The following is a 57671-nucleotide window of genomic DNA, read 5'->3' as shown; positions in this document are numbered from 1 at the left end:
CTGGCGTTTCCGTCATTAATGCCCAGCGTTGCTGGTTGGCAACCAGAGTTTGCTCTGCGCCAGCTTTGCGCAGCTCATAACTGTCTTTGCCCGGTTTATCCACATCCACATCGTGATGGGTGTGTTTTATCAGACCGACCCGGATTTGCCGCTGACGTAATAGTGGGATCACGTGTTTGAGAAGTGTGGTTTTTCCTGTTCCGCTATAGGCTGTTATACCCAGTAGCGGAAGCGGTTTGGTACTCATTTTCTGATCTCCTGTGTATTCTCCCAATGTTGGCAATCTTCCGGTGTGTTTAGGTTAGTAAAGGCAGTAGGATTGTCATCAAACTGAACGGCTATCGCTTTGATCTTATGCATAAATAGTATCAATTTGCGCTCACCATCAGCCAGATAATTTTCTAATTGAGGAAAAAGACTGCGGTGTAGTAAAGCGATGGTAGGGTGAGCCCAGTTGCCATCATTTACATAGGCTGCTAATGCTTGCTGTTTTCCTTGCCATAAGCGAGTGACCAAATCAGTAGGGAGATTTGGTACATCACAAGGAACAAACATAACCCAGTCGTGACTAGCTGATTTTAGGGTTGTCAGCATTCCTGAAAGGGGGCCAGAGAAGTCTGGTGTTAAATCTGGAACAATTTGATAACCACTTTGTCGGTAAATATCCAGATTGCGGTTAGCATTGATAATTAATTCATCTACTTGTGGAAGTAGCCTATCCGCAATATGTTGGTACAGTGGTTTTTTATTTAAAAAAATTAACCCTTTATCATTGCCGCCCATACGGGTGGCGCGACCTCCTGCAAGGATCACTCCGCTTATTTTTGGTTGCATAATGTTCAAGTTATCAACTGAGGTAGTTATCAACGCTAATATAACCTCTTTTAGCTTGATTATTTGGGCTCAGCCACGTGTTTTTAAAATAGGAGCACGGGATAACTTGCTGATAAAAGAGTCATCTTTACGCTTATTGACAGAGCAATCCTTTCTCTAGGCGGTCATCCCTGTTAATTTGTATAGGCTTTATTTGTGAGGGATTCGGTATGCAATGTCATTTATCTGTGTTGGATAATGGCTGAAATAAGGATTACAAGTGGATTTTCAAACTGCGCTATTGCGTACCGTGGCGTTATTACAGATTAATCAAGAGAATAGAATGTGCTAACAAACCAGTCTGCTTTTAATTTCCGGGAGTTAACGCCGGATTTGATTATGGATGCATTGGTGCAGACCGGGCTGTATATCGATTCCGGGCTGACAGAGCTAAACAGTTATGAGAACCGTGTTTATCAGTTTACGGATGAAGATCGTAAACGTTATGTTGTGAAATTTTATCGACCACTGCGTTGGGACCAGCAGCAGATTCAGGAAGAGCACGATTTTGCTTTGGCGTTACAACAGGCTGATTTACCTGTTGCGGCACCTTTGGTATTTAATAAGCAAACTTTACTGACGTTTAAGGATTTCTTTTTTGCCGTTTTTCCAAGCATTGGGGGGCGTCAGTATGAATCCGATAATCTCTTTCAGTTAGAGGATGTAGGGCGTTTGCTAGGGAGAATTCATCAGATTGGCCGTCGGCAAAAATTCACTTATCGTCCAACTATCGGGTTAAATGAGTATCTGCATCAACCACGACAGGATTTGGCTGCATGTGAGTTGATTCCTGAGGGACAGAAAAGGCAATTTTTGGCAGTATTGGATGATTTGATAGATGTCGTAGCATCATATTGGCGCGATGATTGGCAAATATTGAGGCTTCATGGTGACTGTCATCCGGGTAATATCTTGTGGCGTGACAAAGCTTGGTTTGTTGACCTTGATGATGCGCGTAACGGCCCAGCAATTCAGGATTTATGGATGTTGCTTCATGGCTCTCGTCAGGAACAGCTATTGCAGTTAGATACACTGCTGGAAGCCTATAGTGAATTTGCAGATTTTGATCCGAAGGAATTGTCATTGATAGAACCATTGCGTGCTATGCGGATGATCTATTATTTGGCATGGGTTGCTCGACGTTGGCAGGATCCTGCTTTTCCCAAAGCGTTTCCTTGGATGACAGATACCGATTTTTGGTTAAAACAGACGTCACTTTTTTCTGAACAGATTAAGCTGTTGCAGGAACCACCTTTGCAGCTTAACCCGATGTATTAATGTTTATCATGGAGATAGTTATGAAGAAGTTTTGGTTAGCTTTAGTCGGAGTGGTGATGGCATTTAGCGCATCTGCCGCCAATTTTACCGAAGGAAAACAGTATACTGAATTGAAGTCGCCGGTGGCGGATCAACCACCGGTGTTAGAGTTCTTCTCTTTCTATTGCCCCCACTGTTATCAGTTTGAAGAGATTTTTAAAGTTCCTCAGACGGTGAAACAGCATTTACCGGAAGGGACAAAACTTGTCCGTTATCATGTGGATTTTTTAGGGCCACTGGGTAAAGAATTGACTACTGCCTGGGCTGCGGCAATGGCAATGGGGGTTGAAGACAAAGTGACTCCGGTGCTGTTTGAGGGTATTCAGAAAACACTGGCTATTAAGACTACGAATGATATTCGCAATGCCTTTATCAAAGCTGGGGTGACGGCTGAGGATTATGATGCTGCCATGAGTAGTTTTGTGGTGAAATCCTTAGTTGTTAAGCAGCAAAAAGCCGCGCAGGATTTGCAACTGCGAGGTGTACCGGCAATGTTTGTTAACGGCAAGTATATGGTGAAAAATGACGGCATTGATGCCTCTTCTGCTGATAACTATGCAAAATCCTATTCAGACGTTGTTAACTTCCTGTTAAATCGGAAGTAATACTTTGACATCTAAGAGGGTATCTCCCCACCTTCGCACTCTGTGACTCAGGAGGGGGGGATTCCCTTAGAAAATACAGGTGGAAAATATTCAGTGAAGTGATTTGGAGTCACTCATTGGGTAACACTCGGCTAATGATAGCTTTGAATGTATTTCCCTCCCTATTATCAATCAATTCAATATCTGGGTATGCTTTGATTGCACGTTTAATGCCACTTCCCAAGCCTCTGTATGGCAATACCTTAGAAGCAAATGAAGCCAAGATTGGGTTGCGAATATTTGAGTTCCCCATCTTAATGTTCTCAATGGTTAAATTATTGGGTAAATGGCCGGGGCTAATAATTTCAATTCGATCTGCAAAAACCAGCACTTTAACGGGGGCTGACACAAAGTAATCGCGATGAATAAGCGCATTGGAAATCAGCTCTTCTAAAACAATCCTCGGGATTTCAGCCTCGCCAAGTGAGTTAAAGCTCTGCTTATTTTGAATATGTCGTATATTTGCCAATACAAACCCCAGCACCTTTTGGAACACATCCGACAGCTTGCCATTGATATCTTGACTATCAATATAGTGCTCATCTTCAATATCCACGCCGGGGAAGGCAACAGCCTTTACGATAAAAACAGGAAGGCGAATCTGAGGCCGCGATACAAACAACAAAGTACCACAAATATTCAACTGACCATTTTTAGCCAAATTCATATTCTCTAAAAGCTGAGAGCGAGATACACCTTGTTCCTCAACCCTCTCGCCGTATTCCCCCTCAAAAAACGAATCAAAGAACTCCTGATCGATGTCGGCTACTGACGTACCACTTACCGGTGTCTCATCTGCATGAATCAGTGCCGCCTCCTGAAACATTCGCTGCAACTCTTCGCGAGCGGTCACCCTTCGCTTATCAGAACCATTTTTCACCCAAACATAGCCCTGAGTATCCATATAAGGTTTACTGATGCCTTGCTCTATATGTACTGCAATGACCAGGCCATTGGGGAGTTGAATGTTTTCCGTAACAGGATTTATTGGGGGGCGAACATTATTTGTAGCAGCATTCGCTATGATTTGATTAATTCGACCGATATCTTCTCTCGTCAATCCAGATCGAGACCCATCGCCATTGTTAACACCAATGAGAATTAAGCCTCCAGTACCATTAGAAAACGCTACCATTTCGGCACCTAACGAAGATGCATTGTTGACGTCTGCTTTAAATTGATGGCGGCTATCTTCATCACGTGCAATTATTGCTAAGAGTTCTTGGGTTTCCATGCTTCATATACCTGTTTACGTTTCTCGAAGGCTTCTGCACCACCTTCCATAATACCGACTATACGCTGCTGAACATCCGCGCAGTCAATGCTGCCACTGACAATATTAATATGATCATCCTTATATTCACAGGCGATGACTTGCTCAGCATCGCCTAACACTGGAATGTTGGCGTTATGAGTGGCAAAGACGAACTGCGTTTTTGGCTTTAACTCACGAATGAGTTTGATAACATCGTCATAGATCGTCTGGTTATCCAAGTCGTCTTCTGGTTGATCGATGATCACAACATCATTTTCTTGTTGGCTTAGAACAAACAGTATTAATGCAGATGCGCGCTGCCCTAATGAATGATGAGCCAGAGCCTTACCGTGGTATTCAATGGTGAAAACATTCGGCACCTGCCAAGTCAGCAAAGCGTCTAGATTATCTTCAAAATACTGACAGAAGGTATCGAACGAACCACCAAGCAGCGCTTTCAACTTATCCTTTTCTCGCCATACCGCACCAAAATCGCTGAACTCGTCCACCACTGTTTTCAATGTAGCTTCTCGAATACAGCTACTTCGGTATAAATCTTGAATATGCTTGAGCATGGCCGCTTTGTTATCTTTAAATTTCGGCACAATTTTTAACGGCGAATCCACTCGATTGATTTTATTCAGCACTTGCTCAATAGCGCAGTATTCTTCAAACCAAAGACTATTCAGTTGAACCAATTCCCGTTCAACTCCTTGATTCAAATCCGTATATTGCTGCTCACTCTTGGTCAATACAGCCAGCATTTGCTCAGCATGATCGAGCTGACTTTTAAGCTGTTTAAACTCTTGCGGACTGATTGCTTGTGCACCCGCTTGTTGAAACTCACTGGCTAACTTGCGCTCGATTTCCGCAAATTCTTCTTTCAACGCTTGTTTTTGTTGTTGAAAGCCCACCAACTTTTGCTGCAATTGCTGAACTGTCGCTTGGTCACTTCCAGTCACTTGCTTAATTCCATCAAAGCCGGTGAGCAACTGTTGATAGACCGCAAAAAAGTCATCAAAAAAAGGCTGATTCTGTGCTGATTTATACAGAATTTGGTTTTTCAGTTCATCTTCAAAGCTGGCAATAAAGCTATTTAGCTCAGTCAGATAATGCTGCGCCCCTTGGATCACCTGCTGCGCTTTGCGCTCATCCCGATCAAAATCAATCTGCTTTTGCAGTTTGGCTTCTACGCCGTGTTGCTGGTAAAACCTTAACTTAAACTCAACATCCTGCTTTTTTTGCTGCCACTCTTGTTTCTGCAAGGCATCACGGGTTAAACGTTTAATCTGATCAATAGCATCCACTACACGCTGACGGCCTTGCTCTATCTTTTGGCGAACAGAAATTAAAGCTTCCCCAACCAGCTTTTCAATGAGGTCTTTTTCAAACCCTGCGCCAGTGCTCGACAAGTCTTTTTGACCAAAGTAAATGGGTTGATGTAGGACGGTTTCTCGAATCGACACACCCGGCTGTAATTGCCCGTTAACATATACATCAGGACGTTCACCTAATATACGGCGTATCTGGTAAGGCTGGCCTCGCCGGTCAATCGCGTCGATAGTGATCTTCCCGCCACTACATAGCAGGTGCTTTACTAAACCTTCTTTGTATTCAACATCAGAGGACTTATCGCCAAACGGGATATTCAGGGCATAGCGAATGCCTTCCAATACGGAAGATTTGCCACTGCCACGAATACCAATCAGAGTATTCAGTTCCCGTGATAGACAGATTTCAGTGCCACCCAAGGTACCCACACCTTCAAAACTGATTTTACGAATAAACGAATGGCGATAGTCAGGTAGCTTAGCTTGTACGCGAGACGTCTTATCCCGCAAGGCAAATTTTACAGCCTCAAAGCTGAACGTACCGAGTTTGAGATAACTGGCTTCCTTTCTGGCCGACATATCGGCAAGGTTCTTGGCGCCGCAACCTTCCACTTCAGCAGGATATAAGTCACCCAGTGCTTGCTGGATCTTAGAGCGCTCATCTCGGGTGCGAACCTTTTGGAATGCCAAAGCTCTGCATTGAACAAAAGCATTGTCGAAAAGTTCTTTTATCCGACTCGGCAATAAACCACCCCATAAACCGTTGGGTGCTTCCACATGAGCAAAAACTAAAAAGTAGTCTTTGTGATAATTATCCAAAATTTTAATGGTTTCGAGAATATCGTGATTCGAACACGCATTTTCCTGCTCAAAATTAGCTTGCTTGGCAAAGGTCACATTGAGAAAGTCCTGGATATAATTTTTTTGCTCCTTGTTGCTTATCCATTCATCGGAAAACACTACCAGGGTATGCACACCCGCTTTCCCATCTTTTACTGAGAGCTCAATACCGGGCAGCAAACCAATGCCGGATTTTTGGGCCTTTTTGCGCAGACTCTTAAATTCAGACATATCGAATTTGTTATGGTTGGTAATCACACCAAGGCCAATACCGGCATCTTTTAGCGAATGTACGTATTGATTCACGTAGTCGTTATCTGCACCCGTGTATTTGAACTCTTTATCCGCACGGGTGTGGAGGTGAAAATCTGTCTTGAGCCACCGGCTGCCATATTCAAAAGTGTCGTCACTCATTAATACCCCCTTCCAAAAATATTTTGTTAAAGAAGATTCGTGTCAAGACCAGCAGCTTTAAGATGAGGGGTCAAATTACGTATTTTACTAAACTCCGTGCCGAAGCTCGGGTGAAGACTTACACCTTCACAAAACTCCCTCGCTATAATGTGTTTTAATTCGTCGGCATGTTTGAGCATTTGCAAATGTAACTCAACCGTAAACTGGTTTCTTGGCGCTTTGTCAAAAGCAAGCTTTATGCGTCTGTAAATCTCGTTTTCACTCATATTTAACACTACTCACGTGCTTATATAAAGGATATAAAAAAGCAAGAATTGACATTGAAATCGAACAACTTCTGGTAAGGCAAAAGTAAGTTACATCACAAACGGCCTACCCACCAACTTGAGAATCTTTGGCACAATGCATGCTAAAAAGATTTTATGTAAAACAAACTCTGGTTATATCCACAACTCCGTGATCTATAAGGCAATATGACAGTTTGATGACTAAGATTATAAGTCATTGATTTTTTACCAGAGGTTGATAAGTTTTTTTTATCAACGATCACTACCTAAATAAAACTTGTAATATCTATACACAAAGTTATCCACAGAATTTATAGTAGAGTGTGAATATCTGAATCGGGTTTCAGCAAAGAAAATTCACATAAAATTCGTTTCCTACTTCTTGCTGTGGCATCCTAGTTCCTTATCACACCCGTAATAAATACAGATAATGAAGAAGATTTATGGCTCAGATAGCAGACAATCCCCTGATTTTGGTTGATGGCTCCTCATACCTTTATCGTGCTTATCATGCTTTCCCTCCGCTGACGAATAGCGCAGGGGAGCCGACCGGAGCCATGTATGGTGTATTGAATATGCTACGCAGCTTGATAATGCAGTATAAACCAAGCCATGTAGCGGTGGTATTTGATGCTAAAGGCAAAACTTTTCGTGATGAATTGTTCGCTGAGTATAAGTCTCATCGTCCTCCTATGCCGGATGATCTGCGTACTCAGATAGAACCGCTACATCAGATGGTCGAAGCTATGGGATTACCATTGCTGGTGGTGCCAGGAGTAGAAGCTGATGATGTTATCGGGACTTTGGCGTTACAGGCAGAAAAAGAGGGACGTGCGGTACTTATCAGCACTGGCGATAAAGATATGGCGCAACTGGTAACGCCAAATATCACGCTTATCAATACCATGAATAACACCATTTTGGGGCCGGAAGAAGTCGTTGAAAAGTATGGTGTGCCGCCAGATTTGATTATCGATTTTCTGGCATTAATGGGAGACTCTTCTGACAACATTCCTGGCGTACCTGGGGTGGGAGAAAAAACCGCACTGGGGTTACTGCAAGGGATTGGTGGCATGGATGATATCTTTGCCAATCTGGATAAAATTGCCGGGCTCAGTTTCCGTGGGGCGAAAACGCTGGCGGATAAGATGGAGCAGCATAAAGATGTCGCTTATCTCTCCTATAAATTGGCAACTATCAAAACCGATGTTGAGTTGGATAAAACCTGCGTTGCTTTGTCAGTTAAAGAGCCTGATACGGAGAAACTGCACCAGTTGTTTTCTCGTTATGAGTTCAAACGTTGGTTAAGTGATGTGGCAAACGGTGATTGGTTGGCAGAGAAAGGCAAAAAACCAGTATCCACTGGCAATGATGAATCATCTCCGACGGAGGATAAATCTGCGGCGGCCACACTCTCTTCTGATAATTATCAGACTATTCTTGATCAGCAAAGCTTTGATGAGTGGATTGAGAAACTGAAAAAAGCGTCTGTTTTTGCTTTTGATACTGAAACTGACAGCCTTGATACTTTGACTGCTAATCTGGTGGGGGTGTCATTCGCAATTTCTGCCGGCAATGCGGCTTATCTACCTCTAGGCCATGACTATCTGGGCGCGCCTGAACAACTTGACAGAGAAGTTGTGTTGGCTGCATTAAAACCGCTGCTTGAAGATAGTAACCTACTGAAAATTGGGCAGAATATTAAGTTTGATCGTGGTGTGTTGGCGCGTTACGGCATTGAACTGCAAGGCATTGCTTACGATACCATGCTGGAATCTTACGTACTGAATAGCGTTGCAGGCATGGGTCGGCATGATATGGATAGCTTGGCTGAACGTCATTTGAATCATAAGACCACGACTTTTGAAGAGATTGCCGGTAAAGGTAAAAATCAGCTTACTTTTAATCAGGTCCCGGTGGAACAGGCCGCAATGTACGCCGCAGAAGATGCAGATGTTACTTTATTGCTGCATCAGGCTATGTGGCCGCAATTGGAGAAAGCGCCGACGCTAGAAAAGGTATTTCTGAAAACAGAAATGCCACTGGTCATGGTGCTTTCCCGTATGGAACGTACAGGTGTGCTAATTGATGCGAATATTTTGGCTGAACATTCAAAAGAGATCACAGCCCGTTTGGATGAGTTGGAAAAAGAAGCACATGAATTGGCAGGTGAGGTTTTCAATCTGGCTTCGCCAAAACAATTACAGACGATATTGTTTGAAAAACTGCAATTACCGGTGGTAAAGAAAACGCCGGGCGGTGCTCCATCTACGAATGAAGAAGTGCTGGAAGAGTTAGTGGATAATCATGTGTTGCCGAAAGTGATTTTGGAGCATCGTGGGTTGGCAAAATTGAAATCCACTTACACCGATAAATTACCACAGATGGTCCATCCGCTGACCAAACGGGTGCATACTTCCTATCACCAAGCGGTAACGGCAACCGGGCGTCTCTCTTCACGTGATCCTAATTTGCAAAATATTCCTGTCCGTAATGAAGAGGGCCGCCGCATTCGTCAGGCATTTGTGGCACCTGAAAGTTACCGGATTATGGCCGCTGACTATTCTCAGATTGAGTTGCGGATAATGGCCCATTTATCTCAGGATCAAGGGTTGTTGAAGGCTTTTGCTGAGGGGCAAGATATTCACCGGGCAACGGCGGCGGAAGTCTTTGGTTTGCCACTGGAACAAGTAACCAGTGAGCAGCGCCGTAGTGCCAAAGCGATTAACTTTGGTTTGATCTATGGAATGAGTGCATTTGGCCTTTCCCGTCAGTTGGGTATTCCTCGCGGCGAAGCTCAACGCTATATGGATCTCTATTTTGAGCGCTATCCGGGGGTATTGGCGTATATGGAGCGTACTCGTAAACAAGCGGAAGAGCAGGGTTACGTTGAAACGCTGGATGGCCGTCGTCTTTATCTGCCAGATATCAAATCTCGCAATGCCATGCGTCGTAAGGCAGCAGAACGTGAAGCTATTAACGCGCCGATGCAGGGAACTGCGGCGGATATCATCAAAAAAGCGATGATTGCGGTGGATGACTGGATTGTCAGTGAAGCGCCGAAAGTTCGTATGATTATGCAGGTTCACGATGAGCTGGTATTTGAGGTTCATGAATCAGAACTTGAAAATGCAGAACAGAAAATTCGTGAATTGATGGAGAAGAGTATGGTGCTTGATGTTCCGTTGAAAGTAGATGTAGGTATCGGTGACAATTGGGATCAAGCGCATTGATATGCCAGTTTGATAAGTGATAGGTTAAGCTAATACGTTAAAAACATCAGCAACTGCGTTGGGACATTGGTTCTTCCTGATGCCAACGCAGTATGTTAAGCCTTTCCTCTCTTTGACGACCTAACATGCTAAGTGGTTATGAGTCATGTTCATGGTTAAGCTAATTGTATTCACCTCGTGGTTTATTCTCCCAGCCTCCCCAAGCTACTCTTCGGCCATCTGCCCGCCAGGCGGCGAATGTATTTCCGGTCCCTGTCACGCTGACAATATCCCGTAATTGGGCAATTTCGGGTGGGACTGGGCTGCCTGTATAACCTTCCTTCCAACCCCAGGCAACGACACTGTGATTAGTACGCAGGGCTGCATATGAACCGCTTGTTGCACTTATGCTAACAATATCCTGTAATTGGGCAATTTCGGGAGGAACTTGGCCAGCGCTATATGCATTGCCCCAAGCGACGACGCTGCGGTTTGTTCTTAAAGCTGCGAACGCGCTTGCCGTTGGATATAGGCTGACGATATCTTTTAATTTGGCAATTTCTGACGGAACTTGGCCGCCGCTATTAAGGGAACCCCAGGCGACGACGCTGCGATCTGATCTCAAGGCTGCATAAGTATCTCCTGTTGCACTTATGCTAACAATATCCTGTAGTTTGGCGATTTCTGGCGGAACTGTACCGCTAACGGCTCCACTCCCCCAAGCAACTACACTGCGGTTAGCACGTAGGGCTGCAAATGAAAACCCTGTTGAGTTCAAGCTAACGATGTCTTGTAATTGAGCAATTTCAGGAGGAAGTTGACCACCACTAAGATTGTACCCACAGGCGAGCACGCTGCGATTTGCTCGCAAGACAGCTAAGGATGAGAATGGCCCGTCTGTAACAGCCAGGTCGACGATATCCTGTAGTTGTGCAATTCGGGGAGGAAGTGGTGTTTCCCAAAATTTTCCCCAAGTGACGACGCTGCGATCTGCACGTAGGGCCATAAAAGCATTAGATATTGGCGTTAGACTAACGATATCCTGCGCTCCAACAATTTCTGGCGGGAGTTGCCCTCCGTAACGTAGATCTCCCCAGACGACTACACTGCGGTCTGCCCGTAGGGCAGCGAATGCGTAAGCTGTTGAACTTAGGCTGACGATATCCCGTAATTCGGCAATATTGGGTGGAACGTAGCCACCAACGCTTTGATTCCCCCAAGCGACCACACTGCCATCCAGACGTAAGGCGGCGAATGCGCTTCCCGTTGTACGCAGGCTGACGATATCCTGTAGCTGGGAAATTGCAGGAGGAACCTGACCGCCAAAGTTTGGCAACCCCCAGGCAATTACATTGCGATTTTGCAGCAACATGGCGGCGGCAGCTTCATTAGCGACGACGGTGTTATCTTGATTATTATTGCCATAGACGTTGTATTTATCATCCCTTTCTTTGAGGTGGTTCCCGACATCCGTGTCCATTGAGGAATCGTTATGTTGATTCATATTATTCTCCTGGTTAAGGTTGTATCGGATTTATTTTTCCCACAGGGGTTTACGCTTTTTCATGGGAATTATTCACCAAAAATAACTGCTTTATGGTATTTATATAGATTCTATATTTTTCCTAATTAATATTAGTAGATAGATTTAAAAAGTGAAGAAATTGGAAGGTTGTTTAAAGATGTGTTCTTGTAACCTTAATATTACATTTTTGTAATGTTTTTTACATTTTCATTGTTTCATTAGCGGAGTTAAAACATGGCTTCAGTTGTGAGTAAAACAGAGCAATTTTTGTTTTTCCATTTAGCAATATTACTGACCTAGAGGTAGATAAGTGTAATGTGAAAAGGTTACTTGGCGGTTTTAAGTTCATGTATTGCTGTAAAGTCAACATAACTAATGTAATATTTTTTGTACTCATTAGTACTGATTTGTTGTCCATGTAATGCATATTAGATCCAGATCGCATAAATATGTAATTAAACTACATTTAATGGCGTCAAAATGAACAAAATTACCGGCTGAATCGAGGTAATTTCTGAAAATAAATTACAAAAAGGCTTTTTCTAAGAAATAAAATAGGGTAGAGTTATTGGCGTAGGGTACAGAGGTAAGATGTTCTATCTTTCAGACCTTTTACTTCACGTAATCGGATTTAGCTGAATATTAGCTGCCCCAGTCAATTTTGACTGGGGCATTTTTTTCAACTGAATTTAACACGTAAGTGTATAAAGAAAGGATGGATTAACTATGGTTTTCAACTTGAGCGGCTTTCTGGCTGAACCATATATCCAGTTTTTGTTGTAGTTTATCGATACCGATTTTTTTCGGGGTCGAGAAATATTCCACTTGAATATCCCCATTAAGCGCCAGTAGGGCGTCACGAACTTTATTTAGTTGACTTTTGCGGGCGCCAGACGCCAATTTGTCGGCTTTAGTCAACAACACCATAACCGGTACCTGCATTGCAACTGCCCATTGGATCATCTGCTGATCAAGATCTTTCAATGGGTGACGGATATCCATTAGTACGACCAGTCCGATCAGGCATTCGCGTTTTTGCAGATATTCACCCAATGCTTTTTGCCATTTGCGTTTCATCTCTTCCGGCACTTCGGCATAGCCATAACCCGGTAAGTCAACCAAGCGAATACCTTCTTCTACTTCGAATAGATTGATGAGTTGAGTTCGGCCAGGGGTTTTACTGGTACGGGCGAGGCTTTTCTGTTTTGTCAGAGCATTCAGAGCGCTAGATTTACCTGCATTTGAGCGACCGGCAAACGCGACTTCAATGCCCATATCTTGAGGCAGATGGCGAATATCAGGTGCACTCGTGATGAAACGGGTCATATGATAGTTGTGGTTTTTGATGGTCAAAATGATTATCTCCCTGAGAAATGCACTGAATATATGGCAAAGGAGATTATACCGATAGCCACTGTTGGTTGACAGGATTAAAAATAATGACATATTTCTGATGGGTTGAACCAAGCTTGCTATTTTGTTACCGATGGTGATCCGGTTTGTGAAATAAAATCTAACCTATTATTGAAAGGATAAATTTTTCTTTAAAGCCCCCGTCGATTGATAGCGTAAATGTAGGTAAATATTGAGCACGATGTTGAAGAGATTATTAGAATTGATTTAATTTGTGTTGTTGACCTTAATAATATAGGAACCCAGAATGTTTAAACGTATTTTAGTAGCACTTGTAACTGCATGTTCTCTGAGCGCAATGGCGCCTCTGGCTTTGGCTGTGGGAGAAACCCATGTGAAGCTGACCACAACGGAGGGTAATATTGAACTGGAATTAAATGACCAGAAAGCACCAATTACAACGAAAAACTTTATTGAATACGTCAATGAGGGTTATTACAACAATACAATCTTCCATCGGGTAATCCCTGGATTTATGGTGCAGGGTGGCGGTTTTACCAAAGATTTACAGCAAAAAGCGACTAAAGCCGCTATTAAAAATGAGGCAGATAATGGACTGCGTAATTTACGCGGAACTATCTCTATGGCACGTACCGCCGATAAAGATAGTGCTACCAGCCAATTCTTTATTAATGTAGCGGATAATGCTTTCCTTGATCACGGTCAGCGTGACTTTGGTTATGCAGTATTTGGTAAGGTCGTAAAAGGCATGGATGTTGTGGATAAAATCTCTCAAGTCAAAACGGGAAACGTTGGTCCATATCAGAATGTGCCGGTTAAGCCTGTCGTTATTCTATCTGCGGAGATTATTCCTTAATTTTATTATCTTGATTGTGGTAGTTTCTAGTTAACTCTCATCAGATTGAAAAACTGGCCTGCATTAAATGAAGGCCAGTTTCGCCGTTATTCATACATCTTTTGGGTAAATTCTTTATTTACTTCGGTTTGTGGATAATATCTGTCTTTGTAACATTTTTTCTCTTTACTCTCACAATGTACCCCATTACTTAAAGTGTAAGATGAAAAGTCAATATATTGCCCATCACCAAACTCTTTTTTCAGGCGTCCTGCGGCTTTTTTCCCTAAATACCTTTCGGTTAATTTTATCGATATCCCTTGTTGATCAGAGCAATATTTTCCTTTTTTATCACAAACCACCCCTTTTTCCGGGAAGAAAATGTTAGCAGTTTTGGTAACAGCTAGCGTGGAGAAGGACAGCAAAAAAAGAGATGCTATAATCAGTTTTGTCTTCATAACAATTACCTTTACTTATTGAATATCAAAATAGAGCCTATGTTTTGTAGGGTATGAGAGTAAGTTGGTTGAGGAAAAAATAGCCATCGATTTTGTTATACTATGCTACAAATATTGATGTGCTATGATAGCCGCCCCGTTGTCGCGAGGCCGTTTTACCTGGAGCCATGTTGTGCAGGATAAACAAATTGCAGGAGTGGCAGGGCAACAAATACAGCGATAAAAATGAGTAGGATAGACTCCTATGTTACTAATAATAGATAACTATGATTCTTTTACGTATAACTTATATCAATATTTTTGTGAATTGGGTACAGATGTTTTAGTTAAGCGCAATGATGAATTGCAACTTGAAGATATTGAGAGATTGATGCCTACTCATTTGGTGATTTCCCCAGGTCCTTGTACTCCAAATGAAGCCGGAATTTCTCTGGCGGCGATTTCTCATTTTTCGGATAAATTGCCGATTCTTGGTGTTTGCCTTGGGCATCAGGCAATTGGGCAGGCGTTTGGCGCCAGCGTGGTAAAAGCCAGGGAAGTGATGCATGGAAAAACTTCTGCTATTCACCATAATCAGCAAGGTGTGTTCAAAGGTCTTAACCGGCCATTAACCGCGACGCGTTACCATTCATTGGTGATTGCCGCAGAGACATTACCGGCCTCATTTGAAGTCACCGCATGGAGCCAGCATAATGGCAATGTCGATGAAATTATGGGCATTCGTCATCGCACTCTACCGTTGGAAGGGGTACAGTTCCATCCTGAAAGTATTCTCAGTGAACAAGGTCACCAGTTACTGAGCAACTTTCTGAGATATTAACCAGATATCGATAATTTCTTCATTTATCCACCTTTTTCATTTGCCCATCTTTGATTTTTTATGCATATTCAGTGATTATAATTTCACTTCTGAATGGTGTATATATAAAAAACGGGTGGGAAAATGAAGGGGCATGCCGCAGTAAATAGAAACACATACGATCAAGTTATGTTGCCAATTTATTCACCGGCGCAGTTTATTCCGGTGAGAGGGCAAGGTAGTCGTGTATGGGATCAACAAGGGAAAGAGTATATTGATTTTGCGGGGGGGATTGCTGTTGTGGCTTTGGGCCATTGTCATCCTGCGTTAGTGGATGTTTTGAAGCAGCAAGGGGAGAAACTTTGGCATATCAGTAATATTTTCACCAATGAACCGGCTTTGATTCTGGCGCGGAAACTGATTGATGCGACTTTTGCTGAGCGGGTATTTTTTGCCAATTCAGGAGCGGAAGCGAATGAAGCGGCATTTAAACTGGCTCGCCACTATGCAATTACTCGTCACAGCCCCTATAAAACCAAAATTATCGCATTTCATCAGGGTTTTCATGGTCGCACCTTATTTACCGTCTCTGTGGGTGGTCAGCCAAAATATGCTGATGGTTTTGGGCCAAAACCCGCGGATATTATTCATGTGCCTTTTAATGATTTAGACGCAGTGAAGGCCGTCATAGATGACCATACTTGTGCTGTTGTATTGGAGCCTGTTCAGGGAGAAGGGGGAGTTACGTCGGCAGCACCGGCATTTATTCGTGGGTTGCGTGAGCTTTGCGATAAGCATCAGGTATTGTTGGTGTTTGATGAAGTACAAAGTGGGATGGGGCGTACCGGTAAACTATTTTCTTATATGCATTATGATGTTGCGCCGGACATCATTACCACAGCAAAAGCATTGGGAAATGGCTTTCCTATCAGCGCTATGCTGACGACAGAGAATATTGCTTCGGCGATGACGCCGGGAACTCACGGTACAACTTATGGCGGTAATCCGTTGGCTTGTGCAGTTGCAAATGTTGCTTTTGATATTATCAATACACCAGCGGTTCTGGAGGGAGTTGAAAAACGCCATAATTTGATAGTGAATTTTCTGAATGATATTAATCAGAAATATTCGATATTTGGTGAAATCCGAGGAAAGGGCCTGCTGATTGGTGCGGAACTCAAAGCGCCGTATCAGGGAAAAGCAAAAGATATTCTGCAACTGGCGGCTGAAAATGGCTTGATGTTGTTGAGTGCGGGTGGTGATGTATTACGTTTCACGCCTTCGTTGATTATCAGTGAAGAAGAGATTGCTCAGGGCATGGAACGGCTGGAACAGGCAATTAATCAGTTGGTGTAATTAAGTACAAGAAAAATCAGCGCAGGATTATGCGCTGATTAATCAAGTGTTAACGTGTACCGTAGACGACAATAGTTTTACCGTGTGCGGAGATCAAGTTTTGATCTTCTAGCATTTTCAGAATACGACCAACCGTTTCACGGGAACAGCCAACAATCTGACCAATTTCCTGACGCGTGATTTTGATTTGCATTCCGTCCGGGTGGGTCATTGCATCTGGTTGTTTCGCCAGATTCAATAAAGTTTGGGCAATCCGGCCGGTAACATCCAGGAAAGCCAAATTACCGACTTTCTCAGAAGTTGTTTGCAAACGGTTTGCCATTTGGGCAGATAAACGCATCAAAATATCCGGGTTTACCTGAATCAGTTGACGGAATTTTTTGTAGGAGATTTCAGCCACTTCACAGGCGCTTTTGGCCCGTACCCAGGCTGTACGCTCTTGCCCCTCTTCAAATAATCCAAGTTCACCAATGAAATCTCCCTGATTTAAATAGGAGAGGATCATCTCTTTGCCTTCTTCATCTTTAATCAAAACCGCAACAGAGCCTTTTACGATGTAGTAAAGCGTCTCTGCTTTTTCGCCTTGATGAATAAGCGTACTTTTAGATGGATATTTATGAATATGGCAGTGTGACAAAAACCATTCAAGAGTCGGGTCTGTTTGTGGCTTGCCGAGAACCATTCGTTTCATCCTCTGTTGTTATCGCTGCCTAAATAACACGAGAATCTAAAAGTTTCTCGTCAGGCTGGCTTATAAAGACACTAGCTTAACATATTAGTTTGTTGAAAAACCGACAGATAAGGGTTTTATATAGGTTATCTGAAATTTGAGCCTTACGTATTGATCTTAACCTATATACTTGGCCCGCTTCTGTTTTTAACACAGGAAAAGGCTTCTGTCTCGTCTTGTATTGTTTCAGCATAATAAACCGCTCATTAGATTGCCAGTTTAATACTGAAAGAGTAGGCTTGGATGCAAAGAACGACTTAAGAGGTATTTATGCAAGCGCGGGTAAAATGGGTTGAAGGATTGTCTCTTTTGGGGGAGTCATCTTCCGGTCATCAGGTCATGATGGATGGTAATGCCGGCGATAAGGCGCCAAGCCCAATGGAAATGGTATTAATGGCAGCCGGTGGTTGCAGTACGATTGATGTAGTTTCTATTTTGCAGAAAGGCAGGTACGACATAAGAGATTGTGAAGTAAAATTAACTTCCCGCCGTCGTGAAGAGGCGCCACGCTTGTTTACTCATATTAATCTGCATTTTATTGTTACGGGTAAGGATTTAGCAGATAAAGCGGTGGAACGCGCCGTCATGTTGTCCGCGGAAAAATATTGCTCTGTTTCATTGATGTTGGGGAAATCAGTTGAAATTACTCACAGTTTTGAAATTAAAGATATAGATTGAAAAATTATTTCTTGGTTGGAAAATAACAACAGGTAACTAATATCTCAGTTACCTGTTTTTTTAACTGAATAATATAAGACGTAAATTTTAACTGCCGGATTTTCTCGATTTATCTCAGGTGCTGATTAACTAATTTTTCCCCCTTCCAGCAGTCGCTGTACCAATGGCGTCATAATTAGCTCCATTGCTAATCCCATTTTTCCGCCGGGAACCACGATGGTATTAATGCTTGAAACGAATGAGCCTTGTAACATGGCTAACAAGTATGGGAAATCAATTTGAGTCAGATCACGGAAGCGGATGACGATAAAACTTTCATCCAATGATGGAATGGCTTTAGCTGAAAATGGATTGGATGTATCAACGGTGGGGACACGTTGAAAGTTGATATGTGTTCGCGAGAATTGTGGCGTAATGTAGTTGATATAATCATCCATAGAACGCACGACGGAATCCATCACAGCTTCCTGCGAGTGCCCTCGTTCTCCGGTATCGCGGATCAGTTTCTGTATCCATTCAAGGTTGACAATCGGCACGACTCCCACTAGCAGATCAACATGACTGGCAACGTTATGTTGCGGTGTGACAACGCCACCGTGCAAGCCTTCATAAAACAGCACATCGGTCTGCTTGGGTAAAGATTCCCACGGCGTAAATGTACCGGGGAGCTGGTTGTAAGGGACGGCATCGTCATAGGTATGAAGGTACTTCCGACGGCGGCCTTCACCGGTTTCACCGTAGTCAATCATGGTTTTTTCCAGCATGCCAAAATCATTGGCTTCCGGCCCAAAATAACTGATATGCCTGCCTTGCTCTTTGGCTTTACGGATTGCGGCATCCATTTCAGGGCGGGTGTAGCGGTGGAAACTATCTCCCTCTATCTGTGCCGCACTGATGTTAAGTTGCTGGAAAATCTTACGGAACGCTAAACTGGTGGTGGTGGTTCCGGCACCACTGGAGCCGGTAATTGCAATAATCGGATGTTTGGCAGACATACAGTAAACTCCATAATGTTAAGAATGGAACATTTCTTTTGGCACAATATTGATGCTCTCATGCAGTTCAGACCACACCAGCATAACATCTCCCTGTTCCAACTGACGGCGTATGTCAGTGACTTTCTGTTCCAGCGATTTTTCATCTTCGCCATAGTCAGTGCCTTCCCGCAGGATAAAACTCTCTATCAAATTTAACAGAGTTTCTGGCTCCAGTTGTTGCCACGGAATAATCATTGTGGTTGCTCCAGATAAGATGACAGCCAATTTGGAATGCGTTGTTCCAGCCACATTTGTGGTTTCTTCAACGAACCACTGACAAAGCCCACATGTCCACCATATTCTGTCATTTGGTATTCAATATTCTTGGGTAACATTTTGAGATCAGGAACAACTTCCGGTGTCATAAAGGGATCGTCTTTAGCATGAATAATCAGCAGTGGCACAGTAATATCAGGCAGACGCGGCAGAGCGCTACACTGGCGGTAGTAGTCCGCTGCATTTTTAAAGCCGTGGATTCTTGCGGTTACAATTTCATCAAATTCTCGAATATGTTTCAATCTTTTTACCTGAGACAGATTGATGGGGAGGGAACCGGGGTAGCGTAATAATTTACGGGTGGCATTACGTTTCAGACTATTAAGTAAATAGCGTTCATAAACCTGAGAAAATCCTTTTTCTATCCGAAGGGAACAGGCTGCCAGCATTAAAGGGGCGGAAACAATGACGGCAGCACTGATCTGGGCGTTTGTTTTTTCTTCTGCCAGATAGCAAGCCAACATATTACCGCCGACTGAATAACCTACGGCTGAGGTGGGTGCATCACCGTAAGTCTGTTTTAACCAGTTCAGAAAATAACGGGCATCGCTTGTTTCGCCGGAATGATAGAGACGCTTTTGGCGGTTCGGTTCACCACTGCATCCGCGGAAATGCATGACAACGCCAAGCCAGCCTTTTTCTTGGCAGATATGAAGCAAACCGTGGGCATAGGGGCTGTGGAAACTGCCTTCCAGACCATGAAACAGGATCAGTCGCGGCTTATGTGCTGCGGTGGAGGGATCTTCACTCCACGCCAGATCAACAAAATCGTTATCCGGTAAATTAAGTCGTTGCCAATATGGTTGCAGTTCAGGATACCGCCGCACCAGACGCGGGAGTAGTGTCTGCACATGCGGATTACTGGCTCCGGTTAAAGGACGAAAGATATCAGTCATAATGGTTTCGAGTTAAATTGATTAGTTATCTTGTATGGTGAATAACATACTGATATTTTCTATGAAAGGGAAACGCCAATATTCAGGATGAAAGGTAACTCTTCATGACAGCAAGCCTGATTTTTTCATTAACGACTTTCTTGTTCATTTCTGCCATTACCCCGGGTCCAAACAACATGTTGCTGACTTCATCAGGCGCTAACTTCGGTTTTACCCGCTCTTTGGGGTTGCTCTTTGGCGTTGTTCTGGGCATGCAGACGATTTTATATCTGGCTGCTTTCGGAATAGCGGCATTGTTGTTGGTCTATCCTGCTATTCACACGGTGATGAAAATAGCAGGTAGCCTCTATTTGCTATGGTTAGCATGGAAAACAGCAACGGCCAGTTACCGGCGTCTGGATACCAAAGACAGCGCTGTTATCAAGCCGGTTAGGTGGTATCAAGGTTGGTTGTTGCAGTTTTTAAATCCGAAAGCCTGGCTGATGGGGTTGGGAGCTGTTGGCAGCTACAGTATTGCCGGTGATCACTACCTCTATTCCATCATCGTGATCAGTATCGCGGTGATGTTTATTAATTTCTTGTGCGGCATGGTGTGGGCGGGTTTTGGCTCGTTGATAGGGACGTTACTCCGTAGTCGCAATGCCTGGTTTATTTTCAATATCATGATGGGCGTATTAACGGCAACTTGTGTGCCATTAATCTGGATTGGGTAATTCAGGCAGTTAATTGCATTTTTAGTTATAGAAAATATTATTTTATTCTTTTTTACTTTGGCAAATATCTACAACACTTATTCTGATGTACCTCGTCTTTTTATGACATTGGAGGTGTTTAAGTGGGTAGATCCGCTCTTGTGGTTTATCTTTTTTTTCTGGCGCTCTTACTATTGGCTCCCGCTGTTCAGGCGAACAGTCAGCAAGTCACGATTGCTTATCAAACTTCACCAGAGCCGGCAAAAGTTGCTCAGTATAACGGCGATTTTGCCCGGCAATCGGGTGCTGATGTTCAATGGCGAAAATTTGACAGTGGTTCCGCGGTGTTGCGAGCGTTAGCTTCTGGTGATGTGCAGATAGGCAATATGGGTTCCAGCCCGTTAGCGGTTGCTGCCAGCCAAAAACTGCCGGTGAAGATTTTTCTCATTGCTTCCCAGTTGGGGCAATCGGAAGCACTGATTGTTAATCAAAAAATCACCGAACCTTCTCAGCTTATCGGCAAGCGAATTGCTGTTCCTTTCATTTCCACCGCCCACTACAGCCTGTTGGCTGCATTGCATCACTGGCAGATAGATCCAAAGCTGATCCAGATTATTAACCTACAACCACCGGCGATTGTTGCTGCATGGAAGCGCGGTGATATTGATGGCGCTTTTGTCTGGTTACCGGCCGTGAATGAATTAGCTGCAACAGGCCGCGTGCTGACCGATGCAGCGCAAATTGCCCAATGGGGAGCGCCAACGCTGGACGTATGGGTTGTCCGTAATGATTTCGCGGAACAACATCCTGAATTGGTCACCATATTCGTGAAAAGTGTACTGGATGAAAATCAGCGCTATCTGACTTCTCCTGAAACATGGCTGGCAAATAACAAGAATATTGTTGCGGTATCGAGATTGAGTGGCTTGTCGGAAGACAAAATCAGTCAATGGATACTCACCAATCGTTATCTGAATGCTGATCAGCAGTTGAGTTTATTAAAGTCAGAAATGGCGAAAGTGATTCGTGATACGGCTAGATTTCTACAACAACAGGGTAAAGTTTCACAGGTTGCTGATAATTATCAGGATTATGTGACGGATAAATTTATCAAGGCGATCATTCCATCGAAAATGGCTGGAGGGAACGATGCTACAAATTAGTGGTTTAACCGCCAGATATCAGGACCAAGAAGTTCTTCGTGATATCAGTTTTGATATGACCGCCGGGCAATTTGTGGTGATCCTAGGGCCATCCGGTTGCGGCAAAACAACCTTGTTGAATCTGATCGCGGGCTTTCTCACCCCTTTCTCCGGTGATATTTGGCTGAATGGTAAACCGGTAACTGGCCCCGGTGTAGAGCGTGGTGTGGTGTTTCAACATGAAGGATTGATGCCGTGGCTGAAGGTACTGGATAACGTGGCTTTGGGGCTGAAATTTGCCGGTGTGCCTAAAAAACAGAGATTGGAGACCGCTCGGCAGATCATTCATCAAGTTGGTTTGAGTGATTACGAAGATAAATATATTTGGCAACTGTCTGGCGGCCAGCGACAGCGGGTGGGTATTGCGCGTGCATTGGCGGTGGAACCTCAACTATTACTGTTAGATGAACCGTTTGCAGCGCTTGATGCTTATACCAGAGAACAGATGCAGGAACTGTTGCTGACTATCTGGCGTGACAGTAAAAAACAGTGCCTGTTGATTACTCACGATATTGAAGAAGCCATATTTATGGCAAATGAGCTGTATTTAATGGAATCTTCGCCGGGAAGAATTGTTGAACGGATTACCCTCGACTTTGGCCAACGATTTGCAGATGGAGAATGTAGCCGCAGCATTAAATCTGATCCCGATTTTATTATCTGCCGTGAATACGTGTTGGAACGTGTGTTCAGATACCGGAGGGCTTTGGTATGACTCTTTATCAGGAACAGGAAGCCGGTGTGGTGGCATTGCTGAAAAATAGTAAAAGACGTTTTAAACCGATTCCTGTCGGGGTGTTATGGCGATTAATTACCGTGGTTACTTTATTATTTATCTGGTGGTTGGTGACAACATTCGGCTTGATTGAATCCGTATTATTACCGGCGCCGGGTCAGGTGGTACATCAACTCATAACCGCAGCGAGTGAACAAGGGTTTATGGGAGCGACGTTGTGGCAACATTTAGCCGCCAGTTTGAGCCGAATGTTATTGGCTTTATTAGCCGCGGTAGCTATTGCTATTCCGGTAGGAATAGCAATGGGGCTGAATGAAAAAATCCGGGCAGTGATAGATCCTTTGATTGAGCTGTACCGACCTGTCCCGCCGTTAGCTTATTTACCTTTGATTGTCATCTGGTTTGGGATCGGAGAAACCTCAAAGGTTTTACTGATCTGGCTGGCGATTTTTGCGCCGGTGACGTTATCTACCGTGATGGGGGTACAAAATGTTGAGCAAGTGCGAATAAGGGCAGCACAGGCGTTGGGCGCCAGTCGCTGGCAATTGCTGAAACACGTTATTCTTCCTAATGCTTTGCCGGAGCTATTGACAGGTCTGCGTATCGGGCTTGGTGTTGGCTGGTCGACTTTAGTGGCCGCGGAACTGATTGCCGCCACACAAGGGTTAGGCTTTATGGTGCAATCGGCGGGTGAGTTTTTGGCAACTGACATGGTGGTGGCGGGAATCATTGTCATTGCGTTAATTGCATGTGGCTTGGAGCTGGGATTGCGGGCTATTCAACGTCACTTAATGCCGTGGCATGGGGTAAACAGTCATGAATGAACGTCTGAAAATCGTCCCGTTAGGACCTTATATTGGCGCACTGGTGGAACAGACGAATCTCACTAAGCCGATGACGGATATTCAGTTTGAACAACTGTATCACGCGCTGTTAAAGCATCAGGTATTATTCTTTCGTAATCAACCTATTACGCCAATACAGCAACGTGATTTAGCAGGCCAATTTGGTGATTTACATATTCACCCGGTCTATCCTCATACGCCAGAAAGTGAAGAGATTATTGTTTTGGATACTCATGACAACAATCCGCCGGATAATGATAACTGGCATACGGATGTGACTTTCATTGAAACACCGCCGATGGGGGCCATTCTGGCGGCTAAAAAAGTTCCGCCGTTTGGTGGAGATACCCTGTGGTGCAGCGGCATCGCGGCGTTCGAAGCATTGTCAGAGCCTTTCAAAACATTGCTGATAGGGCTTGAGGCGGAACATGATTTCACTAAGTCTTTTCCTGAACATCGGCATCGTGGTTCTAAAGAGCAACATCAGCGCTGGCTAACGGGTAAAGAGAAAAACCCGCCTTTGCTACATCCGGTTGTCAGAACACATCCCGTTTCTGGTCGTTCAGCGCTGTTTGTTAATGAAGGTTTCACTACCCGGATTGTTGGTCTCAGTGATAAGGAGAGTGAAGCGATTTTGAACTTTCTATTTGTCCATGTCACAAAACCTGAATTTCAGGTGCGTTGGCGCTGGCAGGAGAATGACATTGCTATCTGGGATAACCGGGTGACTCAACATTACGCCAACGCGGATTATCTGCCTCAGCGCAGGATTATGCACCGAGCAACGATTCTGGGTGACAAACCGCGTTATTATTATAGAACCAATGAAAAAGTGAGTTGATAGCGAATGAAGGGAGTCATTCACTATCATCAGGTTAAATCGACATTTTTACTGCCAAATAGCAGAGTCATTACAAAACCGCTGATATAAGCAACTGCTAGTCCAGCGGCGTACACGGCCATTCCGACAAAAATACCGCTATTGGAAGTCATTAACGGCAGTGCAACCAATCCCGATGGACCAAAAACCGTATTCAGCCCGACAGGTAATCCTAAATAAGCTACCAAACCGATAAAGAAACCACCGGCGGCACCGCCCAAACAGGCGGTGATAAAAGGTTTAATCCGTGGGAGTGTGACGCCATAAATCAAGGGTTCGCCGATGCCGAGAAAGCCTGGAATAATGGCGCCTTTTATCTGCGTACGTAGCAGAGAGTCTTTTTTCGCCTTGATGTACAGCGCCAATGCTGCACCAACCTGTCCGCCGCCTGCCATTGCCAGGATTGGGAACAGAGAATTAAAGCCTTGTGCGTCCATTAGTGCGAAATAGACCGGAACAAACCCTTGGTGAACACCGAACATAACCGCGAGTAAAAATAGCCCGGCCAATATCGCCGTACCAAAAGGATTACCGTCAAGGTGAAGGAATAACCATGACATGCCGCTAAACAGATAACTCCCCAATGGCATGATAATAATAAAGGTGATTACTCCCATGATTAGCAGCGTAATAGCCGAGGTAAGGATCATATCCAGATTGTCTGGAATAATCTTACGAACCTGCCGTTCTACCCATGCTCCCAGAATAGCGGCGATAAGAACGCCGATAATATTGCCGCGTGGATCGATGCCATAACCAAAGAAAGTGGAAATACCGGAATAGAAACCGCTGGTGGCGTCTGGGTTATAGCTGAGTACAAACAGCGAAGCGATGATGGCGCCATTTATTCCCGATCCGCCAAATGCTTTTTGCGCGTTATAACCGATCAGAATACTCAGAAAGCTGAACATGCCTTTACTGAAAACTTTCATATAGCCGATGATTTCAACCAAAACAGTATTAGGGTGTTTAACGCCTTGAATAGCTATCTGTTCGAGTAAAGTGGCAAAGCCGAGAAGCAAGCCAACGGCAATAAAACCGGGGATCAATGGGGTAAAAATGGTAGCGAACTTGGTCAGGAATTTGTGTACCGCGCTTACCTGTTTCTCTTTAAGTTGCTTTTTATTCGCAGAAGCAATATTGGTTAAATCAGTGCCGCTCGGTTTCGATTGTTCTGTAGGAGGAGAAAAATTTAGCAATTCATTCATTATTTCAGCCGCTGCTTGGGCTTTTCCCGGCCCAAGCACAATCTGAAACTGATTGTCGCTTTCGACAATACCTAACACATTCGGGATCTGTTTTAACGCGGTTTTATCCACCAGAGTATTATCATGCAATGTCAATCGCAGACGGGTCATACAGTTACCACATTGCGCCACATTATTTGCATTGCCGATAGCTTTAAGGATCTGAGCAATGACTGTCTGATTAATTTTAGCCATCTTATTACTCCTTCTCAGCAAGGAAATCGTTACCGAACGGCTGAGATCGTTGGTCGAATAAAACCGTGATGTTTTTCCAGTAAAGCCTTTGCTTGTTGAGCGCTGACGCCAGCCAGAATCATCACAATGGCGGTTTTACAATGCCCATCACATTCAGTTAATGCCTGCTCCGCTTGTTCACGATTGCATTCTGTGGCGGCCATAACGATATTTTTCTGCCTTTCAACCAGCTTGGCATTCGTCGCTTCTACGTCCACCATCAGGTTGCTATAAACTTTGCCTATACGAATCATGGCGCCGGTGGTCAACATATTCAGAATTAACTTTTGCGCGGTACCGGCTTTCATACGTGATGAACCTGTGACAATTTCCGGCCCCACTATCGGTGTAATGGCGATATCGGCTGCTTGTGTCATCGGGCTTTCCGGGTTACAGCTAATGCAGGCAACGGTGGCGCCAACGGATTTCGCATACGCCATCGCACCCAAGACATAAGGTGTACGGCCGCTGGCGGCAATACCAACCAATACATCTTTTGCATTAAAGTTTAGCGCTTGAAGATCATTTACGCCCAGTTGTTGGTTATCTTCTGCATTTTCAACGGCGCTTAGGATGGCCTGATGCCCGCCGGCAATTAATCCAACCACTTGTTCCGGTTTGGCGCCATAAGTAGGCGGACACTCACTGGCATCCAAAATCCCTAATCGGCCCGATGTCCCGGCACCGATATAAATTAAACGACCTCCCTGACGAAATGCTTCGGCAATTTTGTCTACCGTTTCAGCGACTTTCGGCAAAGTTTGCTCTACAGCCAGTGCGACCTTTTTATCTTCATCGTTAATCAGTTTTAGCATTTCAAGGGTCGGCAAAGTATCAATATTGGTACTGGCGGGATTGCGGCTTTCAGTGACCATACTGTTGAGATTGATTTTCATATTGTTTTCCTGATGGAATATTCTTGAAGTGATAAATAGTTATTTACTCTTCTTTGTCATAAAGAGCAAATTTGGTCAATGTTTCGATAAAAGTGATAGCCTTGTGAATGCATTTTATGGGGTGTAGAGCAAAAAGGGCTATAAATCGGAAAAGATGATATAATTTCTGTATTTGTTGAAATGATGAATTAGGATATTAATATGAATGAAAAAAGAAAGATTTTTAGTAAGGCATGGTTCAAGGATCTTTTTTTTATATGGATTAAAGATCTTTTATGGAACACAATCCCTTTTATAGTGATTATAGCTTGGTCGGCTATGGCCGCCGGTTGTTTTCCTGATATGTGGGGTCGATTGACATTATTAGGTATTGTTGTTGTTACCATTTTTGTTTTTTTGCGTATTAGAAAGAGTTAAGCATATATAAATATACATGCTTAACTCGGTTTATTTTCAATAAACTCTATCATCCCATATACTGTAAGCAGATGTGCCGGCGGTTATGTGATTCCAGGATATGGATCTATATTTGAGAAAGACTTTTTCGTACGGCATCACTTCATTATCATTTATTGAGTGCGGGTAAACGCAAGCAATATCAGTAATACTCGCTTCTGTTAATTTGACCTCATAGAAAAGTTCTAATTGTCCAGCCATATTTGTTCTGTAAAAGAAGAAAATCGCATTGATTAGCTCGTTTGAAGATATTGCGGAGGCTAACAGCGGGGATGATTTATCTATTGGCTTGAGAAATTGTATAGGGTGATGATCGACATGTTGTTGGCGAGTTATCGAGTGCTTTAAACTCAATATTTGTATTTGATCTTCGTGCCCATTTTGATATCGGTTCCCTATAGAGTCTAGCGTTGAACAACCGGCAGAAATTAAACCTTGCTTCTTACCATTTAACGATAAATAGATTATATGTGACATAAGCGATTACCATACAAATTCTTTATTTAAGTTACCTAAAACGATATGTTTAGGCTGTCAAGATACGACCTTAACACTAAAATATAAAGAAATTAAGAGTTCAATGTTGGTTTTTTTCTTAAAGGATAGAAGCAGTGATAAAGAATAAAAAATTCTTTGTTCGATGATGTATTTATTACTTTCACGCTTAAACATCAGCTGTTATTTTTGTATTGCTATACAGGAACTTAACTGTTGGTATTCTACGGTTGTTTAATTTTTTGCTATTATATGGTCGACATGGCTATTTCTTATGTAATATAGTGCGGTATTTGAACCTTTAATTGTTAATGGGATTAGCCGTATGAACGATAGAGATAGACAACAGTTATTACAACAGCTCACCGACGTATTAATGAATAGTCCGTTAATCCCAGAGGAAAAACTGGCAATGATGATGATGCAGTGTTTTCAGCTATTATTGTCAACTCAAGCCAGCGCGATTGATATGAAGACTTCAGATGGCCGCGTCCTTTCACTCAAATTGGAAATGGAAGCTCCGGCGGTTAAACACTGATGTGATGATTTTTGATTTTAAAGTGCCTATCCCAATAGTCTTATTGGGATAGGCAGTAAGAATATTAAAAGGGTTTCACAATGACATATAAAAAATACAACCCCTCGCCAGAGGGCTATATGGGGGATTTCCTGAGAGGTCAGGTTGGGGTTAACCAATTAAAACCTCAGCATGAATTCTTTGATGCCATTGGTCTCGAAAAGCAGTTAAGAGAGAATACAACCTATATTGCGCTGCTATCGTTAGAAGAAGCGAAAGATGTTCTGGAGGAGCTTGATTCGCCGAAGCCAAAAAGTCCATTTATAAAGAAGATATTTGAGATTACCGATCCCATATCACCTTATGCAGGTAACATACATGATTCTTTTGATCTCTTTAATGTTATAGGTGAGTTTAAAACATTAGGAATTAAAGCCACAGAGTATGTGGGTAAGGATGGAAATAGATATATTAAAATATCGGGTTATGCGGGAGTTAGAAAGATCATCACTGCTTCAAGATACAAAGCTTCTAATATGAAGGTGATATCTATGGGGATTGGGCAGAAAGGACTAAATAGCGGCATAGTTAAAGGAATGAAGTTCAGTATATTCTTTTCCGCGGCTTATCGAACGGTTGAGCTTATGTTTAAGGATGAATACACACTGGCTGATTTTCTAGGTAATATTGCGGTAGATCTGGCTAAGACAGTAGTGATAACCTTTGCGTCTTGGGTTATAGGTATTGTTCTTTCATCTTTTTTGGCAGCAGGTGCTAGCATTATTGTCGTAGCTGGTATAATTTTTGGAGTTGGTTTGTTTGTTACTATTGGGCTAAATTATCTAGATGATAAATATGGCATAAGTAAGAAGGTTATTGATTTAATAAAAGAGGTTTATAATAGAGAAAGAATCCCAGAGGCTAATTTTAATAAGGTTCTTCATGATTTTGGAAGATATAGTCGTGGATAAAAAAAGAAGAATAATTCATATTATTTTGGCGATTTTTGTATTGTCTCTGGTATTTTTGGGTATGTTTGCTTCTGTTGATGGTCTATTTTCATTGATTACAATGGCTGAGGTAATCTCTTTTTCCAACAGTATAATAATTGCGTTTTTTTTCTTCCCGTTGGTTTTTTATTTCTTGATTTGTTCTATTTATTTAAATTTAACAACGCGTATCCCGAGATATCATGATATTTATGTTAAATATCTTGGTATGATAGCTATTGTTGCATTTTTTTTGAGTTTTCCTATATCTTTTTATGTGCATTATAAGCTGAGGAGTGAGAATTACTTGATATGCCAAAAGATATCTTGGATGTCACCGAATAAATATGTAAAAGATATTAAACTATGTGATTGATATTATTGTATTTGATTTCGATCAATTCCTTAATAACTGGGGGGATTATGGAAGGTAAAAAGAAGATTATGCATATTATTGGTGCCATTGCTATTTTTCTTTTAGCTTTATCTACTTTCTTCTTGACAGGGGGAAATATAATTTCTTTAATTGAAATGGATGAACAAATAACATTCTCAGGTGGTGTTGTTATAATATTTTTTTCTGCTCCTTTGATTTTGTATTATATGGTTGCAGTTATTTTTGTCAGTATAACTGATCGTCCTCCAAAACATCATGATGGTTTTGTTAACTGTTTTGGGACGATAGCTATTATTTCATTTTTTTTAGGCTTCCCTACATCTTTGTATGTGCATTTTCACTTAAAAAGTGATGACTATTTGGTATGTCCAAGAATCTCTTGGATGTCGCCTAATACCTATGTGAAAGATATGAAGCTATGTGATTGATATTGTTGTATTTGATTTCAATCCATTCCTTAATAACTGAGGGAGTTATGGGAAATAAAAAAAAGGTTATACATATCATCGTTGCTGCTGCTACTTTTATTTTAGTATCATTAGGGTTATTTTTGACAGGGGAAAATTTGGTTTCTTTAGTTAAGATGGATGAGAAAATAACATTCTCAAGTAGTGTTTTTATGATATTTTTCTTTTCTCCTTTGATTTCGTATTGTATGGTTTCTATTATTTTTTCTAATATAACAAACCGTTGCCCAAAATACCATGATAGTTTCATAAAATACTTTGGTTCGATAGCCATTATTTCACTTTTTTTAAGTTTTCCTATATCTTTCTATGTGAATTATAAACTGAAAAGTGATAACTATTTGGTATGCCCAAGAATATCTTGGATGTCGCCTAATACCTATGTGAAAGATATGAAGTTATGTGATTGATATTGTTGTATTTGACTTCAATCAATTTCTTAATAACTGGGGGAGTTATGGGAAATAAAAAAAAGGCTATATATATCATTTGCGCTCTTTTTTTTCTCATTCTAACGTCATTCACTTTTTTTTTGACAGGGGAAGATTTAGTCTCTTTAGTTAAAATGGATGAGAAAATAATATTCTCAAGTCGTGTTATTATTATATTCTTTTTTTCTCCTTTGATTCTTTATTCTCTATTATTTATTATTTTTGTCAGTATAACTGGTCGCTATCCTAAGCATCATGATAGTTTTAATAAATATTTTGGATCGATAGCCATTATTTCACTTTTTTTAAGTTTTCCTACATCTTTGTATGTGCATTATAAGTTAAAAAGTGATGGCTATTTAGTATGTCCAAGAATCTCTTTGACGGCGCCGAATACTTATGTGAAAGATATGAAGTTATGTGATTGATATGGTTGTATTTGATTTCAACTAATTTCTTCATAATTGGGGGCGGTATGGGAAATAAAAGAAAGATTATACATGTTATCGCTGCTCTTGCTATTTTTCTTTTAGCTTTATTTGCTTTTTTTTCAACCGGAGAAAATTTGGTTTCTTTAGTTAGAATGAGTGAGAAAATAACATTCTCGGGTGGTGTTGTTATAATATTTTTTTCTTTTCCTTTGGTTTCTTATGCTATATTTTTTATAGTTTTTGTTACTATAAGTGGTCATTATCCAAAGCATCATGATGGTTTTGTTAACTTTTTTGGGACGATAGCTATTATTTCATTTTTTTTAGGCTTCCCTACATCTTTGTATGTGCATTATAAGTTAAAAAGTGATGACTATTTGGTATGTCCAAGAATATCTTGGATGTCTCCGAATACTTATGTGAAAGATATGAAGTTATGTGATTGATATTGTTGTATTTGACTTAAATCAATTCCTTAATAACTGGGGGAGTTATGGAAAATAAAAAAAAGGTTATACATATCATCTGCGCTTTTTTTATTTTCATTCTAACGTTATTCACTTCTTTTTTGACAGGTGAAAATTTAAATTCTTTAATTGAAATGGATGAAAAAATAATATTTTCAGGCGGTGTTTTTATGATATTTTTTTTTCTTCTCCTTTGGTTTTTTATTATATGATCTTTGTTATTTTTGTTAATATAACTGGTCGTTATCCAAAACATCATGATAGCTTTAACAAATATTTTTGTTCGATAGCTCTTGTTTCAATTGTTTTAAGTTTTCCTACATCTTTATATGTGAATTATAAGTTGAAAAGTGATGGTTATTTGGTATGTCCAAGGATATCTTGGACGTCGCCGAATACTTATGTGAAAGATATGAAGTTATGTGATTGATATTGTTGTATTTGACTTCAATCAATTCCTTAATAACTGGGGGAGTTATGGGAAATAAAAAAAAGGCTATACAGATCCTCGGTGCTCTTGCTATTTTTATTTTAGCATCATTAGGACTCTTTTTAACAGGGGGGAATCTAATTTCTTTAGTTGAGATGGATGAGGAAATAACATTCTCAAGTAATGTTTTTATAATATTTTTTTCTTTTCCTTTGATTTCTTATACTACATTTCTTATTATTTTTTTTACTGTGACTGATCATTATCCAAAGCATAATGATAAATTTGTTAAATGTTTTTTTTCGATAGCTATTGTTGCACTTTTTTTAAGTTTCCCCATATCTTTCTATGTGCATTATAAATTAAAAAGTGATGGCTATTTGGTATGTCCAAGAATATCTTGGATGTCTCCGAATACTTATGTGAAAGATATGAAGCTATGTGATTAATATTGTTGTATTTGACTTCAATCAATTCCTTAATAACTGGGGGAGTTATGGAAAATAAGAAAAAGGTTATACATATCATCTGTGCTCTTTTTATTTTCATTCTAACGTTATTCACTTCTTTTTTGACAGGTGAAAATTTAAATTCCTTAATTGAAATGGATGAAAAAATAATATTTTCAGGCGGTGTTTTTATGATATTTTTTTCTTCTCCTTTGGTTTTTTATTATGTTTTTTTTATTATTTTTGTTAATATAACTGGCCGTTATCCAAAACATCATGATAGTTTTAATAAGTATTTTGGGACGATAGCTATTATTTCGTTTTTTTTAAGTTTTCCTACATCTTTGTATGTGCATTATAAGTTAAAAAGTGATAACTATTTGGTATGTCCAAGAATATCTTGGATGTCTCCGAATACTTATGTAAAAGATATTAAACTGTGTGATTAATATTAGTTTGGCTATAAATAAGGTTTCATAATTCTGCTACACGTGGCTTTCTTCAACCAATTGTTATACATAGAGTTATATGTTATGTAGCGTGTGTAAGGTGTAGCACTATTTTGGAAAGCTATTTATAGGAGTATTTTTATACGATGCCATTTTATTATTGTTTATCGAAAAAATAAGAATCAAATAGTGATTTATCTATAATTGCGTATTTTATGATATATCATCATTTATAGATAATAAATACCTCCATATTATCGCTGACTTTGGTTATGTTATTTAAAAATTAAGGCTAATAGCGATGTTTTCATAATGATATTCACCAGATATATTTATCTGCCTTGTGTAGTAGCGAATGTATGTCACAGGATGTATAGGGATTGCTATAGGTAAAACACCTAAAAAGCGTAAAATTCATTATATTTTAAAGCGTTTAATTTAGATGGATTATTTAGTCATTTACCTCAGGGAGTAGAAAGGAATTATGGTAAAAATAAAATTTTGTCAACATTTTTATAATAAATTAATTGATCATCTTATAATTGTTGTTTAATCTCTGTTTAATTAATTTCAGTTAAGTCTAAAACATTTAGGCTATTGTTGAAATAATAACGCAAGCAAAGTTTGAAAGATAAACCCGAATGGTGGAGATATGGATATACGTAATCTCAAAGCTTTTATCGTGTTGGCTGAAACACTTAATTATCATCAGGCTTCTCAAATACTACATATTTCACAACCTGGGCTGACTAAGAAAATTAATGCGCTGGAAGAAGAGTTCGGGGCTTCTTTGTTTTCCAGAGGGCCGAATGGTACTAGATTGACTGATTTTGGGCAAAAGACCTTTGAGAATGCTCAGAAGTTATTGGGTCATTTTGAGCAGTTTCAGACTCAGGTGAATCATGATTTGCAATATGATTCGCCACATTACCTCTATGTTAGCTCTTGTTTTCCTATTTATGATTCCGGGAAAATGGAAGAGCGGCTTTTTCTAGGTAGTAAGGAAAAGGTGGTGCTTGTGCTAATGACGGGGCTGACATTTGAGCAGCAAATGAATCTATTAAACTCGGGTCTATTACATATCGCTATTGTTCCTTTACCGTTAACTTCATCACTTATGCCAAGGAAGATTTTTACTGAAAAACTCGTTTATCTTTTTAAAAAAGGCAGTGATTGGAATCAGAATTTTGCTGAGTTAAATAAGGAAATAGTATCATTATATAGCCTTGTTAATACTGGTGAGAGTAATATATCGTTTGATTTTACCGATGGTATTAATACATTTTCTATTTATAATAATAATATGAATTTAATGTTAAGAACTAATGATATTATGGTCATGATTGAGTTGATCATTAAACGCAATGGTTTTTCTTTAGTGCCGGAAAAAGTTATTCGCTCAATTCCATCACAATATCTGGATTCATTAGAGGTGTTGAAAACCGATATGGAGATTGATTTTGGTATCTTATGGAGTCCTGTTATCGATTATGAGTTGGTAAGTGAGGCGGAATTATTCTCTTCATTAATCGATAATATGTGAATCAGAAAGATAGCTGTTATTTATATAGGGGTAATTATATTGAAATTGTGTGGTGATATTATTGTGGATAAAGATGAAATATATATGGGGTATTATGGTTGGATTTATCTATTGCTGTTTTAAATGAAATAATATGACTATTATCGAAAAATAAAGCGGATTATTTTCTCCGCTCTATTTTTATTGAATGATAATTTATGAAATCATTTATCCTTCAAACTCTTGCGTCATTTTTTCAAGCTGTTCCTGAATTTCCATCCATGATAATTCAATTTCTTCCAATTTTGATTTGGTCTGATTCTGCTTTTGCAGATATTCAGTCAATTCGGTTTTACGGCTGTTATCATAAATAGCGCTGTCTGAAAGTTGGTTTTCTAGTGCGACCAGTTCGTTACCCAGTTTCTCCATCTGTTTTTCCAGATCAGCAAGCTGTTTGCGCAATGGTTGCGTTTGGTTACGGAAGTCAGCTTGACGCCGTTTTTGATCTTTTCTTTCCTGAGCGCTTTGGCTGGATGACTCTTTTTCCTTGTCGTTGTTTTCACGTAGTTGCTGATTTTGTTGACGTTGTTGATCTGTCAGCCATTGTTGATAATCTTCTAAGTCGCCATTGAACGATTCTACCTGACCATCGTGAACCAAATACAATTCATCTGTTGTTGAACGTAATAGATGTCGGTCATGGGAAACTACAACCAATGCACCGTCAAAGTCGATCAAAGCTTCTGTCAGTGCTTGACGCATATCCAGGTCGAGATGGTTCGTTGGTTCATCAAGCAACAGAAGGTTAGGGCGTTGCCAGACCATTAATGCCAAAACCAAACGCGCTTTTTCTCCCCCGGAGAAACGTCCACTTGGGTCAGTCACTTGATCGCCTTTGAAACCAAAGCCCCCCAGATAATCTCTGAGTTGCTGTTCTGTTTCCTGTGGCGCAATGCGGACTAAATGCTGTAATGGTGATTCATCAGCACGCAAATATTCCAGTTGATGCTGGGCGAAATACCCCAGTTTGATCCCTTTAGCTAATTCTACGGTTCCACTCTGAGATTGCAGTTCTCCAGCTAACAGTTTAATCAACGTGGATTTACCCGCGCCATTACGGCCAAGCAGGCCAATGCGGGAGCCGGGAACCAGATTCAGTTTGATGGAATTTAAAACGGTCCGTTCGCCATAGCCTGCGCTGACTTTTTCCATTTTCAGGAGTGGGTTGGGCAGACTCTCCGGTTTACGGAAACTGAAATGAAATGGGTTATCAACGTGGGCAGGGGCGATCAATTCCATCCGCTCTAACATCTTGATACGGCTCTGAGCCTGTTTAGCTTTGCTGGCTTTGGCTCGGAAACGGTCAATATAACTTTGCAGATGGGCGACTTTCTCTTGCTGACTTTTATAAAGGGCCTGTTGTTGCGCTAGCTTGGTCGCGCGTTGGCGTTCGAAAGATGAGTAGTTGCCGCTGTACTCAAATAGAGATTGTTGCTCTATATGGAGGATCTTATCAGCAATAGGGTCGAGAAAATCCCGATCATGGGAGATAAGGATTAATGTTCCGGGGTAGCTTTTCAGCCATTTTTCCAACCAGATAACCGCATCCAGATCAAGATGGTTAGTCGGTTCATCAAGCAACAGCAAGTCAGAACGGCAGAGTAGTGCCTGAGCTAGATTGAGGCGCATGCGCCATCCACCGGAAAAGGCACGTACCGGTTGATCAAGTTGTTCCTGAGAGAAACCTAAGCCGTGCAACAAACTTGATGCTCTTGAACGGATTGTCCAGGCTTGAACTGTGTCCAGTTGACTATGCAGGTGAGCAATCAGATTGCCGTCGTTTTTTTCATTGGCTATCCGCAGTTGTTGTTCCAGTTGGCGGAATTCACGATCACCATCAATAACATACTCCAGAGCAGGTATTTCCAGGGCGGGCGTTTCTTGATTCACCCAGGACAGCGCCCAGTTACTGGGAAAAGTGAATGTTCCTGTTTCAGCCTGAAGTTCATTTTTTAATAATGCAAGTAGGGTAGATTTGCCACAGCCATTTTTCCCTACCAGACCCACTTTCTGTCCGGGATTAATAGTGGCGCCGGCATTATCCAGCAAGACACGGGTTCCGCGACGAATTTGTAATGAAGAGAAAACAATCATAAGTATCGTTTGTATAAAATATGTTAAATTAGCAGTAACAGATAATAAGCGTCTTAATTTTATCACTTTGTATGCATGTTAACGGAAAATACGTGTCCTGACACGTTCTTGAGGAGGGAACGATGTTACAGCCGCCTAAAGTCCTGCTGCTGTATGCCCATCCTGAGCCACAGGATTCAGTAGCAAATCGTGTTTTGTTACAACCTGTGCAGGGTTTAGAGCATGTCACAGTTCACGACTTATATGGATCTTATCCAGATTTTTTTATTGATGTTCATTATGAGCAACAACTGCTTCGAGAACATCAGGTGATTGTTTTTCAACACCCACTGTACACCTACAGTTGTCCCGCTTTATTAAAGGAGTGGATGGATCGTGTACTGACTCGGGGGTTTGCCAGTGGTATTACTGGATTGGCGTTACAGGGAAAATATTGGCGTTCAGTGATTACTACAGGGGAACCGGAAAGCACGTTCCGGGCCGATGGGTATAATCTCTATCCAATGGAAGAGATCCTTCGTCCTTTTGAACTCACCGCAGCGATGTGCCGTATGCATTGGTTATCACCAATTATTGTTTATTGGGCGCGTCGTCAAAAACCTGAACTTCTTGCCATCCATGCTAATGATTATCGTGAATGGCTCAAATCGCCATTGTCATTAGGAGGGCTATAGTTATGGAGCATTCAGCGCAATTGAGCGCCGGTGTATTGTTTTTATTTGCTGCCGTTGTGGCAGTGCCAATCGCACAGAAATGCAAGATTGGAGCCGTATTAGGTTATTTGTTGGCGGGGATTGTCCTGGGGCCGTGGGGGTTGAGCTTTATCAGGGATGTTGATGATATTCTTCATTTCTCTGAGTTGGGGATTGTTTTCCTGATGTTTATCATCGGGCTTGAACTTAATCCGGCTAAACTTTGGCAACTCAGGCGATCTATTTTTGGCGTCGGTGCGGCTCAAGTTATTTTCACGGCGAGTGTGCTGGCCGTGCTGCTTTATCTGACCGATTTTTCATGGCAAGCGGCGGTTATTGGCGGTATCGGTATGGCGATGTCCTCAACGGCAATGGCCCTGCAACTCATGAAAGAGAAGGGTATGAACCGCAATGAAGGCGGGCAGCTTGGTTTCTCGGTTTTGCTATTTCAAGATATGGCGGTCATCCCGGCTTTGGCATTGATTCCGCTGTTGGCAGGGGAAACAGCATCCGGTGACTGGTATCGCATAGCGTTAAAAATTGCTGCTTTTGCTGGCATGTTGCTCGGTGGCCGTTATCTGTTACGTCCGCTGTTTCGTTTAGTCGTCAGGGCTGGAGTACGTGAGTTATTTACGGCGGCGGCATTACTGGTGGTACTTAGCTCTGCGCTATTTATGGAAGCGCTCGGTTTTTCTATGGCGCTGGGAACCTTTATCGCAGGAGTATTATTGGCAGATAGCGAATATCGCCATGAACTGGAAATATCCATAGAACCGTTCAAAGGATTACTGTTGGGGCTGTTTTTTATTTCGGTCGGTATGTCTCTGAATCTGGGAGTACTACTAATACATTTGTCCGAAGTATTACTTGGTGTGCTGGCTTTGGTGATTGTAAAAGGCATTGTGCTCTATCTTATCGCAATGAGCGCAGGCTTACGAGGGGCATCCTGCCTGCAATTTTCCGGCGTACTCAGTCAGGGCGGAGAATTCGCCTTTGTCCTGTTTTCCGCCGCATTGAGCCAGAATGTGCTCAATAGCGGGCAGATGGCTTTGTTGCTGGTCGTAGTGACAATATCGATGATGACAACGCCGCTTGTCATGCAATTGATAGATGCTATTCTGGCACGCCGTTATAATGCCCAAGATGAGACAGATGAACAGCCCTTTGTGGAAAATGATGATCCGCAGGTGATTTTAGTGGGCTTTGGCCGGTTCGGACAGGTAATCGGTCGTCTTCTGATGGTGAATAAAATCCGTATAACGGTGTTAGAGCGCGATGTCAGCGCTGTGAGTACTATGCGGCGTTATGGCTATAAAGTTTATTATGGTGATGCGGCTGAATTGGAGCTGCTACGTTCGGCGGGTGCGGATAAAGCCAAAGCGATAGTCATCACCTGTAATGAGCCGGAAGATACCATGATGATCGTTCATTTATGCCAGAAGCATTTCCCGAATCTGCATATCATGGCGCGGGCCAGAGGACGCCTGGAAGCGCATGAACTGCTGCAAAATGGAGTAAAAAATTTCACCCGTGAAACTTTCTCCAGTGCCCTGGAACTGGGGCGTAAAACCTTAGTTGAATTGGGAATGCATCCGCATAAAGCTAATCGCGCAAAACAACATTTCCAGCGGTTAGATATGCGGATGCTGAGAGAACTTATGCCGCAGCTACAGGGTGATGTCGCTCACATATCTCGTATAAAAGAGGCGCGGCGGGAACTGGAAGAGCTGTTCGAACGGGAAATGCTCAATGAACGCCGCCAACCGGATGGTTGGAATGAGCATGAATACATGAATAATAGCGGAGCAAATCATGTCAGTAAGTCGTAAAAGATTTATTGCTGGTGCTGTCTGCCCAAAATGTCACTCTCAGGACACACTAGCAATGTGGCAAGAAGATCAGGTAGATGTGGTGGAATGTGTCCATTGTGGTCACCAACAACGCCAGACTGATGAGAAAGTGACCTCTCATGTCAGAAAGCAAGAGCAGGTTATTGGTATTTTTACCCCACAATAATTATGTGAATATTAGCGCGAGTGAGTACAGAGACTGAAAATTCCGCTACAATCGGTAAAAATTTTTAGACCCACGGGTAGGAGATGTCATGAAAGTAGCAAAAGACTTGGTAGTCAGCCTGGCTTATCAAGTAAGAACAGAAGAGGGTGTTTTAGTTGATGAGTCACCGGCGAGTGCGCCGTTGGACTATCTGCATGGCCGTGGTTCATTGATTAGCGGTTTGGAAAAGGCGCTAGAAGGCCGTGAGGCTGGTGAGAGTTTTGATGTTAGCGTACAGGCTGATGACGCCTATGGTCAGTATGATGACAATCTGGTTCAGCGTGTGCCAAAAGATGTCTTTGTTGGTGTTGATGAGCTAGAAGTTGGCATGCGTTTCCTGGCTGATACCGATATGGGGCCAGTACCCGTAGAAATTACAGCGGTTGAAGATGAGCATGTTGTGGTTGATGGTAATCATATGCTGGCTGGTCAGAACCTGAAATTCAATGTTGAAGTCATTGCCATTCGTGAAGCGACTGAAGAAGAATTGGCTCATGGTCATGTTCATGGCGCTCATGGTCACGAGCATGGCGAGGGCGGTTGCTGTGGTGGTCACGGCCATGACGACGGTCATCATCACCATCATGATGAAGGACACGGATGTTGCGGTGGCGGCAGTTGCCACTGATAAGCTAAAGCGGATAGTGCATTTTAATATTTAAAAAAGCGGGGCAAGTTCGGAGAGTTCAGTTTCGATGCTTGCCCTGATTTATTGTAATTTAATGTTTTTCTAGTAATGAGGCGGAGGCGTCTCCTCAGATGGTGAAGCGACCATTGAGGGTTGAGTGGCTTTTAATCGTTCTGTCATCAACCGCAAATGCTCTTTTAATCTGGCGATCTCCATTTGTTGCTCAGTTACTACCTGATTTAATTCTTCGATAGTTATGTCTTGAAAAGCAATTCGACTTTCCAAATGTTCAAGCCGTTGCTCAAATTCTGACAGATCCATGATCTCCTCCCATTTCAGGCCCTGTATTGCCAGTGTTAAATGCCCCATATTAATTAAGAGTGGCCTACTATGCCCAGAATATTCTGTGAAATGCGGTTATTATGAAACCTCTTGCCATTTATGTTGTCCTAATACATTTGGGGCACTAAAACAGCAAATATTGTGTTCAATAAACATTATGTTCAACAAACATTGTGTTCAGCAAACATTGTGTTCAATAAACATTGTGTTCAACAAATATTGTGTTCAACAAATATTGTGTTGTGCTCCTGTAGGCAGTTATAGTGGCTTGATTGCATAACTTTTGCTGACGGTAAAATCCCCCAAAGCTATTGGAGAAACAGATGAAATCATTGTTTAAAGTTACCCTGCTTGCTACTACATTAGCGATGGCTTTCAGCGCCCCTCAGGTGTTGGCGGCTAAAGCAGATAGTCAGAGTAGCACAGAATTGAACAGCGCATTTAAAACAGAAGATCAGCAAAATGCTTATGCTCTGGGTGCATCTTTAGGGCGTTATATGCAAAACACTCTAAAAGAACAGAAATCTCTGGGTATCCCATTGGATAAAGATCAATTGTTATCGGGTGTGCAGGATGCTTTCAATAACAAAAGCAAACTGACTGACAGCGAAATTGAAAATACGCTGCGTGCATTTGAAGGGAAAGTGAAGTCTGCCGCTGAAGCTAAGATGGAAAAAGAAGCTCGCGAGAATGAAGCTAAAGGCGCTAAATATCGTGAAGAATTTGCTAAGGAAAAAGGCGTCGTTAAGAGCAAAACCGGCCTTTTGTATAAAATAGAGAAGGACGGCAGTGGTAAGAAACCTGTGGCAAGCGACACGATAGTTGTGAACTACCGAGGAACATTGATTGATGGTAAAGAATTCGATAGTTCCTATAAGCGTAATGAGCCGCTTTCTATTCGTCTGGATGGCGTTATTCCAGGTTGGACAGAAGGTTTACAGAATGTGAAAAAAGGTGGAAAAATTAAACTGGTTATTCCACCAGAGCTGGCCTATGGTAAAGCGGATCTGCCGGGTATTCCTGCAAATTCTACATTAGTATTTGATATTGAGTTGTTGGATATTAAAGCGGATACCAAAGCTAAGTAAGCTGTCAGCTAAATATCTTTGATCAATACGGATAAAACCGTTGGTAGAGATTCTGTCAACGGTTTTTTGTTACTGAAAGCTGTGATAGAGACCAAATGTCTGAGCTGCAATGGCTTGACGATGATGTCATGTGGTTTTAACGTCAATATTTCATGTGAATGCAAAGATCTTTGATTAGGATCTCTGTTAAGCTGCAATAATTGAGTTTTCACAAGAAATTTTTATAGGTTTATCACGTTGTGTTTTTAGCAAGACGTCGTTGTCTGCGTTTGAAGGATGGTGTATTGAATGTCTAACCCGTTATTATCTGGTGATATCAGTGATGTCGATTTACTGGAAAACCAACCGTTTACTGAAACGGACCACGAAATTTTAAAATCTTATGAAGCCGCGGTTGATGGCTTGGCTATGCTGATTGGTGGGCATTGCGAGATTGTCCTTCACTCATTGGAAGATCTTAAATGTTCAGCCGTCAGAATAGCTAACGGAGAACATACAGGTCGTAAAATAGGTTCACCTATCACTGATCTTGCGTTGCGCATGCTGCATGACATTACAGACGAAGATTGTAGTGCATCCAAAGCCTATTTTACTCGCGCGAAAAGCGGTTCATTGATGAAATCAGTCACGATTGCGATCCGCAATCGGAATCGCCGAGTGATCGGCCTGCTGTGCATTAATATGAATCTTGATGTTCCTTTCTCTGAAATTATTCAGACATTTATTCCAGAAGAAACACATGATGTCGCACCAAACGTAAATTTTGCCTCATCCGTGGATGATTTGGTCGCGCAAACGCTGGAATATACTATTGAAGAAGTCAATATTGATCGCAGTGTATCCAATAATGCCAAGAACAGGCAGGTGGTTCTGAATCTCTATGAGAAAGGCATTTTTGATATTAAAGATGCAATCAATCAGGTTGCTGAGCGTTTAAATATTTCTAAACATACTGTTTATCTCTATATTCGTCAGTTTAAAAATGGTGAATGTTTAGGGCCTGAGCGGTAATGTCTTCGTTGTCTTATTGTCTGCTGGTTACGGGGCCTGCATATGGCACCCAGCAAGCCAGCAGCGCTTACCAATTCGCGCAAGCCTTAATTACGATGGGGCATAAACTTAATACCGTATTTTTTTATCGGGAAGGGGTTTATAACGGCAATCAGTTGACTGTACCAGCCGGTGATGAGTTTAACTTGGTTAGCGCATGGCAAATGATGGCAAAGGAGCATCGGTTTAGCATGCATATTTGTATTGCCGCTGCCCTGCGCCGTGGTGTTCTTGATGCTCAGCAGGCGAATGAGTTGAATTTACCGGTAGCAAACCTAGCTGAAGGGTTTGAATTAAGTGGATTGGGAACACTGGCTGAGGCTATGTTGACTTGTGACCGTGTGGTGCAATTTTGAGAGGCAAAAATGAAAAAAATTGCTTTTGTCTTCACTAAAGCGCCTCATGGTGATGCAGGGGGTAGAGAAGGCTTAGACGCATTGCTGGCAACTTCGGCATTAACAGAAAAGATAGGTGTGTTTTTTATTTCTGACGGCGTACTCCAACTATTACCGAATCAGCAGCCTGACGGAATCCTTGCCAGAAACTATATCGCTACTTTTAAGGTGTTGCCTTTGTACGATATTGAAGAATGTTATTTGTGCCAGGAAGACCTTACGATGCGTGGGTTAAGCTCAATCAATCGTTTTGTTCTGGATACGGAAGTGATACCCGCAGAAACAATCCGTGAGAAGTTGGTTGACTATGATGTTGTGCTGACATTCTGAGCTATTGGAAGGACAATAATATGCTATATACTGTTGGCCGATCGCCTTATCAATGTGATTTCAATGCGATATTCAAGCTGCTTGCCCGTGGTGATGACATCCTGTTTATTCAGGATGGCGTACTGGCAGGAATTGACGGTAATTGTTATCTGCCGACTCTGATCAGTTGTGGCGCAGCCTTGTATGCGCTGAAAGAAGATGTCGAAGCGCGGGGATTGAACGGGCAGGTTTCAGACAAAGTGCAAGTGATCGACTATACTGACTTTGTTAACCTGACGGTAAAACACCATCAACAATTCGCCTGGTAGTTGAGAAAACGCTGTATATTTCTTGACACCCTGACGAGTCAGCCATAAAATTCCGCGTCCTCGTGTTTTGCCGTTGGGCAGACAAGAGATTTAATCCGTGTTTACGAAGCAAAAAAACCAGGAGTTTTTTTAATAATGGCAACTATTAACCAGCTGGTGCGCAAACCCCGTAGCATGAAGGTTGCAAAAAGCAACGTTCCTGCTCTGGAAGCTTGCCCGCAGAAGCGTGGCGTATGTACTCGCGTATATACCACCACCCCTAAAAAACCAAACTCCGCACTGCGTAAAGTATGTCGTGTGCGTTTGACTAACGGTTACGAAGTTTCTTCTTACATCGGTGGTGAAGGCCACAACTTGCAAGAGCACTCCGTAATTCTGATCCGTGGCGGTCGTGTTAAAGACTTGCCAGGTGTGCGTTACCACACTGTTCGCGGCGCACTGGACTGTTCCGGTGTTAAAGACCGTAAACAAGGTCGTTCTAAGTACGGTGTGAAGAAGCCAAAAGCTTAATGGTTCTCCGTTAAGTAAGGCCAAACATTATTTACTTTAATGTCAAAATAAACTCGTAGAGTTTTGGACAACCCTGAATTCGAAACGGAGTATTTCCATGCCACGTCGTCGTGTAATTGGTCAGCGTAAAATTCTGCCAGATCCAAAGTTCGGATCTGAATTACTGGCCAAATTTGTCAATATCCTGATGGTAGACGGTAAAAAATCTACTGCGGAAGCAATTGTATATAGTGCGCTTGAGACCCTGGCTCAGCGTTCTGGTAAAGAACATCTGGAAGCGTTTGAACTTGCATTGGATAATGTGCGTCCAACCGTGGAAGTTAAGTCCCGCCGTGTTGGTGGTTCTACTTATCAGGTACCAGTTGAAGTTCGTCCGGTTCGTCGCAATGCGTTGGCAATGCGCTGGATCGTTGAAGCTGCTCGTAAACGCGGTGATAAATCTATGGCTCTGCGCCTGGCGAACGAATTATCTGATGCAGCCGAAAATAAAGGCACTGCCGTTAAGAAACGTGAAGACGTTCACCGTATGGCAGAAGCTAACAAGGCGTTCGCACACTACCGTTGGTAATCCCATCGTAGTGATGATGCCCTGGGTGGCGGTTCTGCCACCCAGATTTACATTGAACGTCCTAGGATATAGAGGAATCAAATGGCTCGTACAACACCCATTGCACGCTACCGTAATATCGGTATCAGTGCACACATCGACGCCGGTAAAACCACCACTACCGAACGTATTCTGTTCTACACTGGTGTAAACCATAAGATCGGTGAAGTTCATGATGGCGCTGCTACTATGGACTGGATGGAACAGGAGCAGGAGCGTGGTATTACCATCACCTCCGCAGCAACAACTGCTTTCTGGTCAGGTATGGCTAAGCAGTTTGACGCGCACCGTATTAACATCATCGACACCCCAGGGCACGTTGACTTCACTATCGAAGTAGAACGTTCCATGCGTGTTCTTGACGGTGCGGTAATGGTTTATTGTGCGGTTGGTGGTGTTCAGCCACAGTCCGAAACCGTATGGCGTCAGGCAAATAAATATAGAGTTCCACGTATCGCGTTCGTTAACAAAATGGACCGTATGGGAGCGAATTTCTTACGTGTTGTTGAGCAGATCAAAACTCGCTTGGCGGCAAACCCAGTACCTCTGCAATTAGCCATTGGCGCAGAAGATGCTTTCACCGGTGTTGTTGACCTGGTGAAAATGAAAGCCATCAACTGGAACGATGAAGATCAGGGAACTACCTTCACTTATGAAGATATCCCGGCTGAGATGCAGGATCTGGCGGAAGAATGGCGTAACAATTTGATTGAAGCCGCTGCGGAAGCATCAGAAGAGCTGATGGAAAAATACCTTGGCGGTGAAGAACTGACTGAAGAAGAGATCAAAGCTGGTCTTCGTCATCGTGTTCTGACTAACGAAATCATCCTGGTTACCTGTGGTTCTGCATTTAAGAACAAAGGTGTTCAGGCAATGCTGGATGCGGTTGTTGAGTACCTGCCAGCACCAACGGATGTTGAGTCTATTAAAGGTATTCTGCCAGACGGTAAAGATACGCCGGCAGAACGTCATTCTGACGACAACGAACCATTCTCAGCGCTGGCGTTTAAAATCGCGACTGACCCATTCGTTGGTAACTTGACCTTCTTCCGCGTCTACTCTGGTGTAGTTAATTCCGGTGATACCGTTCTTAACCCAGTGAAAGACAAAAAAGAGCGTTTTGGCCGTATCGTTCAGATGCATGCTAATAAACGTGAAGAGATTAAAGAAGTTCGTGCAGGTGACATCGCCGCTGCGATTGGCCTGAAAGACGTGACGACTGGTGATACGCTGTGTGATATCAACGCGCCAATTATTCTGGAGCGTATGGAGTTCCCAGAGCCAGTTATCTCTGTTGCTATCGAGCCAAAAACTAAAGCTGACCAGGAAAAAATGGGTATCGCTTTAGGCCGTCTGGCTCAGGAAGACCCATCATTCCGCGTGTCTACCGATGAAGAATCTGGTCAGACTATTATCGCTGGTATGGGTGAGCTTCACTTGGATGTCTTGGTTGACCGTATGCGTCGTGAATTCAAAGTTGAAGCGAACGTCGGTAAACCTCAGGTTGCTTACCGTGAAACCATCCGCTCTACTGTTGAACAAGAAGGTAAATTTGTTCGTCAGTCTGGTGGTCGTGGTCAGTTTGGTCACGTATGGCTGCGTATTGAGCCAATGGAACCAGGTGGCGTAGGCTACGAATTCGCTAACGAAATCGTTGGTGGTGTTGTTCCTAAAGAATATATCCCGGCAGTAGATAAGGGTATTCAGGAACAAATGAAAAATGGTGTTCTGGCCGGTTACCCGATTGTTGACGTTAAAGTGGCGCTGTTCGATGGTTCTTACCACGAAGTTGACTCTTCTGAAATGGCGTTCAAAATCGCAGGTTCTATGGGCTTCAAAGAAGGCTTTATGAAGGCGAAACCAGTTCTGCTGGAGCCTATCATGAAAGTTGAAGTTGAAACACCAGAAGACTACATGGGTGACGTTATCGGTGACCTAAACCGCCGCCGTGGTATGATTGACGGTATGGAAGATATGACTACCGGCAAAATCGTACGTGCTCAGGTACCATTATCTGAAATGTTTGGTTATGCTACTGACCTGCGTTCTCAGACCCAAGGTCGTGCTTCTTACTCTATGGAGTTCCTGAAGTACAATGAAGCGCCGAGCAACGTCGCTCAGGCTATTATCGAATCTCGTAAAGCTAAATAAGTTTTTCGGGTTTAATATCTAGATTCAGCTCCCTCCCCTATGATGAGGGAGCGATATTAAGGAATAGAGTCGTGTCTAAAGAAAAATTTGAACGTACAAAACCGCACGTTAACGTTGGTACTATCGGCCACGTTGACCACGGTAAAACTACCCTGACTGCTGCTATCACTACTGTACTGGCTAAAACCTACGGTGGTAACGCTCGCGCATTCGACCAAATTGATAACGCGCCAGAAGAAAAAGCGCGTGGTATCACCATCTCTACTTCTCACGTAGAATACGATACCCCAAGCCGTCACTATGCGCACGTTGACTGCCCAGGCCACGCCGACTATGTGAAAAACATGATCACCGGCGCGGCTCAGATGGACGGCGCAATCCTGGTAGTTGCTGCGACTGACGGCCCAATGCCGCAGACTCGTGAGCACATCCTGTTAGGTCGTCAGGTAGGCGTTCCTTACATCATCGTATTCCTGAACAAATGTGACATGGTAGACGATGAAGAGCTGCTGGAACTGGTTGAGATGGAAGTGCGTGAGCTGCTGTCTCAGTACGATTTCCCAGGCGACGATACCCCGGTTATCCGTGGTTCCGCGCTGAAAGCGCTGGAAGGCGATGCAGAGTGGGAAGCGAAGATCATTGAACTGGCCGATGCCCTAGACAGCTACATCCCAGAACCAGAGCGTGCAATCGACCAGCCATTCCTGCTGCCAATCGAAGACGTATTCTCGATTTCAGGCCGTGGTACCGTGGTAACCGGTCGTGTAGAGCGCGGTATTGTTAAAGTGGGTGAAGAAGTTGAAATCGTTGGTATCAAAGACACCACGAAAACCACGTGTACTGGCGTAGAAATGTTCCGCAAACTGCTGGACGAAGGCCGTGCGGGTGAGAACGTGGGCGTTCTGCTGCGTGGTACCAAACGTGACGAAATCGAACGCGGTCAGGTACTGGCCAAACCGGGTTCAATCAAGCCACACACCACTTTCGAATCAGAAGTTTATATTCTGAGCAAAGACGAAGGCGGCCGTCATACGCCATTCTTCAAAGGCTACCGTCCACAGTTCTACTTCCGTACAACTGACGTAACCGGCACAATCGAGCTGCCAGAAGGCGTGGAAATGGTGATGCCAGGCGATAACATTCAGATGAAAGTGACCCTGATTGCGCCAATCGCAATGGACCAGGGTCTGCGCTTCGCTATCCGTGAAGGCGGCCGTACCGTAGGTGCTGGTGTTGTTGCTAAAATTATCGCGTAATTTTTTGATGTGATTACACTAAAAGGGCATCAACCGATGCCCTTTTTGTACGTTGTCTTAATAAGAACCTATCTCATCAATAGTTGTTTTTAATTATTGGTGAGATAGGCTCTGATGCAACGAATTGGCTATATCTCTCTCAGATATACAATGTCATACTGAATTATGGCGCCAAGTCAGATACAATCACTCAAATCTTTTGGTTCGGTCTGATTTGTTTTGCTCTTGCGAGGCAAGCTGGCTATCTATTTAAATCATAGTTACAGGTTGGTTTATGAGTGCGAATAGCGATGCTCAAGAAAGCAGGCGTAGTCTTGAGGTAATGAAATGGCTATTAGTGGCAGCCTTATTAACGGTTGCTATCGTTGGAAACTACCTTTATCGGGAGTATAGCCTTCCTCTACGCGCGATGGCGGTTGTTGTTATTGTTGCTCTTGCGGGAGCAGTTGCGCTCTGGACTGCGAAAGGGAAAACCACACTGGCTTTCGCCCGCGAAGCCCGCATTGAAATGCGTAAAGTTATTTGGCCAACTCGCCAGGAAGCGCTGCATACAACTTTGATTGTTGCGGCAGTCACTGCATTGATGTCTTTGATCCTATGGGGTCTTGACGGTATCCTGGTGCGTTTAGTTTCATTTATTACAGGCCTGAGGTTCTAAGATGTCAGATTCCCCAAAAAAACGTTGGTATGTTATACAGGCATTTTCTGGGTTTGAAGGTCGCGTTGCACAATCTTTACGTGAACATATCAAATTACATGATATGGAAGATTCTTTTGGCGAAGTAATGGTGCCAACAGAGGAAGTTGTTGAGATTCGTAGCGGCCAGCGTCGCAAAAGTGAACGCAAATTTTTCCCTGGGTATGTGCTGGTACAAATGATCATGAACGATGCGACATGGCATCTCGTTCGCAGCGTACCACGCGTCATGGGTTTTATCGGTGGCACATCTGACCGTCCGGCGCCAATCAGTGATAAAGAAGTTGATGCGATTATGAATCGTCTTCAGCAGGTTGGTGATAAACCCCGGCCAAAAACATTGTTCGAACCAGGCGAAATGGTTCGTGTCAGCGATGGTCCATTCGCAGACTTCAATGGTGTTGTGGAAGAAGTCGATTACGAGAAGAGCCGCCTGAAAGTTTCGGTTTCTATCTTTGGTCGCGCGACCCCCGTTGAGCTGGATTTCAGCCAGGTAGAAAAGGCGTAATTTCCGAGCATATTTTTTACTGGCTTGCAATAGGTGAGAAATTAACATACAATTTCGCGCCTTTTGTTTTTTAGTAGTCTGGCCTGAAATAAGGCGGGGCTGAAATAACAGGGGAGCCTTTTAAACAAAGGCGATACCACCCACATAGAGGAAAATTATCAATGGCTAAGAAAGTACAAGCCTATGTCAAGTTGCAGGTTGCAGCTGGTATGGCTAACCCAAGCCCTCCAGTAGGTCCTGCTCTCGGTCAGCAGGGTGTCAACATCATGGAATTCTGTAAGGCGTTCAATGCTAAAACTGACAGCATTGAAAAAGGTCTGCCAATTCCTGTTGTGATCACCGTTTATTCTGATCGCTCTTTCACTTTCGTTACTAAGACCCCACCAGCGGCTGTTCTGCTGAAGAAAGCAGCGGGCATTAAATCAGGTTCCGGCAAACCGAACAAAGACAAAGTTGGTAAAGTAACCAGCGCGCAAGTTCGTGAAATTGCTGAAACTAAAGCTGCGGATATGACAGGTGCCAGCGTTGAAGCAATGATGCGTTCAATTGAAGGTACTGCTCGTTCCATGGGCCTGGTAGTGGAGGGTTAATCGATGGCTAAACTGACCAAGCGCATGCGCACAATCCGCGAAAAAGTGGATGCGACTAAGCAATATGACATTAACGAAGCCGTTGTTCTGCTGAAAGAGCTGGCTACCGCTAAATTCGTGGAAAGCGTTGACGTTGCTGTTAACCTCGGCATCGACGCTCGTAAATCTGACCAGAACGTACGTGGTGCAACAGTACTGCCTCACGGTACTGGCCGTTCCGTTCGCGTAGCTGTATTTACCCAAGGCGCAAATGCAGAAGCTGCTAAAGCAGCGGGCGCTGAGCTGGTAGGTATGGAAGATCTGGCTGAGCAGGTTAAAAAAGGCGAAATGGACTTTGACGTTGTTATCGCCTCTCCAGATGCAATGCGCGTCGTTGGCCAATTAGGTCAAATCCTGGGTCCACGCGGTCTGATGCCAAACCCTAAAGTAGGTACTGTAACTCCTAACGTTGCTGAAGCTGTACAGAATGCTAAAGCGGGTCAGGTTCGTTACCGTAACGATAAAAACGGCATTATCCACACCACCATTGGCAAAGTCGACTTTGATGCTGACAAACTGAAAGAAAACCTGGAAGCTCTGCTGGTTGCGCTGAAAAAAGCTAAACCATCTTCTGCCAAGGGCGTTTACATTAAGAAAGTTAGCTTGTCCACTACTATGGGCGCAGGTGTTGCGATTGACCAATCAGGTCTGAGCGCTTCAGCTTAATTTTAGCTGAATGTGATTATCGCTTTACCTTGGCGTCAGATTTGTCTAAAATTTGGCGCCTTGTATTTGGCTAGTGAGTTTTTTATTAGCTAAATAAAAAATTTTCGGTTGGAGCTTGGCCTAATCCAAGCCCCGTCCAAGACCGCAGGTGTAAGTAATTACTTAATATTCCTGCGTAGACGGTGACAGAGCCAAATGACATTCATTTCTGGATTCTGCTCACCGTGTTTTAGAGCTCAGGCACTTTTTAGTGTTATGAGTTATGTGAGTTCCGGGTTTTTCCCGGTTAATCCAGGAGCAAAAAGCTAATGGCACTAAATCTTCAAGACAAACAAGCGATTGTTGCTGAAGTCAGCGAAGTAGCCAAAGGCGCGCTGTCTGCGGTTGTTGCGGATTCCCGTGGCGTTGCCGTAGATAAAATGACTGAACTGCGTAAAGCAGGTCGCGAAGCTGGCGTTTACATCCGTGTTGTACGTAATACACTGGTCCGCCGTGCTGTTGAAGGTACTGCCTATGAGTGCCTGAAAGAAGCGTTTATTGGTCCAACCTTGATTGCTTTCTCTAACGAACATCCGGGCGCCGCTGCTCGTCTGTTCAAAGAGTTCGCGAAAGCGAATCCAGCATTCGAGATTAAAGCAGCAGCCTTTGAAGGTGAGTTTATCTCTGCGGCCGATATTGACCGTTTGGCGACACTCCCAACTTACGAAGAAGCAATCGCACGCCTGATGTCCACCATGAAAGAAGCCGTTGCAGGCAAACTGGTTCGTACTCTGGCTGCGTTACGCGAGAAGAGAGAAGCGGCTTAATCGCTAAGTCTCCTTCGTGCTTTTTAACGTATAAATTATTTCTGAATTTTAGGAACACTTGTTATGTCTATCACTAAAGAACAAATTCTGGACACAGTTGCCACAATGTCCGTTATGGATGTTGTTGAGCTGATCACTGCAATGGAAGAGAAATTCGGCGTTTCTGCTGCGGCAGCGGTAGCTGTTGTTGCTGGTGCGGCTGAAGCTGTTGAAGAAAAAACCGAGTTTGACGTTGTTCTGTCCGCTATTGGCGGCAACAAAGTTGCTGTTATCAAAGCAGTACGTGGCGCAACTGGCTTGGGTCTGAAAGAAGCTAAAGATCTGGTTGAAAGCGCTCCAGCTGTATTGAAAGAAGCTATCAGCAAAGATGACGCTGAAGCACTGAAAAAATCTCTGGAAGAAGCTGGTGCTTCTGTTGAGATTAAGTAAGTTCAGTTTTGAGTTAGCAGCCTGACTTTAAAGGCTGACGGCTGGTGATTTATTAATCACCAGCCTTTTTGCGCTGTAGGGCATTAGCAGCATTTCCACTGTTTGGCTGTTAATTAACCCCCAAATACTTTTTCCTATTGACGACTTAATATACTGCGTTCTCAGCTACGATCCACTCGGGTAGCTCGGTAGTAAGGTAACGCAATGAAATGATTTAAGAGTAATAGCAATGAGTATTACGGAAAATAATTCAATTTTCTGTTCGAAAAAACAGTGTCGTAAAGAGCTGTCCTTTAGGGCGGGCAGAGTGGGTCACTGATCAGCGAGCTGAGGAACCCTATGGTTTACTCCTATACCGAGAAAAAACGTATTCGTAAGGATTTTGGTAAGCGTCCCCAAGTGTTGGACGTACCTTATCTCCTTTCTATCCAACTTGACTCGTTCCAGAAGTTTATCGAGCAAGATCCAGAAGGCCAGAATGGTTTAGAAGCGGCATTCCGTTCTGTATTCCCAATTCAGAGCTACAGCGGCAGTTCGGAGCTGCAATACGTTAGCTACCGTCTTGGTGAGCCAGTGTTTGATGTTAAAGAGTGCCAGATTCGTGGTGTAACTTATTCTGCGCCTCTACGCGTTAAGTTGCGTCTGGTTATCTATGAACGTGAAGCACCGGAAGGCACGGTCAAAGACATCAAAGAGCAAGAAGTCTACATGGGTGAAATTCCGCTCATGACTGACAACGGTACCTTTGTTATCAATGGTACTGAGCGGGTTATTGTCTCCCAGTTGCATCGTAGTCCTGGTGTATTCTTTGACAGCGATAAGGGTAAAACTCACTCATCCGGTAAGGTGCTGTATAACGCGCGTATTATTCCTTACCGTGGTTCTTGGTTAGATTTCGAATTCGATCCAAAAGATAATCTGTTTGTACGTATTGACCGCCGCCGTAAATTGCCGGCAACGATTATTCTGCGGGCAATGGATTACAGCACTGAAGAGATCTTGAACCTGTTCTTCAGTAAAACGATTTTCGAAATTCGTGACAACAGACTGCAAATGACGCTGGTGCCAGAACGTTTGCGCGGTGAAACTGCTTCTTTTGATATTGAAGCAAACGGCAAGGTTTATGTTGAAAAAGGCCGCCGTATTACCGCACGTCATATCCGCCAGTTAGAAAAAGACGAAGTGAACCGTATTGAGGTTCCTGTTGAATACATTGCGGGTAAAGTTGTTGCAAGAGACTACATTGATGTCAATACAGGTGAAATTATCTGTGCTGCTAACATGGAGCTCTCTTTAGATCTGCTGGCACGTTTGAGCCAGGCTGGTCACAAATCTATCGAAACACTGTTCACCAACGATTTAGATCACGGTGCATATATTTCCGAGACACTTCGTGTTGATCCAACCAATGACCGTTTGGGCGCTTTGGTTGAGATTTATCGTATGATGCGTCCTGGGGAGCCACCGACCCGCGAAGCAGCAGAGAATCTGTTTGAAAATCTGTTCTTCTCAGAAGATCGTTATGATCTTTCTGCTGTTGGTCGTATGAAATTCAACCGCTCATTGAGTCGGGAAGAAGTCGAAGGCTCTGGTATTCTGAGTAAAAATGACATCATTGATGTCATGAAGAAACTCATTGATATCCGTAATGGTAAAGGCGAAGTCGACGATATTGACCACTTAGGTAACCGTCGTATCCGCTCTGTTGGTGAGATGGCGGAAAACCAGTTCCGTGTTGGTCTGGTACGTGTCGAGCGTGCGGTTAAAGAGCGTCTGTCTCTGGGTGATCTGGATACACTGATGCCTCAGGACATGATCAACGCTAAGCCGATTTCAGCCGCAGTGAAAGAATTCTTTGGTTCCAGCCAGCTATCTCAGTTCATGGACCAAAACAACCCGCTTTCTGAAATCACTCACAAACGCCGTATCTCTGCGTTGGGTCCAGGTGGTTTGACCCGTGAGCGTGCTGGCTTTGAAGTGCGTGACGTACACCCAACCCATTATGGCCGCGTATGTCCAATCGAAACCCCGGAAGGTCCGAACATCGGTCTGATTAACTCATTGTCTGTTTATGCGCAGACTAACGAGTATGGTTTCCTTGAAACCCCATATCGTCTGGTTCGTGATGGTGTTGTTACGGATGAAATTCATTATCTGTCTGCGATTGAAGAAGGTAACTTCGTTATCGCGCAGGCAAACACCGTATTGGATGATGAAGGCCACTTCGTTGAAGATCTGATAACTTGCCGTAGTTATGGCGAATCCAGCTTATTTAACCGTGAACAGGTTGAATATATGGACGTTTCTACCCAGCAGGTGGTTTCCGTTGGTGCTTCCTTGATCCCATTCTTGGAACACGATGACGCAAACCGTGCATTGATGGGTGCAAACATGCAACGTCAGGCTGTTCCTACGCTGCGTGCTGATAAGCCGCTGGTTGGTACAGGTATGGAACGCGCAGTAGCGGTTGACTCCGGTGTAACTTCTGTTGCTAAACGCGGTGGTGTGGTTCAGTACGTTGATGCATCTCGTATTGTTATTAAAGTAAACGAAGATGAGATGTATTCGGGTGAAGCAGGTATTGATATTTATAACCTGACTAAATATACCCGTTCTAACCAGAACACCTGTATTAACCAGATGCCGTGCGTCTCTTTGGGCGAACCGGTGGAACGCGGCGACGTACTGGCTGATGGCCCATCCACTGACTTGGGTGAACTCGCACTCGGCCAAAACATGCGCGTAGCGTTCATGCCGTGGAATGGTTATAACTTCGAGGACTCCATCTTAGTTTCTGAGCGTGTCGTCCAGGAAGATCGCTTTACAACTATTCATATTCAGGAATTGGCTTGCGTATCGCGTGATACCAAATTAGGGCCTGAAGAGATCACTGCTGACATCCCTAACGTGGGTGAGGCTGCGCTCTCCAAACTGGATGAGTCTGGCATCGTTTATATCGGTGCGGAAGTGACCGGCGGTGACATTCTGGTTGGTAAAGTGACACCTAAAGGTGAAACTCAGCTAACGCCAGAAGAAAAATTGCTGCGTGCTATTTTCGGTGAGAAAGCGTCTGATGTTAAAGACTCTTCTCTGCGCGTACCAAATGGCGTATCCGGTACGGTTATCGACGTACAAGTATTTACCCGTGATGGCGTAGAGAAAGATAAACGTGCTTTGGAAATCGAAGAGATGCAACTGCGTCAGGCGAAGAAAGACCTGACAGAAGAGTTGCAAATCTTTGAAGCTGGCCTGTTTGCACGTATCCGTTCTGTTTTGATTGCTGGCGGCATCGAAGCTGAGAAGCTGGATAAACTGCCTCGTGAGCGTTGGTTAGAGCTGGGTCTGGCTGATGAAGAGAAACAGAATCAGTTGGAGCAGTTGGCTGAACAGTATGACGAGCTCAAAGCTGAGTTCGAGAAAAAGCTGGATGCTAAACGTCGTAAGATCACTCAAGGTGATGATTTGGCACCGGGTGTGCTGAAAATCGTCAAAGTTTATCTGGCGGTTAAACGTCAGATTCAGCCGGGTGATAAGATGGCGGGTCGCCACGGTAACAAAGGTGTTATCTCCAAGATCAACCCGATCGAAGATATGCCTTACGATGAAAACGGCACGCCGGTAGACATCGTACTGAACCCACTGGGCGTACCATCACGTATGAACATTGGTCAGATCCTGGAAACGCATCTGGGTATGGCTGCGAAAGGCATTGGCGACAAGATCAATGCGATGCTGAAACAGCAGCAGGAAGTTGCCAAACTGCGTGAATTTATCCAGAAAGCTTATGATCTGGGTGATGAAACCCGTCAGAAAGTTGATCTGAACACTTTCTCTGATGAAGAAGTTATGCGTTTGGCAGAAAACCTGAAGAAAGGCATGCCAATTGCGACACCTGTGTTTGATGGTGCGAAAGAGAAAGAAATTAAAGAGCTGCTGAAACTGGGTGACTTGCCAACTTCTGGTCAAATTACTCTGTTTGATGGTCGTACCGGTGAGCAATTTGAGCGTCAGGTTACCGTTGGCTACATGTATATGCTGAAGCTGAACCACCTGGTGGATGACAAAATGCACGCCCGTTCAACCGGTTCGTACAGCCTGGTTACTCAGCAACCGCTGGGTGGTAAGGCGCAGTTCGGTGGTCAACGCTTCGGTGAGATGGAAGTGTGGGCATTGGAAGCATATGGTGCCGCGTACACCTTGCAGGAAATGCTCACCGTCAAGTCCGACGATGTTAACGGCCGTACCAAGATGTATAAAAACATCGTGGATGGCAACCACCAGATGGAGCCAGGTATGCCGGAATCCTTCAACGTATTGTTGAAAGAGATCCGCTCTCTGGGTATCAACATCGAGCTGGAAGACGAATAAATCGTATTCCCGCTGGTACTGCCCTGAATGGAGATGACGGGCAGTTTACCAGCCAGTGGTTGCACTGGTCATAGGGGAGAGCGGCATGGGCTGCTCTCCTGACAGGTCTAACTCCGACAGGAGCCATTTCGTGAAAGACTTATTGAAGTTTCTGAAAGCGCAAACTAAGACCGAAGAGTTTGATGCGATCAAAATTGCTCTGGCCTCGCCAGATATGATCCGTTCGTGGTCATTCGGTGAAGTGAAAAAGCCGGAAACAATTAACTACCGTACGTTCAAACCTGAGCGTGACGGCCTTTTCTGTGCCCGTATTTTCGGACCGGTAAAAGATTATGAGTGCTTGTGTGGTAAATACAAGCGCTTGAAACACCGTGGTGTAATTTGTGAGAAGTGTGGTGTAGAAGTTACCCAGACTAAAGTTCGTCGTGAACGTATGGGTCACATTGAACTGGCTTCTCCAACGGCGCACATTTGGTTCCTGAAATCATTGCCATCCCGCATCGGTTTGTTGCTGGATATGCCACTGCGTGATATTGAGCGCGTACTGTACTTCGAATCCTATGTGGTTGTAGAAGGCGGTATGACCAGCCTGGAACGCAGTCAGATCCTGACAGAAGAGCAATACTTGGATGCACTGGAAGAGTTTGGTGATGAATTCGATGCGAAGATGGGCGCGGAAGCTATCCAGTCTTTGCTGAAAAATCTCGATCTGGAAAATGAGTGTGAAACGTTGCGTGAAGAGTTAAATGAAACTAACTCTGAAACTAAACGTAAGAAGCTGACCAAACGTATTAAACTGTTGGAAGCCTTTATTCAGTCTGGCAACAAACCAGAATGGATGGTTCTGACGGTTCTGCCAGTTCTGCCACCGGATTTACGTCCATTGGTTCCACTGGATGGCGGCCGTTTTGCCACTTCGGATCTGAACGATCTCTATCGTCGTGTTATTAACCGTAACAACCGCTTGAAACGCCTATTAGATTTGGCTGCGCCAGATATCATCGTCCGTAACGAAAAACGTATGTTGCAGGAAGCGGTTGATGCCTTGCTGGATAACGGTCGTCGCGGTCGTGCCATTACCGGTTCTAACAAACGTCCGCTGAAATCCTTGGCTGATATGATCAAGGGTAAACAAGGTCGTTTCCGTCAGAACTTGTTGGGTAAACGTGTTGACTATTCTGGTCGTTCTGTAATCACGGTAGGTCCTTACCTGCGTCTGCATCAGTGTGGTCTGCCTAAGAAGATGGCGCTGGAGCTGTTTAAGCCATTCATCTACGGCAAGCTGGAACTGCGTGGTTTAGCGACGACGATTAAAGCCGCTAAAAAGATGGTTGAGCGTGAAGAGGCGGTGGTATGGGATATCCTGGATGAAGTTATTCGTGAACACCCAGTTCTGCTGAACCGTGCGCCGACACTTCACCGTTTGGGTATTCAGGCGTTCGAACCGGTTCTGATCGAAGGTAAAGCGATTCAGTTGCACCCACTGGTGTGTGCGGCATATAACGCCGACTTCGACGGTGACCAAATGGCTGTTCACGTACCGCTGACACTGGAAGCCCAGTTAGAAGCGCGCGCGCTGATGATGTCTACCAACAACATCTTGTCTCCAGCGAGCGGTGAGCCAATCATCGTT

At 43.3% G+C, this 57671-nt stretch carries 62 protein-coding genes and 1 pseudogene (2 of these 63 cut by a window edge); 46 read left to right on the top strand and 17 right to left on the bottom strand.

What is annotated here, in order from left to right; translation table 11 throughout:
• A protein-coding gene (mobB, locus tag EAE93_RS14510; RefSeq protein WP_110086469.1) for a molybdopterin-guanine dinucleotide biosynthesis protein MobB crosses the window boundary here: on the bottom strand, nt 1-247 show its start. The gene continues 272 nt to the left of window position 1, outside the view; 247 of the gene's 519 nt are visible here — the first part of the coding sequence; it begins with the start codon at nt 245-247; its stop codon lies beyond the left edge, outside the window.
• Nucleotides 244-834, bottom strand: a complete 591-nt coding sequence (gene mobA / locus EAE93_RS14505; RefSeq protein WP_036813610.1) for a molybdenum cofactor guanylyltransferase MobA — start codon at nt 832-834, stop codon at nt 244-246. The genes mobB and mobA overlap by 4 nt, the downstream gene beginning before the upstream one ends.
• A gap of 324 nt (nt 835-1158) precedes the next feature.
• On the opposite strand from mobA, the gene EAE93_RS14500 reads away from it, so the two are divergent.
• The gene (locus EAE93_RS14500; protein WP_214039958.1) at nt 1159-2151 is read left to right on the top strand and encodes a serine/threonine protein kinase; all 993 of its coding nucleotides are present in this window, start codon (nt 1159-1161) and stop codon (nt 2149-2151) included.
• Nucleotides 2152-2171: 20 nt separating this feature from the next.
• On the top strand, nt 2172-2795 hold the full coding sequence (dsbA, locus tag EAE93_RS14495; protein WP_214039957.1) for a thiol:disulfide interchange protein DsbA: 624 nt from the start codon (nt 2172-2174) through the stop codon (nt 2793-2795).
• A gap of 109 nt (nt 2796-2904) precedes the next feature.
• Here dsbA and EAE93_RS14490 read toward each other — a convergent pair whose 3' ends face one another.
• Genes EAE93_RS14490 through EAE93_RS24620 form a run of 3 tightly spaced genes read right to left on the bottom strand, consistent with a single transcriptional unit; the run spans nt 2905 to nt 6940 of the window.
• Entirely contained in the window at nt 2905-4068 is a 1164-nt protein-coding gene (locus EAE93_RS14490) for an RNA-binding domain-containing protein (protein WP_250151037.1), read from the bottom strand.
• Nucleotides 4047-6674 (bottom strand): TrlF family AAA-like ATPase, encoded by a 2628-nt coding sequence (locus tag EAE93_RS14485; RefSeq protein WP_214039956.1) that lies wholly within the window; start codon nt 6672-6674, stop codon nt 4047-4049. The genes EAE93_RS14490 and EAE93_RS14485 overlap by 22 nt, the downstream gene beginning before the upstream one ends.
• Before the next feature lie 26 nt (nt 6675-6700).
• The gene (locus EAE93_RS24620) at nt 6701-6940 is read right to left on the bottom strand and encodes an HTH-like domain-containing protein (RefSeq protein ID WP_246550615.1); all 240 of its coding nucleotides are present in this window, start codon (nt 6938-6940) and stop codon (nt 6701-6703) included.
• Nucleotides 6941-7404: 464 nt separating this feature from the next.
• Between EAE93_RS24620 and polA the strand changes: the two genes are divergently transcribed.
• Entirely contained in the window at nt 7405-10194 is a 2790-nt protein-coding gene (gene polA / locus EAE93_RS14480; RefSeq protein WP_214039955.1) for a DNA polymerase I, read from the top strand.
• Between the two features lie 160 nt (nt 10195-10354).
• On the opposite strand, the gene EAE93_RS14475 is transcribed toward polA, so the two are convergent.
• Nucleotides 10355-11677 (bottom strand): RCC1 domain-containing protein, encoded by a 1323-nt coding sequence (locus EAE93_RS14475; RefSeq protein ID WP_036813458.1) that lies wholly within the window; start codon nt 11675-11677, stop codon nt 10355-10357.
• A 612-nt stretch (nt 11678-12289) separates the two neighbouring features.
• Between EAE93_RS14475 and spfP the strand changes: the two genes are divergently transcribed.
• On the top strand, nt 12290-12337 hold the full coding sequence (gene spfP, locus EAE93_RS25740) for a small protein SpfP (protein WP_438361642.1): 48 nt from the start codon (nt 12290-12292) through the stop codon (nt 12335-12337).
• Between the two features lie 81 nt (nt 12338-12418).
• Here spfP and yihA read toward each other — a convergent pair whose 3' ends face one another.
• Nucleotides 12419-13051: a ribosome biogenesis GTP-binding protein YihA/YsxC gene (gene yihA, locus EAE93_RS14470; protein WP_214039954.1), complete on the bottom strand. Its 633-nt coding sequence runs from the start codon at nt 13049-13051 to the stop codon at nt 12419-12421.
• Between the two features lie 307 nt (nt 13052-13358).
• Here yihA and ppiA point away from each other — a divergent pair, with 307 nt between their 5' ends.
• Nucleotides 13359-13928 carry a peptidylprolyl isomerase A gene (ppiA, locus tag EAE93_RS14465; RefSeq protein ID WP_036780232.1) on the top strand — a complete coding sequence of 190 codons (570 nt, stop codon included), beginning with the start codon at nt 13359-13361 and terminating at the stop codon, nt 13926-13928.
• Between the two features lie 86 nt (nt 13929-14014).
• On the opposite strand, the gene EAE93_RS14460 is transcribed toward ppiA, so the two are convergent.
• Nucleotides 14015-14365, bottom strand: coding sequence for a YcgJ family protein (locus EAE93_RS14460; protein WP_214039953.1), 351 nt, complete (start codon nt 14363-14365; stop codon nt 14015-14017).
• A gap of 244 nt (nt 14366-14609) precedes the next feature.
• On the opposite strand from EAE93_RS14460, the gene EAE93_RS14455 reads away from it, so the two are divergent.
• Nucleotides 14610-15185, top strand: coding sequence for an aminodeoxychorismate synthase component II (locus tag EAE93_RS14455; RefSeq protein WP_040149023.1), 576 nt, complete (start codon nt 14610-14612; stop codon nt 15183-15185).
• 123 nt (nt 15186-15308) lie between these two features.
• A complete protein-coding gene (gene argD, locus EAE93_RS14450; protein WP_214039952.1) occupies nt 15309-16520 on the top strand; it encodes a bifunctional acetylornithine/succinyldiaminopimelate transaminase in 1212 nt (403 codons plus the stop codon).
• A 49-nt stretch (nt 16521-16569) separates the two neighbouring features.
• Here argD and crp read toward each other — a convergent pair whose 3' ends face one another.
• Nucleotides 16570-17202, bottom strand: coding sequence for a cAMP-activated global transcriptional regulator CRP (gene crp / locus EAE93_RS14445; protein WP_010848517.1), 633 nt, complete (start codon nt 17200-17202; stop codon nt 16570-16572).
• 318 nt (nt 17203-17520) lie between these two features.
• Between crp and EAE93_RS14440 the strand changes: the two genes are divergently transcribed.
• On the top strand, nt 17521-17928 hold the full coding sequence (locus EAE93_RS14440; RefSeq protein ID WP_036813470.1) for an OsmC family protein: 408 nt from the start codon (nt 17521-17523) through the stop codon (nt 17926-17928).
• A 125-nt stretch (nt 17929-18053) separates the two neighbouring features.
• Here the strand turns inward: EAE93_RS14440 and EAE93_RS14435 are convergent, their stop codons facing one another.
• The 3 genes from EAE93_RS14435 to EAE93_RS14425 are packed head-to-tail and all read right to left on the bottom strand — an operon-like array spanning nt 18054 to nt 20137.
• Nucleotides 18054-18923 carry a phosphoribulokinase gene (locus EAE93_RS14435; RefSeq protein WP_036813473.1) on the bottom strand — a complete coding sequence of 290 codons (870 nt, stop codon included), beginning with the start codon at nt 18921-18923 and terminating at the stop codon, nt 18054-18056.
• 18 nt (nt 18924-18941) lie between these two features.
• Complete coding sequence (locus EAE93_RS14430) at nt 18942-19160, bottom strand: YheU family protein (protein WP_036813476.1); 219 nt, start codon at nt 19158-19160, stop codon at nt 18942-18944.
• Entirely contained in the window at nt 19157-20137 is a 981-nt protein-coding gene (locus tag EAE93_RS14425) for a hydrolase (protein WP_214039951.1), read from the bottom strand. Before EAE93_RS14425 ends, EAE93_RS14430 begins: the two co-directional genes overlap by 4 nt.
• 104 nt (nt 20138-20241) lie before the next feature.
• Between EAE93_RS14425 and EAE93_RS14420 the strand changes: the two genes are divergently transcribed.
• From EAE93_RS14420 to tauD, 5 genes are all read left to right on the top strand, one after another.
• Nucleotides 20242-20850, top strand: coding sequence for a LysE family translocator (locus EAE93_RS14420; RefSeq protein ID WP_036780252.1), 609 nt, complete (start codon nt 20242-20244; stop codon nt 20848-20850).
• A gap of 122 nt (nt 20851-20972) precedes the next feature.
• On the top strand, nt 20973-21992 hold the full coding sequence (tauA, locus tag EAE93_RS14415; protein ID WP_415186293.1) for a taurine ABC transporter substrate-binding protein: 1020 nt from the start codon (nt 20973-20975) through the stop codon (nt 21990-21992).
• Nucleotides 21979-22746 carry a taurine ABC transporter ATP-binding subunit gene (tauB, locus tag EAE93_RS14410; protein ID WP_214039950.1) on the top strand — a complete coding sequence of 256 codons (768 nt, stop codon included), beginning with the start codon at nt 21979-21981 and terminating at the stop codon, nt 22744-22746. Before tauA ends, tauB begins: the two co-directional genes overlap by 14 nt.
• Entirely contained in the window at nt 22743-23591 is an 849-nt protein-coding gene (tauC, locus tag EAE93_RS14405; RefSeq protein WP_214039949.1) for a taurine ABC transporter permease TauC, read from the top strand. The genes tauB and tauC overlap by 4 nt, the downstream gene beginning before the upstream one ends.
• Nucleotides 23584-24453: a taurine dioxygenase gene (gene tauD, locus EAE93_RS14400; protein ID WP_040149015.1), complete on the top strand. Its 870-nt coding sequence runs from the start codon at nt 23584-23586 to the stop codon at nt 24451-24453. Before tauC ends, tauD begins: the two co-directional genes overlap by 8 nt.
• 29 nt (nt 24454-24482) lie before the next feature.
• Here tauD and murP read toward each other — a convergent pair whose 3' ends face one another.
• Nucleotides 24483-25934, bottom strand: a complete 1452-nt coding sequence (gene murP, locus EAE93_RS14395; protein ID WP_214039948.1) for a PTS N-acetylmuramic acid transporter subunit IIBC — start codon at nt 25932-25934, stop codon at nt 24483-24485.
• A gap of 29 nt (nt 25935-25963) precedes the next feature.
• Nucleotides 25964-26869, bottom strand: a complete 906-nt coding sequence (murQ, locus tag EAE93_RS14390; protein WP_214039947.1) for an N-acetylmuramic acid 6-phosphate etherase — start codon at nt 26867-26869, stop codon at nt 25964-25966.
• Between the two features lie 201 nt (nt 26870-27070).
• On the opposite strand from murQ, the gene EAE93_RS14385 reads away from it, so the two are divergent.
• Nucleotides 27071-27286, top strand: a complete 216-nt coding sequence (locus tag EAE93_RS14385; protein WP_214039946.1) for a hypothetical protein — start codon at nt 27071-27073, stop codon at nt 27284-27286.
• A gap of 36 nt (nt 27287-27322) precedes the next feature.
• On the opposite strand, the gene EAE93_RS14380 is transcribed toward EAE93_RS14385, so the two are convergent.
• The gene (locus EAE93_RS14380) at nt 27323-27802 is read right to left on the bottom strand and encodes an Hcp family type VI secretion system effector (protein ID WP_113026438.1); all 480 of its coding nucleotides are present in this window, start codon (nt 27800-27802) and stop codon (nt 27323-27325) included.
• Nucleotides 27803-28145: 343 nt separating this feature from the next.
• Between EAE93_RS14380 and EAE93_RS14375 the strand changes: the two genes are divergently transcribed.
• The 11 genes and pseudogenes from EAE93_RS14375 (at nt 28146) to EAE93_RS14325 (ending at nt 34390) form a co-directional block, all read left to right on the top strand.
• Entirely contained in the window at nt 28146-28358 is a 213-nt protein-coding gene (locus EAE93_RS14375) for a hypothetical protein (protein ID WP_036780271.1), read from the top strand.
• Nucleotides 28359-28438: 80 nt separating this feature from the next.
• Nucleotides 28439-29308: a hypothetical protein gene (locus EAE93_RS14370; RefSeq protein ID WP_250151036.1), complete on the top strand. Its 870-nt coding sequence runs from the start codon at nt 28439-28441 to the stop codon at nt 29306-29308.
• Nucleotides 29301-29702 (top strand): DUF1240 domain-containing protein, encoded by a 402-nt coding sequence (locus tag EAE93_RS14365; protein WP_258165512.1) that lies wholly within the window; start codon nt 29301-29303, stop codon nt 29700-29702. The genes EAE93_RS14370 and EAE93_RS14365 overlap by 8 nt, the downstream gene beginning before the upstream one ends.
• A 47-nt stretch (nt 29703-29749) precedes the next feature.
• A complete protein-coding gene (locus EAE93_RS14360) occupies nt 29750-30151 on the top strand; it encodes a DUF1240 domain-containing protein (protein WP_214039945.1) in 402 nt (133 codons plus the stop codon).
• Nucleotides 30152-30198: 47 nt separating this feature from the next.
• Nucleotides 30199-30600, top strand: a complete 402-nt coding sequence (locus tag EAE93_RS14355; protein WP_214039944.1) for a DUF1240 domain-containing protein — start codon at nt 30199-30201, stop codon at nt 30598-30600.
• 47 nt (nt 30601-30647) lie between these two features.
• The gene (locus tag EAE93_RS14350; protein WP_036813502.1) at nt 30648-31049 is read left to right on the top strand and encodes a DUF1240 domain-containing protein; all 402 of its coding nucleotides are present in this window, start codon (nt 30648-30650) and stop codon (nt 31047-31049) included.
• A 47-nt stretch (nt 31050-31096) separates the two neighbouring features.
• On the top strand, nt 31097-31498 hold the full coding sequence (locus tag EAE93_RS14345) for a DUF1240 domain-containing protein (RefSeq protein ID WP_214039943.1): 402 nt from the start codon (nt 31097-31099) through the stop codon (nt 31496-31498).
• Nucleotides 31499-31545: 47 nt separating this feature from the next.
• Nucleotides 31546-31949, top strand: a pseudogene (locus EAE93_RS14340) (DUF1240 domain-containing protein).
• A gap of 47 nt (nt 31950-31996) precedes the next feature.
• On the top strand, nt 31997-32398 hold the full coding sequence (locus EAE93_RS14335) for a DUF1240 domain-containing protein (RefSeq protein WP_065389757.1): 402 nt from the start codon (nt 31997-31999) through the stop codon (nt 32396-32398).
• A 47-nt stretch (nt 32399-32445) separates the two neighbouring features.
• Nucleotides 32446-32847 carry a DUF1240 domain-containing protein gene (locus tag EAE93_RS14330; protein ID WP_214039942.1) on the top strand — a complete coding sequence of 134 codons (402 nt, stop codon included), beginning with the start codon at nt 32446-32448 and terminating at the stop codon, nt 32845-32847.
• A gap of 652 nt (nt 32848-33499) precedes the next feature.
• Nucleotides 33500-34390, top strand: coding sequence for a LysR family transcriptional regulator (locus EAE93_RS14325; protein WP_214039941.1), 891 nt, complete (start codon nt 33500-33502; stop codon nt 34388-34390).
• A gap of 207 nt (nt 34391-34597) precedes the next feature.
• Here the strand turns inward: EAE93_RS14325 and EAE93_RS14320 are convergent, their stop codons facing one another.
• Entirely contained in the window at nt 34598-36523 is a 1926-nt protein-coding gene (locus EAE93_RS14320) for an ABC transporter ATP-binding protein (protein ID WP_214039940.1), read from the bottom strand.
• A 122-nt stretch (nt 36524-36645) separates the two neighbouring features.
• On the opposite strand from EAE93_RS14320, the gene kefG reads away from it, so the two are divergent.
• The 4 genes from kefG to slyD all read left to right on the top strand — a co-directional run bounded on the left by kefG (nt 36646) and on the right by slyD (nt 39898).
• Nucleotides 36646-37197, top strand: coding sequence for a glutathione-regulated potassium-efflux system ancillary protein KefG (kefG, locus tag EAE93_RS14315; protein WP_214039939.1), 552 nt, complete (start codon nt 36646-36648; stop codon nt 37195-37197).
• Between the two features lie 2 nt (nt 37198-37199).
• A complete protein-coding gene (gene kefB / locus EAE93_RS14310; protein WP_214039938.1) occupies nt 37200-39044 on the top strand; it encodes a glutathione-regulated potassium-efflux system protein KefB in 1845 nt (614 codons plus the stop codon).
• A complete protein-coding gene (locus tag EAE93_RS14305; RefSeq protein ID WP_040149004.1) occupies nt 39028-39231 on the top strand; it encodes a YheV family putative zinc ribbon protein in 204 nt (67 codons plus the stop codon). The genes kefB and EAE93_RS14305 overlap by 17 nt, the downstream gene beginning before the upstream one ends.
• Before the next feature lie 88 nt (nt 39232-39319).
• Nucleotides 39320-39898, top strand: a complete 579-nt coding sequence (gene slyD, locus EAE93_RS14300; protein ID WP_036813525.1) for a peptidylprolyl isomerase — start codon at nt 39320-39322, stop codon at nt 39896-39898.
• A 102-nt stretch (nt 39899-40000) separates the two neighbouring features.
• Here the strand turns inward: slyD and EAE93_RS14295 are convergent, their stop codons facing one another.
• Nucleotides 40001-40219: a protein SlyX gene (locus EAE93_RS14295; protein ID WP_040149003.1), complete on the bottom strand. Its 219-nt coding sequence runs from the start codon at nt 40217-40219 to the stop codon at nt 40001-40003.
• A 344-nt stretch (nt 40220-40563) separates the two neighbouring features.
• Here EAE93_RS14295 and fkpA point away from each other — a divergent pair, with 344 nt between their 5' ends.
• The 17 genes from fkpA to rpoC all read left to right on the top strand — a co-directional run.
• Nucleotides 40564-41328 (top strand): FKBP-type peptidyl-prolyl cis-trans isomerase, encoded by a 765-nt coding sequence (gene fkpA / locus EAE93_RS14290; RefSeq protein WP_044467018.1) that lies wholly within the window; start codon nt 40564-40566, stop codon nt 41326-41328.
• A 288-nt stretch (nt 41329-41616) separates the two neighbouring features.
• Nucleotides 41617-42339, top strand: coding sequence for a helix-turn-helix transcriptional regulator (locus tag EAE93_RS14285; protein WP_036779966.1), 723 nt, complete (start codon nt 41617-41619; stop codon nt 42337-42339).
• Entirely contained in the window at nt 42339-42734 is a 396-nt protein-coding gene (tusD, locus tag EAE93_RS14280) for a sulfurtransferase complex subunit TusD (protein WP_036813528.1), read from the top strand. Before EAE93_RS14285 ends, tusD begins: the two co-directional genes overlap by 1 nt.
• Nucleotides 42735-42743: 9 nt before the next feature.
• Nucleotides 42744-43103: a sulfurtransferase complex subunit TusC gene (gene tusC, locus EAE93_RS14275; protein ID WP_036813530.1), complete on the top strand. Its 360-nt coding sequence runs from the start codon at nt 42744-42746 to the stop codon at nt 43101-43103.
• Between the two features lie 20 nt (nt 43104-43123).
• Complete coding sequence (gene tusB / locus EAE93_RS14270) at nt 43124-43411, top strand: sulfurtransferase complex subunit TusB (protein WP_214039937.1); 288 nt, start codon at nt 43124-43126, stop codon at nt 43409-43411.
• 135 nt (nt 43412-43546) lie between these two features.
• Nucleotides 43547-43921, top strand: coding sequence for a 30S ribosomal protein S12 (gene rpsL / locus EAE93_RS14265; RefSeq protein WP_011144815.1), 375 nt, complete (start codon nt 43547-43549; stop codon nt 43919-43921).
• 97 nt (nt 43922-44018) lie between these two features.
• On the top strand, nt 44019-44489 hold the full coding sequence (gene rpsG / locus EAE93_RS14260; RefSeq protein WP_011144816.1) for a 30S ribosomal protein S7: 471 nt from the start codon (nt 44019-44021) through the stop codon (nt 44487-44489).
• An 81-nt stretch (nt 44490-44570) separates the two neighbouring features.
• Entirely contained in the window at nt 44571-46679 is a 2109-nt protein-coding gene (gene fusA / locus EAE93_RS14255; RefSeq protein WP_110091219.1) for an elongation factor G, read from the top strand.
• Nucleotides 46680-46750: 71 nt separating this feature from the next.
• Nucleotides 46751-47935: an elongation factor Tu gene (tuf, locus tag EAE93_RS14250; RefSeq protein ID WP_036779953.1), complete on the top strand. Its 1185-nt coding sequence runs from the start codon at nt 46751-46753 to the stop codon at nt 47933-47935.
• Nucleotides 47936-48209: 274 nt separating this feature from the next.
• A complete protein-coding gene (gene secE / locus EAE93_RS14245) occupies nt 48210-48593 on the top strand; it encodes a preprotein translocase subunit SecE (RefSeq protein WP_036771654.1) in 384 nt (127 codons plus the stop codon).
• Between the two features lies 1 nt (nt 48594).
• Nucleotides 48595-49140: a transcription termination/antitermination protein NusG gene (gene nusG, locus EAE93_RS14240; protein WP_011144820.1), complete on the top strand. Its 546-nt coding sequence runs from the start codon at nt 48595-48597 to the stop codon at nt 49138-49140.
• Between the two features lie 161 nt (nt 49141-49301).
• Entirely contained in the window at nt 49302-49730 is a 429-nt protein-coding gene (gene rplK, locus EAE93_RS14235) for a 50S ribosomal protein L11 (protein ID WP_036771650.1), read from the top strand.
• 3 nt (nt 49731-49733) lie between these two features.
• Nucleotides 49734-50435 carry a 50S ribosomal protein L1 gene (gene rplA, locus EAE93_RS14230; protein ID WP_049585757.1) on the top strand — a complete coding sequence of 234 codons (702 nt, stop codon included), beginning with the start codon at nt 49734-49736 and terminating at the stop codon, nt 50433-50435.
• A 308-nt stretch (nt 50436-50743) separates the two neighbouring features.
• Complete coding sequence (gene rplJ, locus EAE93_RS14225) at nt 50744-51241, top strand: 50S ribosomal protein L10 (RefSeq protein WP_036813541.1); 498 nt, start codon at nt 50744-50746, stop codon at nt 51239-51241.
• 63 nt (nt 51242-51304) lie between these two features.
• Nucleotides 51305-51670, top strand: a complete 366-nt coding sequence (gene rplL / locus EAE93_RS14220) for a 50S ribosomal protein L7/L12 (protein WP_012776540.1) — start codon at nt 51305-51307, stop codon at nt 51668-51670.
• Nucleotides 51671-52009: 339 nt separating this feature from the next.
• Entirely contained in the window at nt 52010-56038 is a 4029-nt protein-coding gene (gene rpoB, locus EAE93_RS14215) for a DNA-directed RNA polymerase subunit beta (RefSeq protein ID WP_036779928.1), read from the top strand.
• A 130-nt stretch (nt 56039-56168) separates the two neighbouring features.
• A protein-coding gene (gene rpoC, locus EAE93_RS14210) for a DNA-directed RNA polymerase subunit beta' (protein ID WP_040148998.1) crosses the window boundary here: on the top strand, nt 56169-57671 show its 5' portion. 2718 nt of this gene lie beyond the right edge of the window; the window shows 1503 of its 4221 coding nt (coding positions 1-1503); its start codon is at nt 56169-56171; its stop codon lies beyond the right edge, outside the window.

Origin of the sequence: Photorhabdus akhurstii (genome assembly GCF_018448925.1) — a bacterium.
GTDB lineage: Bacteria > Pseudomonadota > Gammaproteobacteria > Enterobacterales > Enterobacteriaceae > Photorhabdus > Photorhabdus akhurstii.
This window is presented reverse-complemented; position numbering and strand designations above follow the sequence as displayed.

Coding starts and splice junctions, on each gene's coding strand:
- mobA (WP_036813610.1), bottom strand. CDS start 834: ATGCAACCAAAAATAAGCGGAGTGATCCTTGCAGGAGGTCGCGCCACC.
- dsbA (WP_214039957.1), top strand. CDS start 2,172: ATGAAGAAGTTTTGGTTAGCTTTAGTCGGAGTGGTGATGGCATTTAGC.
- EAE93_RS14490 (WP_250151037.1), bottom strand. CDS start 4,068: ATGGAAACCCAAGAACTCTTAGCAATAATTGCACGTGATGAAGATAGC.
- EAE93_RS14485 (WP_214039956.1), bottom strand. CDS start 6,674: ATGAGTGACGACACTTTTGAATATGGCAGCCGGTGGCTCAAGACAGAT.
- EAE93_RS24620 (WP_246550615.1), bottom strand. CDS start 6,940: ATGAGTGAAAACGAGATTTACAGACGCATAAAGCTTGCTTTTGACAAA.
- polA (WP_214039955.1), top strand. CDS start 7,405: ATGGCTCAGATAGCAGACAATCCCCTGATTTTGGTTGATGGCTCCTCA.
- EAE93_RS14475 (WP_036813458.1), bottom strand. CDS start 11,677: ATGAATCAACATAACGATTCCTCAATGGACACGGATGTCGGGAACCAC.
- ppiA (WP_036780232.1), top strand. CDS start 13,359: ATGTTTAAACGTATTTTAGTAGCACTTGTAACTGCATGTTCTCTGAGC.
- EAE93_RS14460 (WP_214039953.1), bottom strand. CDS start 14,365: ATGAAGACAAAACTGATTATAGCATCTCTTTTTTTGCTGTCCTTCTCC.
- EAE93_RS14455 (WP_040149023.1), top strand. CDS start 14,610: ATGTTACTAATAATAGATAACTATGATTCTTTTACGTATAACTTATAT.
- argD (WP_214039952.1), top strand. CDS start 15,309: ATGAAGGGGCATGCCGCAGTAAATAGAAACACATACGATCAAGTTATG.
- crp (WP_010848517.1), bottom strand. CDS start 17,202: ATGGTTCTCGGCAAGCCACAAACAGACCCGACTCTTGAATGGTTTTTG.
- EAE93_RS14440 (WP_036813470.1), top strand. CDS start 17,521: ATGCAAGCGCGGGTAAAATGGGTTGAAGGATTGTCTCTTTTGGGGGAG.
- EAE93_RS14435 (WP_036813473.1), bottom strand. CDS start 18,923: ATGTCTGCCAAACATCCGATTATTGCAATTACCGGCTCCAGTGGTGCC.
- EAE93_RS14430 (WP_036813476.1), bottom strand. CDS start 19,160: ATGATTATTCCGTGGCAACAACTGGAGCCAGAAACTCTGTTAAATTTG.
- EAE93_RS14425 (WP_214039951.1), bottom strand. CDS start 20,137: ATGACTGATATCTTTCGTCCTTTAACCGGAGCCAGTAATCCGCATGTG.
- EAE93_RS14420 (WP_036780252.1), top strand. CDS start 20,242: ATGACAGCAAGCCTGATTTTTTCATTAACGACTTTCTTGTTCATTTCT.
- tauB (WP_214039950.1), top strand. CDS start 21,979: ATGCTACAAATTAGTGGTTTAACCGCCAGATATCAGGACCAAGAAGTT.
- tauC (WP_214039949.1), top strand. CDS start 22,743: ATGACTCTTTATCAGGAACAGGAAGCCGGTGTGGTGGCATTGCTGAAA.
- tauD (WP_040149015.1), top strand. CDS start 23,584: ATGAATGAACGTCTGAAAATCGTCCCGTTAGGACCTTATATTGGCGCA.
- murP (WP_214039948.1), bottom strand. CDS start 25,934: ATGGCTAAAATTAATCAGACAGTCATTGCTCAGATCCTTAAAGCTATC.
- murQ (WP_214039947.1), bottom strand. CDS start 26,869: ATGAAAATCAATCTCAACAGTATGGTCACTGAAAGCCGCAATCCCGCC.
- EAE93_RS14385 (WP_214039946.1), top strand. CDS start 27,071: ATGAATGAAAAAAGAAAGATTTTTAGTAAGGCATGGTTCAAGGATCTT.
- EAE93_RS14380 (WP_113026438.1), bottom strand. CDS start 27,802: ATGTCACATATAATCTATTTATCGTTAAATGGTAAGAAGCAAGGTTTA.
- EAE93_RS14375 (WP_036780271.1), top strand. CDS start 28,146: ATGAACGATAGAGATAGACAACAGTTATTACAACAGCTCACCGACGTA.
- EAE93_RS14370 (WP_250151036.1), top strand. CDS start 28,439: ATGACATATAAAAAATACAACCCCTCGCCAGAGGGCTATATGGGGGAT.
- EAE93_RS14360 (WP_214039945.1), top strand. CDS start 29,750: ATGGAAGGTAAAAAGAAGATTATGCATATTATTGGTGCCATTGCTATT.
- EAE93_RS14355 (WP_214039944.1), top strand. CDS start 30,199: ATGGGAAATAAAAAAAAGGTTATACATATCATCGTTGCTGCTGCTACT.
- EAE93_RS14350 (WP_036813502.1), top strand. CDS start 30,648: ATGGGAAATAAAAAAAAGGCTATATATATCATTTGCGCTCTTTTTTTT.
- EAE93_RS14345 (WP_214039943.1), top strand. CDS start 31,097: ATGGGAAATAAAAGAAAGATTATACATGTTATCGCTGCTCTTGCTATT.
- EAE93_RS14335 (WP_065389757.1), top strand. CDS start 31,997: ATGGGAAATAAAAAAAAGGCTATACAGATCCTCGGTGCTCTTGCTATT.
- EAE93_RS14330 (WP_214039942.1), top strand. CDS start 32,446: ATGGAAAATAAGAAAAAGGTTATACATATCATCTGTGCTCTTTTTATT.
- EAE93_RS14325 (WP_214039941.1), top strand. CDS start 33,500: ATGGATATACGTAATCTCAAAGCTTTTATCGTGTTGGCTGAAACACTT.
- EAE93_RS14320 (WP_214039940.1), bottom strand. CDS start 36,523: ATGATTGTTTTCTCTTCATTACAAATTCGTCGCGGAACCCGTGTCTTG.
- kefG (WP_214039939.1), top strand. CDS start 36,646: ATGTTACAGCCGCCTAAAGTCCTGCTGCTGTATGCCCATCCTGAGCCA.
- kefB (WP_214039938.1), top strand. CDS start 37,200: ATGGAGCATTCAGCGCAATTGAGCGCCGGTGTATTGTTTTTATTTGCT.
- EAE93_RS14305 (WP_040149004.1), top strand. CDS start 39,028: ATGTCAGTAAGTCGTAAAAGATTTATTGCTGGTGCTGTCTGCCCAAAA.
- slyD (WP_036813525.1), top strand. CDS start 39,320: ATGAAAGTAGCAAAAGACTTGGTAGTCAGCCTGGCTTATCAAGTAAGA.
- EAE93_RS14295 (WP_040149003.1), bottom strand. CDS start 40,219: ATGGATCTGTCAGAATTTGAGCAACGGCTTGAACATTTGGAAAGTCGA.
- fkpA (WP_044467018.1), top strand. CDS start 40,564: ATGAAATCATTGTTTAAAGTTACCCTGCTTGCTACTACATTAGCGATG.
- EAE93_RS14285 (WP_036779966.1), top strand. CDS start 41,617: ATGTCTAACCCGTTATTATCTGGTGATATCAGTGATGTCGATTTACTG.
- tusD (WP_036813528.1), top strand. CDS start 42,339: ATGTCTTCGTTGTCTTATTGTCTGCTGGTTACGGGGCCTGCATATGGC.
- tusC (WP_036813530.1), top strand. CDS start 42,744: ATGAAAAAAATTGCTTTTGTCTTCACTAAAGCGCCTCATGGTGATGCA.
- tusB (WP_214039937.1), top strand. CDS start 43,124: ATGCTATATACTGTTGGCCGATCGCCTTATCAATGTGATTTCAATGCG.
- rpsL (WP_011144815.1), top strand. CDS start 43,547: ATGGCAACTATTAACCAGCTGGTGCGCAAACCCCGTAGCATGAAGGTT.
- rpsG (WP_011144816.1), top strand. CDS start 44,019: ATGCCACGTCGTCGTGTAATTGGTCAGCGTAAAATTCTGCCAGATCCA.
- fusA (WP_110091219.1), top strand. CDS start 44,571: ATGGCTCGTACAACACCCATTGCACGCTACCGTAATATCGGTATCAGT.
- secE (WP_036771654.1), top strand. CDS start 48,210: ATGAGTGCGAATAGCGATGCTCAAGAAAGCAGGCGTAGTCTTGAGGTA.
- nusG (WP_011144820.1), top strand. CDS start 48,595: ATGTCAGATTCCCCAAAAAAACGTTGGTATGTTATACAGGCATTTTCT.
- rplK (WP_036771650.1), top strand. CDS start 49,302: ATGGCTAAGAAAGTACAAGCCTATGTCAAGTTGCAGGTTGCAGCTGGT.
- rplA (WP_049585757.1), top strand. CDS start 49,734: ATGGCTAAACTGACCAAGCGCATGCGCACAATCCGCGAAAAAGTGGAT.
- rplJ (WP_036813541.1), top strand. CDS start 50,744: ATGGCACTAAATCTTCAAGACAAACAAGCGATTGTTGCTGAAGTCAGC.
- rplL (WP_012776540.1), top strand. CDS start 51,305: ATGTCTATCACTAAAGAACAAATTCTGGACACAGTTGCCACAATGTCC.
- rpoB (WP_036779928.1), top strand. CDS start 52,010: ATGGTTTACTCCTATACCGAGAAAAAACGTATTCGTAAGGATTTTGGT.